The organism is Paenibacillus sp. TSA_86.1, from assembly GCF_052691815.1.
Genome location: NZ_JBQZGE010000004.1, coordinates 115,344 through 173,014, shown reverse-complemented (window position 1 = coordinate 173,014; position 57,671 = coordinate 115,344). Strand labels below are relative to the sequence as shown.

The following is a 57,671-nucleotide window of genomic DNA, read 5'->3' as shown; positions in this document are numbered from 1 at the left end:
ATTTTCCGGTCTAACAATTGGTTTAATTCTATCCGCAGATCGTTGATAACAGTATCTACTTCCGACTTCATATCCCGTCACCTTCACCTTTCTCCACACTTCGGTCCAACACATATTGTTCATATCCCCAGAACGCCTCTTGCTCATCGCCGCCTTCAATCAGGATCATGACTGCATACGAGAACAGATTAAGCCATTCTTCCATCACCGTAACCTGCTCGTCCGAGATGAGATGATTACTGCGAAGCATGCCCTCGGGTTCAATCGCCCAAGCCCTCGCCAGATGAGTGATGCTCCATAGACAAGCCATCACTCCCCGATCCAATGCAGCATTCGAAAGATCTGGAGCGAGCACGCGTAATAAACGTATTAATTCATGGAAGTTCGCTTCAATCAATTGGCCGCGAAAGGGGCGAAGACTCCCGAGGAAGCCATGTTCCATTTTGGGATGATTCACATCATCGTGAGCAAAGGCATGATATTTTAACAACAGCACAGCCTCTTGACGTTCCATATCATCACCCTTTAGTAAAATCATTCATTCAGGCCTTCACCAGCCCATGCTACCAGCGCAGCGGCTCTTGTTCACGCCACAATACATAGCGCTCCCTTTCACGCAAAGTGCCTGTGCCAATGCCGTATTCATCCATACCGTCCGAACGTTTGTCCTTCGCGGTTGATGCAATACAAATAACCGTACGCATCACCGATTACCATACCTGCTTCAATCTCAACCATGGCATACACACGCGCATTCTCGTCCATGATTGGCCATTCCTCTTCCTGTTTACGATCCAAAATGTTGGCTAAGGGAACTTGAATCGTGACCCCATTGTAGAAATGACAGGCATTAAACCAGACAACTTGGTTGTCCCGGCTGAATGCCGCACAATGCGGATAACTGGATTCCGGCTCCACTTCATACGTCTTATTGGACTCCCGATCCAGCACGGTATGGCTACTCATCTGGCTACCCCAAGCAATCCAGCGCTCGTCATAGGATACTGTGGCATGTCCCATAGCAAGTTGAGTATCTTCATACTCATATTCCTGAATCTCAGACGCATCGGGATGAAGTATAGTCACCTGTTCCTGCTCGATCAGATAGATACCGTACCGGGATTGAAGTAGTAACATCTGCCCTTGATCCATGGGGATCAACTTTTCAAGCGTGCATTCGGGGTGCCCTGAAGATTAGCCTGTTTTACCATCTTCATGACTTTAGCACTAATGGCATGGCGGGAATCATCTGCCAGTTCGGATTCATTCGGCTGTTCTCCTTGAAGCATTTTTCGTACAAACGCATTGACATCGCCCGCGTACCGCTTGCCTTCTTTTCGCCACTGTTCCGCAATTTCTTTATGTAGCCACTCTATCAAATTACCTCTCCTCTCCCTTTAGTGTGTTTACTCCTGCAAGGTGCAATGATGTGCCTGCAAAAATTGTTGTATCTCCTGCACTTGCTTCTGCGCTTCTTGTGCCTCAGTCGGATGATTAGTCTCATAGAACAGTGCAATTTCCCGCTCGTATGCGTAATTAAAACGAACATATCCGCCAATCCCCGATTGGAACAGCATGCATGTATATTCGTTCTCAATGACCAGATCCCATGAAAAGTGCGATGGGCACAGGTCAGCCAGTTCCTTCATAGAGACGCCATGTTCTTTTCCCGTAAAATGATAAAATATATGCTGCCGCTCCTCGTTCCACGGTTCGAAATATGCCGGCCCGGAAGGTTCATCTCTGCGGTAATATCCGCAGTAGATGTGATCGAGAATTTCAGCAAATGACTCATGGTGTGACGGCCACACTGAAATCTGTTCATCATGCCGTGGAAGCCAGATAAGTCCTTCCACATCGGCATGAACAGCCAGGAAATCTCCATCTACTGAACTCCCAATGCTAATGCACTCTTGCAATTGATGCAGGCTGATTACCGTTTCTTCTGTATGTTCCCAGAGATCATATTCTGCAAATGGCTTTAACACCTCGGAATCCGGCCGTTGAATGTTCATCCAGCCCGAATAAGTCCCTTCCCCGTATTGTTGCATCCAGCTTTGATATGCCAAAGGCAGACAAACGGAGTGCTGCTGCTCCATTTGCTGCAACTCGTGATGCGAGACAGTCTTAAATACACGAGACACGGTATACATTCGGAATCAGCTCCTAATCATAGTTCACAACAGGATATGCACGATGGATGTGATCCATCCGATGCCATTACATTGATTGACGTATCACATTTAAGCCAACTCTTCCTGCACAATTTCGGTTTCTATACCTTTCCGATTGCGAATACGAATGGCAAAAGCATCATAACCATTACGTTTAACTTCATTAAAATGTACACGCTCGCCTGTAATCAGCTCGTATGTTCCATCTTCCTGGGCGTCCTCACCGAACTCCTCATCCCATGGTACATTGTAAAATGCTGTCAGATGAACTTCAAATGTATCTTCACCCTCCACATCGAGATAAGGACGAAGCGGCCTTTTATTTACTTTTTCCTCCGGGTATGTTTCACACATCATTGCATCGTAACCGTGCTTCGCCGCATCAATGAGCAGATAACGTTCACCTGTTACCGTATGTTCTGCATAAACCAACAACGGTGTCATATCATGCCACATAATTAGATCATCTTCATCCAGGTCACCATAATAAAAAATATGAAACCGGTCATGCCCGTCATCTGTCTGCAGTTTTCCTTGCCACTCCACTTCATGTGTTTTTTCTGCCTCCACGCTTTTTGTCAGCCCTTGCAAATATACAGGTCCATGCTCTACACCATACATATTCATTATTTCGCCTCCACTTTGTTCATTCGAATGGTGACGACTTTATGCTCATCATCCACCGTCAGTTTTACATCGATGCCCAGCTCTTCACGAAACAAAGCCGTAATATTCAGGTAGGGATCACGAGCCGCTTCCGTGCCGTGATTGCTCGTCCGGCTCATGCCTTGATGAATGATAGACTTCACCAATTTGCCGTCTCCTTTGCCCGTTTGTTCATAGGTATAGATTACCTTTCCCTCGCGATCTACCAGGGTTACTACTGTAACAAAGTCTTTTGCATTCGTGTATTTGTTTTCACTCCGCACATACTTATGATCCGATCGCGAGAAGTTAACCTGGCCAGCCAGAAACGGATTGTCTCCGCCCGGTTTAACCTCATACTCCTTGTAAGCCAGCTGAAACAAGTTTTCAAGACCACTCGTGTCGATACGGTAATACAGCTGGCGGCCTTCTTCTCCTTTGTCCATCGCCGTAAAGCTGTTGATCAGCGGCCATGCCTGGTATGATTCCCCTTGCACATCCACAGCGATAGCGTAATCGGATAACACTTTTTCTTTTTGAAATACACCATAGGTCTGCAGAATAAAATAAGCAGGTATACAAAACATCGCAATCACAAACAAAGTAACACCCATTTTAATTCGTTTATTCATCTCTTTTTCCCCTGTTCATGTTGTTCATAATGGATCTATTTTGTGTTAGACTGCATTTGCATTTTAGTCAAGATACGAGTCACAGCCTGCCTGTTTTTAGCCTCTTTAATATAAGCAGGTATGCTATGAGATGCTGTCTTTATCATCACCCCGCCATACTTCACCCGCAAATCAGCAGAGACATAAGCCATCAGATAGTTCAGATGCTCCCGATTCACAGCCCAAATCTGCTTGCCGCGGATGTAGTCCAGAAAGTACAGATCCAGATCAAAGATCGGGTCTCTGCCCTGACGAATATCCTGATAATACCCTCGACTGACCTCCCGTTTATGCAACTTCGCCTGATTGCTAGTCCCGCAGTGTGGACATGTAATATGTACTAACGAATGGGGCGTCATCTTCTCATCTGTCACGACCACACTAAACCACCGCTCACATACAGCACAATAGCCTTTGCCAGTATACTCGTAGTCTTGTTCTTGGACCGCCTGAGCGTAACATTCGCTACATTTCCAATGCAATTCTCCATTACGACATTCAATATAAGCGTGCCCGCCGCATGTAGGGCATTTGACATCGATTCGCTCCCCGCGGTGAAGCACGGCATAATAACTGTATTTGAATGCAGGTTCGTCTTCGAAACGTTTCAAATGTAACCTCTCCTTTCATTGAACCTTATGCTGAATCAATCGTTTCATCCCACATCGTTCCGTATAACCATCTTTAAAATTATATGAAACTCTTTACCCAAGCACAACAAATGCAGGCAAACTGTCTTAAAATAACGTCCTTAGTCCTACACAAGTGTGTGCCTTGTCACACCCATCATCCCATCGATATCGTAATCTGAACGTAGGACATTCCAGTAACCATCATTTCTCCAATCTATTTTTGTGAAAATCATCACTTGTTAATCGAAAGGGTTGTGATTATATGCTCTCGTTTCCTAACATCTATAAATACACGTTACTCTTAACCATCTTTACCGCCGCACTATCTCATTGCAGTTCCACAAGTCCCGTTCAGCACAACCCAAATGAAGAAGTTTTCTCCAGTTCTGCGCCAAGTCAGCCGCCCGTAGATCCGATTATCCGCAGAGAAGGCCAAACCGTCTATATCGAAATGACCGCCCAAGTGACCGATATTGAAATTGCAAAAGGTATCATCTATAACGCCTGGACCTTTAATGGGACTTCTCCTGGCCCCGTCCTGCGTGTAAAGGAAGGAGATACGATCGTTTTTACGTTAAAAAATAAAGATGCCCGCATGAACCACTCGATGGATATGCACGCTGTTCATGCTTCTCCGAGCAGTAAGTTTATCGATGTCATGCCGGGAGAAAAAGATACGTTCACTTATCCGGCCTCCAATCCCGGCGTATTTATGTACCATTGCGGAAGCAAGCCGACCCTCGCCCATATTGCCAACGGTATGTACGGCATGATTATTGTTGAACCCAAAGCAGGATACCCTTCGGATCATCTTGTTGACCGTTCGTATACCCTTGTGCAGAGCGAATGGTACAAAGAGCATGATTACAATTCTTTTGTGAACGGTGAACCGGAGTATGTTGTTTTTAATGGTAATACCTATACCTTGAAAGAACATCCACTGCTGGCCAAGGTAGGTGATACCGTGCGCATCTATATCAGCAACGCCGGTCCAAATGAAGTCTCTTCCTTCCATGTCGTAGGTACAATCATGGATCGAGTATATAAAGACGGTAACCCAAGAAACATCGAGTACGGAATCCAGACGGTTATGCTTCCCGCCAGCGGAGGAGCGGTTGTCGAGTTTACGGTCACCGAGGAAGGTGACTATCCCATCGTAACCCATCAATTCAAACACGTCGACAAAGGTGCCTCTGCTGTACTTCGTGTAACGAAGGATGGTAAAAATCACGGTGGTGAGACCATGGCTCATTAATATATAAAGAGGTGATTACGAGATGATCTGCACTCATGAAAAAAACGATGCCTGTTTCACCAAAGTTTCACTGTTTCAGCATCTGGACCCTGCGGACGCTGCATTGCTTACTTCCCTTCTCCATACCCGGAGTTATGATAAAGGAGAATATGTTGTACAGGAAGGTGAACGTTCAGATACCCTTTTTGTGATACATCAGGGCAGTGTGAAGCTATCCAAGTATAACGAGAACGGCAAAGAACATATAATCCGGTTTCTGTTCTCAGGTGATTTTTTCGGTCAGAATTCATTACTACATCAGACGCCGCATCAATCCAATGCCGAGGTTCTTGAGACCTCGTCGATATGCTCTATCCGTAAAGAGGACTTTGACCAAGTACTTGAACATGATCCCAAACTTGCTTATCATTTCTTGCTTGCCATCACCCGTCTGCTCAATGAGACCGACGAGTGGAACAGTAACCTTAGCGCAATGACGACGGAGCAAAAAATTGCGAAGTTGCTGCTCGATTTTCATACCCGTAATCATGCAAACCATGAGATCCGATTGCCTGTTTTCAAAAAAGATATGGCTTTGCTCTTAGGCATCACACCTGAGACGTTAAGTCGTAAATTAAACCTCATGCAACATCAGAGGCTGCTTCAGGTAAACGGCAACGAGATTCGTATTCTGCAGCTGCAGGAGTTAAAAGATATGACCTCTTGATCGATTCATCGTGCACTTGCATATGTAAACTATTTAACCCAGGTTGTGAGTATCGTCACAGTGAACGTCTACTTTACAGTATAAAGTGAATAACAAGAAAAGAATTCTCAGGAGGCTAACCTTATGACGACTACTATAGTAAAATTGGACAAACAAATTATTATGCATAAAATGCAAGAGCTCTGCTCCTTGCTTTTACAGGATGAAGGTTACAAAGAGATGCGTGAGATGATTGATCAATTTGCCGCAGACGATCAAGCGACCGAGCAATATGAACGCTTTATGGAGAAACATCAGGCCCTTGAAGAGAAAGAGCGCCAAAATATTGAACTGCTCGAATCCGAGATTAAAATCTATGAAGAAGAAGAACGTGCCCTCTATGATCATCCGCTGATTCGCAGATTTATCTATGCACAACGTGAATTCAGCCAATTGCACCAGCAGATCAGCAACTATTTCACAAAATCCGTTGAATTAAATCGTCTGCCCGAAGCCAAAGAGCTAGGTAAAGAAGCCTGTGGTTGCGGCGGAAGCTGCTCAGGTCACTAATAGCTGCACAGCTTCTAAACGGTATTAACTAAAAGCATATCAACCTACAAGAAAGAGTATCCGTAACTCAGCATAGATCTGAGGGGATACTCTTTTTCTTTACATACATCATTTACATACATAAGTCGAAGGTGTCACAACATGTTCAGGATTATATGTCCAGCAGTAAAGAAACCAATAATCCCATCGATGCAATCAACCCTACGACAGGGCCTCCTTCTTCAAAAGCCTCCGGCATCATGGTTGAGCAGAGCATGGCTATAATGCCTCCTCCGGCAAAAGCACCAATTGCTGCTCCCATCTCTTTCGGTAGCTGTTCCAAGAATAGATACCCACCCATTGCGGCAAGTGCTGAAATCAGCAATACACCTAGCCACATCAACAGAATTTTGCCTTTGCTATATTTGCTATCCTTCAGTCCAGCGGTACTGGATAAACCTTCCGGGATATTACTGACAAAAATGGATACCACCAGCACCACACTGACACCGTTCCCAGCCAGCAAACTGGCACCCAGCATGATCGACTCGGGAATCGCATCCATCACCGTGCCTGCGAATATGCCTAGCCCGCTTTGCTGGCTTGAGTCTTTCTTATTGGAACGTTTCCGATCCGAACCACCTTTGGACGAGATGAGCAGATCAAATAATGTGTACACCACAGCTCCAGCCGTAAATCCGATTGCTGTTGGCAGCATACCTCCATCGTTCAGTGCGTCCCCGAGAAGTTCGAACGTAGCTGCACCAATCAGCGTACCTGTCCCGAAAGCCATAATCCAACCGATAACCCTTTTCGGAATCTTCATAAACAAGGCTGCAAGCGCACCAATCACAACCGCTGAGGCGGAGATGCCGCCCCACATGAATGCAGTCCACATCCGGGAAGGCTCCTCTCTTGTTCCAGATTGTTTTATCTCTCATTAAACCGGGGTGACAGATTAAAAACAATCACCTGATCCAGTGGACTTTATTTTCACAAAACAATCGGTTAAACGAGCAGTGCTTCTCCATACAATTCACCATTTCATGTCAATCCGATGACGGTGTGACCTATGTCACCTGATGTGGACTTAAATCACGTTATGATAAAATGATGTCATTTACAGCAGGATGAACCAGAGCAGGAACTGCACCGCTCCAATAATTTCGATGATCCCTACCTTCATGGGACGCAGAGTTTGACCTGCATATCGAAATGCCCGCGCAGCGGAATAAACATAAGCCAGCCCCATCCATGGATACCCAACGACAGCCGGAATGAATAGAAGTGCAACATGGACAAGACGTGACAACCTGATCCAGCGTGGATTGCTGCGTTCCCGAAAGACAGATTTCACAAAAAACGTACTTCCTGTAAAATATAAAAAGGAAAATAACACCACGATGGCCATTCTGTAATCCCATTCACCGCTTCCAATGAGATAAGCTGCCGCTCCGCCCAGTGAGAACACCAGCATCGCACACAGATCATTGGTGAGTGACCTTTCGGCCTTGTGTCTCACATGCCAGATATTAATCAGGAGCAGTCCAGCCAACATGGGGCCAAACCATAACAGCGATGATTGACCAATTATGGGCGGGATGAGACAGACTAGAGCAATTGAACCGTATATGGCGGCCCACTGATACAAGCGCTGCCGATTAGCGTTTCGTTTGAGTGATTGCAACAAAGGATATGCGGTCAGATACAGACCAAGCCAAGCCAAAAATAGAGGCACATGAAGCCACTGAGGACTGCTTGCCGCCACTCCGACGAGAAAGGGTATACTGACCATTGCCCATCCACCATGCTCATGAGGGATAACGATCGGTTTTAAATTTGTACTTCCGTTGCTTTTCAATTCAATCATAACCTCCTAACCGATTTAGCATTACAAAATGAGGCTTTAAGCACTGATGGTACGAACATACGAAGATTATCAAGTGAACATATTAAATATTAGCTTTACAGAGAGGATGAATTCATATGACCAGGGTGAACAAAGAAAACGCAGCAGAATTTCTGCAGCAATTCCCTATTTTTCAGGATCTGAGTCCCGAAGAGTTGAAGCAGGTTGAAGAAATCGCCATATCCCGAAGTATCAGCAAAAAAACAGTGATTTTTAGTGAAGGCAGTGAAAAAGAAGCGGTCTTTTTCATCCGTACCGGCATTGTCAAAGCTTACAAAACGGATGAGAACGGACATGAACAGATTGTCTCCTTTCTCAAAACAGGTGATATGTTTCCACATACCGGATTTTTCAACTCGCATCCATACCCCGCTACCGCTGTCGCGATCACGCCGACAAGCCTGCTGGCGATTCCTGTCCGTCATTTTGAACGCCTTATGCTCAGCACACCTTCGATTGCCATCAAGATCATGCGTGTATTAGGCGACAAGATACGCGAGTTACAAGACAAATTACAAGTGCTTTCCGGTCAGGATGTTCGTAATCGTGTGCTTTCCTTTCTTCTCATGCTCGCCGAGCAACATGGTCAGCAGCAAGCGGATAAGATCGTCATCAATCTGCCTATGACACACCAGGAGTTTGCCAATTCGATAGGCACGACACGGGAAACGGCTAATCGTCTGCTGAACCAGCTCGCCAAAGATGAATTCCTTGAGGTGGATCGCAGTCGCATTATCATTTATAACCTGCAAGCTTTAAAGGAACAACGAGACGCCTGAACATCATGAAAAACGGCTTCTTACCTCTTTCCTACTCCTATTTCTTACATCATGTTTCTTTGTGAAAAAAGAGACCTTAACTACTGTAAATCAAGTTAAGGTCTCTTGCTGTATGTTGGATCACTTTTCTAAAACCAGCTCCGTTTATGTGAATCGCTTAAGCAATCGTTAAATCGGGTTTACTCATGTCACTGAACATTCCCGCATAATATTTGATCTCTCCAGCTTCATTACGGATCGCTGTAATACTAAGCCATTCCTGATAGACCTCACCGTTTTTCTTCCGGTTCCAGATCTCGCCTTGCCAGTATCCCTTGTCACGTAGTTCTTGCCACAACTGATCATAAAACTTTTTATCCTGCTTGCCTGATTTCAGCATGCTCGGCTTCTGTCCAACCGCTTCTTCAGCTGTATAACCTGTAACTGCCGTGAAGGCTGGGTTCACAGAACGAATGACACTATTCGTATCCGTCACCAGAATCGCTTCAATCGTATTCTCCAGAATACTTGCAGACAGTTGAAGCTTCTCCTGATAGAACATCCAGATGACAAGCACGAGACTTACCAGTGCAATCTGGGATAACGCCATGAATCCAATCGCGTAATGACCTGTCATACTGTATAGCAATGTCAACATCAACGGAGGGAAGAAACCACCCAAACCGCCCATCGCCGAGATCATTCCGTTAGCGATACCTGCTTGTTTGACGAAATACATGGGTACTAATTTGAAAATTGTACCGTTACCTGTACCTGCACAGAGTGCAACCGTCAGGCAGCCAACCGTATAGATATAGAAGGATGGCGCAAAGGACAACACAATCGCCGCGACCGTTAATCCACCGAACACAAACATTAATATTTTGAATGGATTAAAGCGGTCACCCAGCCATCCGCCAACCGGACGCATAATTGTTGCGACCAGGATAAATCCTGCAGTGCGAAGTCCGGCATCAACCTTATCCATCTGGAAATTGGTCACGAGGAAATTCGGCAAGTAAACGGTGAACGCCACGAATGAACCAAATGTCAGGAAGTAGAACAAACATAGCAGCCACAGCTTGTTATTCCGGGATACATCTTTTAACTGCTGCATCAGCGGAAGTGTGACACGTGTTTCTTTTTTGTCTCCCAAAGCAAAATTCAATGCTGCCATACCTACCAAAAGAACGCTGTAGAGCAACACCGTTTTGGACCAGCCTACATGGGCAGCCAGCAAAGGTGCTCCAAATGCGGAAAGCGCCGTACCCAGATTACCAATACCATAGATCCCGTTAACAAAACCGTGACGCTCTTTAGGGTAATACTTCGGCAATGAAGTTACTCCGACGGAGAACACAGCACCACCGATCCCGAGGAAAAACCCGCCAATGATCAGGTCACTGAAAGAGGTTGCACGGCTTACCCACCATACTGGAGCAAGTAATAAAACAAAGCTGATCATGAAAATGCTACGCGCTCCGTACCGGTTCGTCCAATAACCAATCGGAATACGGGCCACTGAACCGATTAATACGGGGATTGCCGTTGCCCAGGCCACCTGCGACGACGTAAGTGCGATATCTTCTTTAATAAAAGGCATGAGTGATGACAGAATCACCCATACCATGAAACCGAGAATCAGACTTGCGGTTTGCAAGGGCAGTTGAACCTTACCTTTTTGCTGCATTTACATCGCCCTTTCCTTTTTTTGTTCCTGATTCGGATACACGGCTCCATCTCTTCTGCGATACAGCACATAGCTACGTCTCAGATATCCAAGAGGCATACTCAGCATGTGAACGAGACGTGTGAATGGGAACACACAGTACAGCACAAATGTGAGCAGGATATGAACTTTGAAGTTCATGGGTACGGTTTGCATCAGAGCCGGATCAGGTTGGAAGACAAGAAGTCCGCGCAGCCATGGATTAATCGTTGTACGATAATCAAATCCGCTATGGTTTACGGCATTAGCGGATGTTGCCAATATGCCAGTCACAATAACAATGATCAACATGGCGAGGGCTAGCCAATCCCCAACGCTACTTGTTGCGCGCACTCTGCGAGCCGTATAGCGGCGTACCAACAAAATAACCAAACCGGCAAATGCAATAATTCCTGCCGGTAATCCGCCGAACACAGCGCCCATATGATAGGCTTCGTCACTCAGACCGATCCAGTGGTAAAATTCGATCGGTACAAGCAAACCGGCAATATGGCCGCAGATGACGGCGAAAATGCCGATGTGGAAGAGTAAACTTCCCCATCGCAGCATGCGTTTCTCCAGCATCTCACTTGATTTGGATGTCCAGCTAAACGGATTGGTTACATATCTCCAGATGGTCGCCGTGATGCAAAACACAATGACCATATACGGGAGAGCACCCCATAACATGAATTCCAGTGTACTCACCGATTGCCCCTCCTCATCAGCTCAACGATCTCGTTCAGACCGCCAAGCGGTTGTTTCTGTTCTTCTTTGCTTGGTTCAGGTACGTCCGAAACAGACGGCTCGGGCATCACCTGTAACATCAGTGTAAGGAGCGGCCCGTATGGACTGTTTTGTCCTGCAATGCTTTCGGTCATCGACACCAGCGCTTTATGGCAGCTATCCAGAACGCCAATGGCATCTTGCTCCGGAGCCTCTGCAATGAATTCAAGCACCATGGGCAAGTAATCCGGAAGTTCGGTGGCTTCCATATAGAAACCAGCCGCTTCATATCTGCGCTTCAAATCAATCAGTGCAGGTCCGCGATCTCGCTCATCACCATGTAAAGCATATGTGAGATATAGATTCGATTTTTTATCAAAGTCAAACGAACGTACATAGGCATCCTGCCATCGAATAGCATCTAAAGCCTGCGCATTACTGATGAAGGTTAACACAGTCTGCTTCACTTCTTCCTCCGAGAGCGAAAGAACGGCTTCCTGTACCCCTTGTAATCCCTCTCTCCACTCGGTATCCGGATATTGCAGCAGATAGGAGATCAGTTTGCAGACCATTCGTCTTGTTTCCGTGTCGTACACCGGCTTTACGATTGGTTCTGGATCGATATCAATTGTCATCGTTGTTGTCTCCTCTCCTATGAGAATACGCCGCAAGAACCCGGGCCGCCTGCAAAGTCTAGACCGCAGCTGCCTTGTTCACTGAAGAGATCCGCCACTTCCTCACGGTGAGCTGGCGGGATCACAAAGCGATCATCGTATTTCGCGATAGCGAGCAGACGATACATATCTTCAACTTCCTGCGCACTCATGCCTACCCTATCCAGCAAGTCGGACTCACTCGTTTTGCCGGTTTGCTGGTTACGCATATGAATCCGCATTACAGCCATTTTGCGCAGTACTTCACGAATACGTCCTGTATCTCCAGCAGTAAGCAGGTTTGCCAGGTATTCAACCGGAATACGCATGTTATCAATCGCCGGGAAAATATCGTTTGCTTCGAGCGAACTTCCTTGACCTTCTACCCGGTTCGTGATCGGGCTTAGCGGCGGAATGTACCATACCATTGGCATCGTACGGTATTCAGGGTGCAGTGGAAGTGCGATCTTCCAGTCAATCACCATTTTGTAGATCGGGGACTGCTGCGCTGCTATAATCCAGTCCTCTGGAATGCCTGCTGCCCGTGCTTCACGGATGACTTCAGGATCATTCGGATCAAGGAAAACATCCATCTGTGACTCATACAGATCCTTTTCATTCTCAACCGAAGCTGCCGCTTCAATGCGGTCTGCATCATACAGCATCAGACCGATATAACGGATACGTCCAACACAAGTTTCGGAGCAGATCGTTGGCAGACCCGCTTCAATCCTCGGGAAGCACAGTGTACATTTTTCGGCTTTGTTCGTCTGCCAGTTGAAATATACTTTTTTGTAAGGGCAGCTGGATACACAGAATCTCCATGCACGACAAGCATTCTGGTCAACCAGCACGATGCCGTCCTCTTCCCGTTTGTACATGGCACCTGACGGACAGGAAGACACACAGGACGGATTCAAACAATGTTCACAGATTCGCGGCAGGTACATCATAAATACCTGTTCAAAATCCATTTTGATCGATTCCTCGACACCTTTCATGTTCGGGTCTTGCATCCCCGTGATATGAGCACCGGCAAGGTCATCTTCCCAGTTTGGACCCCATTCGAGGTTCATGTACTCTCCAGTGATTTGGGATTTCGGTCTTGCGACTGGCTGATGTTTTTTCTCCGGACTGTTTGTCAGTTTTTCGTAATCATAAGTCCAAGGTTCATAGTAATCGTCAATCGTTGGTTGATCCGGGTTATGGAAAATGTTAAGCAAACGTCTGGCACGTGTACCGGATTTCAATTCCAGCTTGCCATTTTTCATCTCCCAGCCGCCGCGATAACGCTCCTGATCTTCCCATTGTTTCGGATAGCCGACACCTGGTTTCGTTTCGACATTGTTAAAATACATGTACTCTGCACCTGGACGATTCGTCCAGGTGTTTTTGCATGTAACGCTGCATGTATGGCATCCGATACATTTATCCAGGTTCATGACCATACTGACTTGTGCTTTAATCTTCAAGCCAATCCACCTCCTGCAGTTTTCTAATGATGACGTTCAGGTCACGCTGGTTGCCTGTCGGGCCATAATAGTTGAAACCATAACTTAACTGGGCATAACCACCGATCATATGTGTTGGTTTCACGTGAATACGAGTCGGACTGTTATGCGTACCACCGCGTGTCTGTGAAATTTTCGTACCCGGAACGTTAATATGACGGTCCTGAGCGTGATACATAAAGGCTACTCCGCGTGGAATCCGGTGTGTAACGACTGCTCTTGCCACAACGACCCCGTTACGGTTGAAACATTCAATCCAGTCGTTATCCACCAGACCGGCGTCCTCTGCATCCTCATGATTCATCCAAATCGTCGGTCCGCCACGGAACAAGGTCAACATCGGCTGTGCATCATAGTACATACTGTGGATAGACCACTTGTTATGTGGTGTCATGTAGTTTAATACGATTTCCTTGCCGCCCTCGATCGGACGTTTGCTGTTTGGATGGAACGGTGTATGTTTCAGAATCGGTTTGAAGGTCGCCAGCGTCTCACCGAACTCACGCAGCATCGCATGGTCGATATAGAACTGCTGTCTACCTGTCAGAGTCCGCCATGGAATTAGCCGTTCTACGTTGGTTGTAAACGGAGAATACCGGCGACCCCCTTTTTCCGATCCGCTGAATGCAGGTGACGTAATGACCGTTTTCGGTTTTGAAGTGATCTCGTCAAAAGTGAAGCATTCTTCGGATCGCTCTTCTGCCAGATCCTTCAGATGCAGCGCCGTTTTCTTCTCCAGAGATTCCCACGCACGTACAGCCATCTTGCCATTCGTTGTTGAGGACAGCGTCAGAATGGCTTCAGCAACATTACGATCTGAACTCAGGTCGGGACATCCTTGTCCAATGCCATCTTTGCGATTCACACCCAAAATGCCTTTCAGCTTCTCGTATTCCTCCGTTGCAGACCATGAGATACCCTTCGTACCAATCGGTTTATCCTTCACATTAGGTCCGAGACTGATCATTTTGTTGTAAACCGTAGCATAGTCACGTTCTACGACTTGAATATGCGGCATCGTTTTACCCGGAATAGCTTCACATTCTCCTGCGCTCCAGTCTTTAATTTCACCATACGGCTGCGCGAGTTCATCCGGTGAATCATGCAGAAGCGGTGTAGTCAGAATCTCTTTCAACGGACCATCGAACTGCTGTGCAGCCATTTCGGAGAACACACGTGCAATCTCCTTGAACGTATCCCAGTCTGAACGGGATTCCCATTGTGTGGCTACCGCCGGGTTAAACGGATGTACAAACGGATGCATATCCGTACTGCTCAAATCGCTTTTTTCATACCATGTCGCTGCTGGCAATACAATATCGGAATACATCGCTGTGCCCGCCATGCGGAAGTCCATATTGACCATAAGATCCAGCTTGCCTTCCGGCGCATGTTCCACCCACTCCACATGCTCTGGATGAAGTCCGAGATCATCATCATTCAACAATCCGTTCGTAGCACCAAGCAAATGCTTGAGGAAATATTCATGTCCTTTGCCTGAGCTTGAGATCAGGTTTGCTCTCCAGACAAACAGCACACGCGGGAAGTTCGCCGGATCATCAGGCTGTTCAATGGAGAATTTCAGATTTTTATTCTGCAGTTCGGATGCCACGTAAGCTCCGATCTCTTCATTCGTTTTTGCTCCCGCATCCAGTGCATCCTGATGCAAATCAATCGAGTTCCGGTTAAATTGCGGATAAGATGGAAGCCAGCCCATGCGTGCAGCCATAACATTATAGTCAGCTACGTGCTGGAATCGTGGATCGCCCTCAAGCGCCGATGTCAGTTCTCCAACCTTAGTCTCCTCATATCTCCATTGGTCTGTTGCAAAATAGAAAAATGATGTACCGTTTTGCAGACGAGCCGGCCCACTCCAGTCACGTGCAAACGCAATCGTCTGCCAGCCTTCCGCCGGACGCAATTTCTCCTGACCGACATAGTGAGCCCAGCCACCACCGTTAACCCCCTGACAGCCTGTCATTAGAAGCAGGTTAATAATAGCGCGATAGATGACATCCGAGTTGTACCAGTGGTTGATCCCGGCTCCCATAATAATCATGGAACGGCCTTGCGTATCCACGGCATTTTGTGCAAACTCACGTGCGATCTGAACGACGGTATCCCGGTCAACCCGGGTGATTTTTTCCTGCCAAGCTGGTGTAAATGGCTTATCTTCTTCCGCTTCTACAACGACTCCTGCTACGATTTCAGTAGAGTCTGCTGAACGAGTCATTTCACGATCAACCCCGTACTTCGCCAGCACGAGATCGTACACTGATGTGACCGTGATCCAGCGATCTTCAACCCGGATGCGGCGCACAGGGATTTGACGCTCCATCACATGACTTCCTTCATCATCGAAGTAAGGCAGGTGCACGGATACGAGATCATGATGCACACCGAGCATGGATAGTCTTGGATCGATCGGCTCGCCCGTATCCACCTGTTCCATTTTGAGATTCCACGTACCTTCTTCACCCCAGCGGAAGCCCATGCTGCCTTTTGGAATGGCATAAGTACCCGTATTTTCGTCATATACAAGGGTCTTCCATGCCATGTTGTTGCCCTGGATGCCCAGGTCTTCCCCAAGCAGGAATCGTCCTGCAGTGTTCACGCCATCCTTCTCTTCGACAATCAGCAAATTCGGGAAGTCCGTATATTGTTTTGCATAAGACATGAAGTAATCCGTAGGATGATCCAGATAAAATTCTTTCAGAATGATGTGTCCCATCGCCATGGCAAGCGCGCCATCTGTACCTTGTTTTACAGACATCCATGTGTCAGCGAACTTCACATATTCCGCATAATCCGGACTGATGGATACCACTTTGGTTCCCTTATAACGTGCTTCAGCAAGGAAGTGAGCATCCGGCGTACGTGTCATCGGCAGGTTGGAACCCCAGACCATAATGTATCCTGAGTTATACCAGTCACTACTCTCCGGCACATCCGTCTGATCTCCCCAGATTTGCGGGGATGCCGGCGGCAGATCCGCGTACCAGTCATAAAAACTGAGAAGTGGTGAGCCTACCAGAGACAGGAAACGCGATCCAGCGGCATAACTGACCATGGACATCGCTGGAATCGGCGAGAAACCAATGATACGGTCTGGGCCGTAATCTTTGATCGTATGAATCATGGAAGCAGCAATAATCTGTGTCACTTCGCCCCATGACGCACGCACGAGTCCGCCTTTACCACGTACCGATTTGTATCTTTTTACTTTCACCGGATCATTCGCAATACTTGACCAAGCCTGTACGGGATCACCATGCGTTTTCAGAGCCTCACGCCACATTTCCAGGAGCGCCCCGCGTACGTAAGGATGTTTCACACGCAATGGACTATATAGATACCATGAGAAACTTGCTCCACGCGGACAACCACGTGGTTCGAAATCAGGCATATCCGGCCCGGTTGATGGATAATCCGTCGCCTGTGTTTCCCATGTCACGATGCCATCTTTCACATAAATCTGCCAGCTGCACGAACCTGTGCAGTTCACGCCGTGTGTGGAACGCACCACTTTATCATGCTGCCAACGACGGCGATACACATCTTCCCAGTCCCGGTTAACCGGGGACATCTCACTCCAGCCTTCCGCGTTTTTTTCGCGTTTGGCAAAATACTTCAGTTTGCCCATCCAGGGCATGCTTTTGCTGCTCATTGTTGTCCTCCCACAATTGTGACCTGTTGATGCGATTTCGCACCCGAAATGGAGTTCGAGATTGAACTGCATTCGAAGCTCGATTTGAAGCACTTGCTACTCTTCCTATCCTCCAATCTGCGACATATGCCGCAGCGTAGGCGTTCCGTTAATCTGCTGCCCTTTTAAGGCGTTTACCATGTCATGAGTTTCAGGTTTGGAGCCGAGCGCCTTGTAAAATAAATCCTGAACCGCTTTGTCGTTACCAACGAGCGGGCGAACATTGTACTCATCCGACCAGTACAGACAAGGCTTAATGTTACCGTCAGCTGTTAAACGGAGCCTGTTGCAACTGCCGCAGAAATGACTGCTGACCGGATGGATCAGACCAAATGTTCCAGCGGCTCCAGCGATCCGATAACTATCTGCCGGACCATTGCCGTACACATCACCGCATCTCTCATAGTTCCATTTGGCTCCGCAAGTGTTCAGTACATGTTCAAGCGGCAAATAACTCGATTTCCAACCAGTTCCACTATCTCCGATGGGCATGTACTCAATAAATCGAATATCAATTGGATCTTCCAGCGTCATGCGTAAAAAATCCTCTACCTCATCGTCATTTACACCTTTCATCAGTACAACATTAAGCTTGATGGGCTGGAATCCAGCCTGTTGACTAGCTTGGATGCCCTCCAGCACACGTTGTACCTTACCGCCCCGTGTAATACGCGCAAATCGCTCCGGTTTGAGCGAGTCCAAACTAATGTTCACACGTGTCAGACCTGCAGCCTTAAGCCTCTCAGCATAAGCCGCCAAATATATGCCATTGGTTGTCAATGCAATGTCTTCAATCCCCGGAATAGCGGATAACATGGCAACCAGTTGATCCAGCCCCTTGCGAACGAGAGGTTCTCCGCCGGTCAATCGCAATTTTCGTATACCTAGCGGAGCAAGTGCCTGGACAATCGATGTAATTTCTTCATAGGACAGAATGCGTTCTGTCGGTTCAAACTGCATTCCTTCTTCCGGCATGCAATATACACACCGCAGATTGCAACGATCCGTTACCGATATACGCAAGTAATCATGCACACGTCCAAACGGATCTATTAGCTTTGATTCCATACACGTACCTCCTTTCTCTCGGGTGCTGTCATGACATCGGCTGAAGGAGAACACTCGCTTCCTCACATGTATTGTCAATCATGGGCTAAGCATAATGATGTCTGGCTCTGCTAACTGTGCAAAATATCACAAGAACTGAAACATAACGCACAGTTGCATATTTATGAAAGCTCTGCGAGCCTTTTCCGAACTGGATTCCGGCTAAAATAAGGCGAGATTATGACAAAAATAAAGGTGTGAGCAGGCTCACACAGCTTTCCTGTCTGCTTTTCTATAATCAAGTTGCAACACACCACACTAATCCCAATTTGGAGGAATGACACATGAACACATATGCTGCAACCATTAATGCCACAGAGTATCCACCTCATCTGAAACATAAAATTATCTTCGAAACGTTTGAAGCCCTTCAGCCCGAGGAAGCGATGCTGCTGGTTAATGATCACGATCCAAAACCGCTCCGCTTCCAGTTTCAATCGACACATCCTGACGGCTTCGACTGGGAATATATCGAACAGGGTCCTATAACGTTTCAAGTCAAAATTACTAAACGATAGATTGGAGTTGGACGGGAATGGCGCATGTTGAAATCATGAACGATACTACACTGCGTCTGACGCTGGGACTCGAAGATGCTGTATCCATGATCCAGATCGCTCAGCGTGAGCAGGCAGCCTATGCACAAGAGATCATCACGATTTATGAGAAAATGCCCGTGTTCGAATTTACTCATTTCTGCTTCTATGCCTATGATAGTGCGAGACTGTTTGAGCGTGTGCTTGAGATGGATCCCAAAACCTATCTCTCCTTCTCTCTTGACGCACCCGACGCATTCTTCTATGCCTTGTACGGCGGCATGAGCGCCTTGTATGAATCTTCGATTAAACTGGTTCAGCAAGAGAGTACAGCTGGGACAGTCAGTACTCGAACGGATGTGAACGCTAATGCCTGAAACTGACGTTAAGATTGTGGAACTGGACGTACGTCCTCATCTGAGCAAAAAGCTGGAGCCTTTTCAGCTCATTATGGATACGGTTAAGGAACTGAAACACGAAGACGTATTCGTGCTGCATGCGCCGTTCAAACCGACTCCACTGCTTGGCATTCTTAAGATGAAAGGATACTCCAGTACAACAGAGCGCCTTGAGTCCAATCATTGGGTGACCACATTTGTTCATAAAAAAAATAAAACCGCTGCAGCGAAAGTCTCTGCGGCGGTTCAATCCAACACGTTGACTCGAAATGAATTAACTTCATCGTTGATTGGGAATTCGGATTCAGAGGGTGCCATATCTTCCTGTGAAGGGCAACCTCCAGCAATAGCTGAAACTTCGAAATCCGAAGTTTTGTCAGATGAGCCCATAACACAGGAACTGAAAGAGCCAACCATTGTACTGGACAATCGCGGACTGGAGCCGCCCCAGCCAATGATGCGCACATTAGCTGCACTTGAACGTTGCAAACCGGGAGAAGTTGTACTTATTCATAATGACCGCGTGCCCGTTTTTTTGATCGAGGAATTGAATCAGCTCGGTTGTCTCTATACCGTTGAGGATCAGGCGGATGGTACAGCCAAAGTCAGAATCGAAAAAGGGTAAGGGGGCGAAAGCCATGTCCAGACTGCCATTTCTTTTTATCATCACGGGCATCGTTGGATTTGTAATGTATCACGCATTCTCCCTGCTCTCCCTGACAGGCTGGCTTGGTGATGAACTTAGAGGACCCGAAGGCTGGTTTCATGCTCATTTGTTTGTGCTCGGGTGGGCCACCATGCTGGCGATGGGTGCTGTTTATCAGTTGATACATGTCATTTTACAAACGAATATCTACAGTACAGTGCTTGGTTACTGTCACTATTTCTTGTTCACCGTCGGTGCTACAGGCATGTTAATTGGCTTTATTCGCACAGATGTAATCTGGATTGCAGGTTCAGCAACGCTTGCACTATCCGGCATCTTGTTATTCGGTTTGAACATGGCTATCACCCTCTACCGTGCTTCCATTTGGAACCCCGTAACGATCAGTGCAGCATGTGCCTGTCTGTACCTTGTGCTTACCGGATTATCCGGCATGATGATGGGACTGAATTTTGCTTTTGGCGACTGGAATGGTCTGCATCAACGATTGTTTGGCGCTCATATCTGGATGGGAACCCTCGGATGGTTTGGCATGTTAATTACCGGGTTCAGCTACAAAATGCTGCCGATGTTTTATTTGTCCCATGATTTCTCCATCCGATTGCAAAAGAGGGTTCTGGTTCTGTGGAATGCCGCTGTTATCACCGGAGTGATCGCATTCCTGACAGGAATTCAAGGTGGCTTGCTCTGGTTTGCGCTTTTGCTTTTGACAGGAGCATTGATCTGTTATGTGTACCATCTGGAACAAATTCAGGAGAAACGGCATAAAAGCAACCCCGGCCCCGGAATCCGCTGGACGGTCTATGTAAGCCGTGCCTTGCTCGTATATTCCACGGCTCTGTTAATCTATAGTGCGCAAGGGATGGAACTGTTACTTGATTCACGCGTTGTGCTTCTGACGGGCTGGGTATATCTTGGAGGCTGGGTATCCCTGACGATCCTCGGGTATGCTTCCAAAATTGTGCCTTTTCTATGGTGGACCCACAAATACGGTAAACTCGCCGGACGTCCTGGCACTCCACTTATGGCTGGCATGTTAAGTGAAAAAAGGATCAAATGGGGAATACTTGCGATGGTCGCAGCCAGTCTGCTGCTGGTCAGCGGTATTCTGATCAATTTGGCTGAAGTGATGATGGTTGGCGGAACATTATTGTCTATAATCTCGATTGTGTATATTTCAAATATCGCCCTGGTATTCCGACGTTAACAAGATGGACTGGAGAGTGGAAAAGATGGAACAAACCTCGCAATTGCTCGAATATTTAAAAGAAGTATATGACCCGGAGCTTGGTGTCAACATCGTTGACCTCGGCCTTGTTTACGAAGTAAAGGAAGAGCCGGAACGCATTCAGGTACGTATGACGCTGACTACGCCAGGCTGTCCACTGCATGACACCATCGTTGGTGCAGTGAAATGGGTTTTACAACAAAATACCGACAAAACCGATATTGACGTACAGGTTGTATGGGAACCGCAATGGTCTCCGCAGCTGATGTCCAGAGAAGCCAAAGAAATGCTCGGATATTTCTAAACAGGTGCTTATAATTAAGGATGTTGGCAGAAGGATATATGTCCAAACAAATCAGTCTGATGAACACCAATACCCGAAAAAACGTACTCAAGCTCTGATCCAATCAATCAGGCCAAGGTACGTTTTTGTATGTATTCCGTTTCGCACGGAAAAGAGATGCACTGCACCAAAGAAAAAGAACTCCTCACGGAGTCCCCATTCCCTATTATTCATCAGGTTCTATTAAATATTAGATATCCTTGGCGTAAGACGCTTCTGGCACTTTACTCAGTACTACGAACAACCGAACCTCCGCATCACTCGTGTTATGGAACGCGAATTCAGTTTCTCCTCCGCAGGACACCACATCTTCTGCCTGAATCTCATGCTCTTTTCCATCTAGAATCAATGTGCCTTTGCCTTCAACGACGAGCAGAGTGAGGTCTGCACCGGGATGTTTGTGAACAGGAAGCTGTTGTCCTGGCAGAAAATGAAGTATAAAGGTTACACCGCCTCCTTGTTGAAACAACACCCGTTTTGTGAAACGGTCCGTACTGTACGCTTTAACTTCTTGTAATGACGTGATACTCATGATCATCATCCTCCTGTATTTGTTCTGGTTATGTATCCATCTTAACGCGAAAAAACCTGCATCTCCTTGATTCAAATCAAGAAAAGCAGGCTGTAGTGCAACGATTGAATTACTGTCTTTTGATGTTCAGGCAGTATAGTATGGATACATATTATAATAGAAGAAACCCGATCATATTACCAAACGACCTCTCTTCTCCGCCAGACCAATCGTTGCGTGCACCCCCGAGTTAAATTCGAGGAAATCCTGTTCCACCCCGTCACTGAAAATCACCCCATCCTCCGGCATCTGTGAAACGATATGCAGCGGTTGCTTCGCATGAATCTGTCCAAACACGAGATTCGCCGCCGTTGTTCGGCTCGGGAACGGTTCACGTACCGTAAAATATAAATAAGGGGAATCCCACGTAAACTGACTCTCGTTCAACGCCCCTCTTGACCGAGTTGCGGCTACAGCGGCTACACCCTCTTCACTAATCAAATGCTGCTGCCACGCCGCCGAACTGACAATGCCTGAAGCTCCAGCCAGCACACTTTTGAACCATCCGGTTGATCCCATACCTGTTGATACGATAATACCGCTGGATGATTGATTTTCCGTGGAGGCTCCCAAACGCACTTCATAACGGGCAGATACATGTGTCTTCCGACCAATAAACAGATCATTGACACCGTACAGAACCTGTCCGTCATTCAGCTCAACCTTGGCAAGTGTGACTTCCTTGAGTGCGCGCTGCTTGCGAATCACATCCGGAATAATGAAGCTCAAATCCTCCACTGTAAAAGGTAAAAGCACCCCATCCCACCGCATCGGGTCTGGATTCACACCAATGAGCGGCTGCTCTGTAACATATTTCAACGTATTGGCGACCAAGCCATCCTGCCCAACGACAACGACAATATCCTGCTCTCCAAATATAAAATTCGGCACATGTTCTCGGTCAATCATCTGAACACGTCCAAGCTGGCTCAATTGCTGCTGGGCAAGCTGTATCGATTGCCGATAACGCCGGTCTTCGTCGATGTAATCGCTGAAGTCTGCGCCAAGACGTTCAATGTAAAACTGCGCCTGTTGCACGGTATTATAGCGTACAATCAATTCCTCCAGCCGGGTTCTTCGCTTGATCAGAATCAGTTTGTGCTCACTCATGGGTTCTTTCATCTTAGCCATTCGTGATTCCACCTCCCGCTTTCCCTTTGACTTGAGGAAAACCGTTGTTGATTTTTTTGATTTCTTGACTAGTCTCACTTGTCTGACTTGCCCGACTCACCAGATGGACTTGATTGTCTGACAGGTTCTGACTAACTTGGCTGGATCGTGTAAGCCTTGTTCTGGAAGCGAATAAATTGGTATGTTTTCCCCAGCCAACAATCATCGTGCCGCCCCTCCCTTACCTCTTCCTTCTGTTGGAGCCATTAGACCCTGTAACAGATCCGGCGAGATATTCAGTTGCCCAATCTTGCCAGCATTCTCGGCCAGTTCCTGGAACGCAAGGGCAATCAGTTTATCCGAATTCATGCCCATATTTGCCATGGCTTGCAGCACATTCGGTTGAACATGCTGGAGCGAGTTCATAACTGCTGCAATCTCATACGCTTTGGCGTCCGCTTCCGCGTTCTTATTCGCGATCGTAAGCTCGATCAGCTGCTGCTTACGCTCCTCCATCGCTGTATTAAACTGGAGCTGCTCCTGCTCCATCTCGTTCTGCTTCTGTTTCACCGAGCGCTCTGCCTGCAATTGGGTTTCACGAATCTGTTGTTTCTTCGTCTCCACCGCAATCTCGGTATTCAGTTCATTTTCCTTCACGCGGCGTTCCTGCTCAATGGAAGCATTGCGCCGCACATATAAAGCTTCGTCCGCCTGCTTCAGTATTTCTTCCCGGGCCTGCGCTTCCAACGCACGCATCGTTTCCTTATTAGGCAAAATAGCCAAAATGGATAGATTCATCAGCTCTACGCCCAGCTTTTCCAGCTCTTCATGCTGCGCGACCTCTCGTTTCATGCTGCTGGCGAGCCGTTCGCTGGATTGAATCGCTTCTTTTAACGGCAACTGCTCCAAATATTTCTTCGTGAGCACTTTTGCAATGGTAATCACCCGCTGATCCAGCTTGTGAGGATCGTCAGACATATATTGATTTTTACGCAAATTGTACGTGTAATTGAGGCTTTGTGTAATTTTGCTGTAGTCCATGATGCGATAGCTGAGCTGTCCCTGTACGGTAACCGTCTGATAATCGGCTGTAATCTCCTCAAACATAAAGGGCACATCCACCGAAGATACAGGCAGTACAACTACCGAAGTCGTTGGCTCATAATAATAAAAGGATAAACCCACGCCTTGGCGCTGTACCTTGCCGTTTTTCACTTTCATAACGTATTCACTTGGTTGAAACTTTACAAATCGAAAGCCAAACATGGTGTATTCCCCATTTCATAATAATGTCGTTTTGATATTATCGAAATGATAACAAATGATTTTGATATTGTCAATACGACATTAATGAATTTCATAAAAAAAGACCGAATCATGGATTTCATGGATTCGACCTCTTTTTTTATACCTCTTAATACATCTGTTCCAGCAATCTTGCTGCCGCAACGGCACCTTGTGCACGATTTGCAGTTTGCTTTGGAGCAAATGTGCTGTCAGGCAAACCGTTTAATACCCCGAGATTTAACATGGATGCCACTGCACCTTGTGTATACCCAGCAATGTCGGCTTGATCTTTAAACTCAAGCGGACCAGCAACTGCAGGAGTAGGGCTGTTTCCTCCTTTGGCTGCTTGCATTGCACGATACAGCATCACTGCCATATCTTCACGAGTGATACGATCATTCGCACCGAACGTTCCATCTGCTCGACCTTCAACAATATTCATCGCAAGACCCATACGAACAGCCTCGGCATACCAATGATCTGGCTTCACATCCCGTGGCAGCGTAATCGAATGGTCAGGCTGACTCACATTGCCTGATATTTTAACAAGCATCTGCAAAAATTGTGCACGTGTAAGTTCACCCTGTGGATCAAAATCTATTGCATTCATGCCTGCAAGTACACCTTTGGCATAGAGGCTCTGTACTTCCTGAGTAGCCCAGGCATGCTGCTGCATATCCGACAAAGGCACTTCAACTTGGCTAATCACATAACGGCCAGCTTGAATCGGCTTGAACGCAATCGTCGCCGAAGATTTATTGTATTTCGAGTGAGTTACAGGCTGTAGCTGGCCACCAGGCGAGATTTCATTCACAACCATCACTGTATCTTTTGTTTTCACAGGCTCTACATCAGATAAAAGCACTTCAATGGCTCGATCCGCCCACGAAAAAGACTTGTTGTTTAAGCGCATATCTACCTGAACAATCGGTGAGTTGCCAATCTTTGCTCGTTGTGTAGCAGACAGCACATCTACTGAGCCTTCCGATACAACGACATCCAATGTGCCTGCTGTCTCGGCAATGGTCAGCGGCAATGCATGTAGCGGTATACGAATGGTCGTGTTGCCCACTACCACTTCGATGGATTGCACTTCCTCCGAACGAACCCATGTAGAGAGCTGACCTGCTGGTACTTGGAACTTCACTGTTTTGGAACTGTCAGGTACATCGGCCACCAGCTTCAATGTACGTTTACCTGTGTCCATTGATTTCAAGGCCTGAGTAAGCTCAGCCGTACTTGGACGAACCGCATATGCGCCATCTTCTGTTACCGTTCCTTTTACAGTAATAGAACCGCTCGCCGTTTCGCTCCCAGGTGTTGGCTGAGGTGTAGTTGCCGGGTTATTCGTACTTGTTGAAGGTGCCGATGACCCGGACGGATGACTTGGCTGAGATGGCTGTCCTGTGCCCGGGTTTGTCGTTTGACGTGCCAGTTTTGCCATGGCTTCCTTCAGAAGTTGATCTGCATGAATTAGCTCTTGTTCTGAAGCTTCAACATCCAGAACAAGCTGCTGAGCTTGCCCGAGCATTTTACTGAACACACTCCAACTTGAAGCTGTGTAATCGGCTTGTTTCAATGCTTCAGCAGATGTAACGGTTGATTTCAAAGCGGTTTTGTCAGCCGGGAAGGTACCATAAGCTTCAAATTCCATGAATCCAACCCAGTTGGAACCTGCGGTAATGGTCACACGAACATAACGCCCCTCTGTTCCCTCAGGGAGAACGTGACTTGGGGATGTAGATACGACAACATCGCTGGTTGTATCCACTACCGTCCTGAAATGCTCATTATCGTTGGATACATCAATTCTGTATTTGATCCCGCCGCTCCACATCGACATTTCAATTTCACGGAGATTGGCAACGTGTTTAAGATCCACCGTCCACCAGGGATTTTCATTCTGTTCCCGTTCTGTCCCCCAGGACGTATTTGGATTATCGTCAATTGCACCTGACGGTGCATTGTCTTTACCGCCACCATTTCCAGCACTACTGTGTGCAGTAGCGGTTTTACCTGTGGTCAAGGCTTCTAGTTTGACCAGATTTGTAAAGGCTTGTTTTAATGTATCCATTGCTTCGTTTACCTGAGATTGCACAGCAGCAGCATTGTCTCTCACCTGAACCGCATGCTGCAAAGCTTGCTGGAGGACAGACCAGCTACGATGAGTATATGAAGATTCATTTTCCAACTGCATGAGCTGAATGTATTGGTGTAGTTCCGTTTTATCCACATCAGACAAGCCTTTAATGGCTTCTTTAAGACGATCTGTTGCTTTATTTGCATCCGTCTGAGTAGCTCGTGAGTTAGCCACAACGGATTTTGCATGTTCCAGTGCTCTACTGAATACACTCCATGTTGCATCCGACCAGTTATTCTGTTGAATTTTCTCTGCCTCCGCAATTATCGCTTGAAGTGCTTCCAGTTTCGGTGTAATCACGCCGAGCTGTAACATCACATTTTCCAAAGATGCTGTTGCTGCATTGGTTTCCTCTTGACTCACACCACCTGACGTATACGCTTTGGCGTATACCCCTTTAGCTTCAACAATTGCAGGAGCCAGACTGTCCCAGGTTTTTGGAGTAAAATCACCTTCCACAAGCGAGTTTGCCCGTGTCAGTGCTGCTGCCAGTTGTTGCCGATCTATCGGCATTTGTGTAAGCCCTCTTTTAAATACGTCGAGAGACCATAACGCTCTGCCCTCTTTGGCATACCCGCCATTGGCCGGATACTCATCATAATCAAACATGCCCTGATTTTCCCATGCATCGCCTTCCGTATCAATCCAGCCTACACCTGCCGGAATCCATGCCGGCTCCCAATAAAAGAAACCTGCCCCGCGATTATCGGGCACGTTGGAGATCAGATCCATAATACCCGCAATCGCATCATATTGACCTTGAATCGTTGCCGGGAACGTTGCCCCTCCAACATGGAGCGCTTGGTCCGACCCGATGATATTTCCATGCTTGTCCCCGTTTTTATAAGTGAACGGATAGGATGTTTCAGCGATGATCACATCTTTACCAAACGCTGCGGATACTTCATTCATCGTTCGCTGCACATCAGCAAATGTTCCATGCCAGAACGGGTAATAAGACAGTCCGATAATGTCATACTTGAGATCTGGTTCTGCTTCTTCCAGCTCTCCGAAGTACCATTTGATATCATTCGTCTTCCCACCTTCCGCCAGATGAATCATGATCTTTGCCGGTTCGCCAACATTCCCGTTTTCTGCTTCCACTGCACGTACTGCGTCAATTCCACTTTTCAACAATGCTGCATTATCGGAAAAATTAACAGTAAGATTCTTTCCGTTTAAAAGCCCACTGTTAATCTCATTGCCAATCTGCACCATATCCGGCATGGCTCCTGCCTTATTCATATCCTTAACGACTTCAAAAGTATAATCATATACGGCCTGCTTGAGATCTTTGAAATCCAGTTTCTCCCACGCCGTCGGAACAAGCTGTTGACCCGGGTGTGCCCAATCATCAGAATAATGGAAGTCAAGCAGTACCTTCATGCCTTTTTGCTTCGCACGTACAGCCATTTTGATAACATCCGCTTTATCATTATAGCCACCTGATTTTTGTGGATTATTCCACAAACGCAGACGCACATAATTGACACCACGATCCATGAGGATATCAAGCAAGTCCCGCTCGGTGCCGTTGCTATCCAGATACTTCCCACCCTTAGCTTCAATCGCCGTAAGAGTCGAAATGTCAACGCCTCTGACATAATCGGAACGATACCCTTGTACAACAACCGTTGCTACAGGCTTTTTGTCAGTTCCATATACGGCACCCGTGACAGAGAATTCACCTGTTTTATCATATTTCATCGGATCAATGCTGTCCCACGTGACTGGAACGAGACCCGACTTCTTATTCGTAAAATTGGCTTTGACTTCCGCCGGCAGAATCGGCGCACTTCTCGGTAATGTGCTCACTTGAACAGGATCATAACTGATAATGTTGGCTGGCTCCATACCCTCCGATTCCCCCCACACTTTGAACTCCAATATTTGTGGCCACGCTCCGTCCTCTTTATAAAAAGATATGTTGAGCTTAATGTATCGTACATCATTTTGTTGGAATGTCAGATCAGCAACCTGTTTCGCATCTGCATTATCACTTTGATCGGCAACAGTAGACCATTTCTGCTGGTCAGCAGACGTTTCAAGCGAATATTTTACAACCGTATTCTCTCTCCACATGATTTCCGCTCCGGACAGATTGTACGTGTCTCCCAGATCAATCATGACCCACTCCGGCTTTTCCGGTGTCACTCCAGCTTCTGTACTCCAATGGGTGTCCGCATTACCATCCACCAGATGTGCTTTATCGCCTCCCCACCTTTTTTCATCCGAACTTACCGTTACCGTTTTGTTCAGCGCGATATTATTTTTTGCCGCCTCTGCAGGTCTGACGATCAGACCCAGATCACAGAATAACAACAACAAAACAAGACAGCCGCTTATGTACCTTTTGTTCACCCTTGATCTCCCCTTCTCGTGTTTGTTTGTGCTTGGATCAATGAATGGTTTGAATCCTCCCCATTGTAAGCGCTTCATGATCTTTAGCAACACGGCATTATGCAAAGGAAACAGCAGTTATTTTAACAATGTCGACTTTTCTAACCGTAATCCAGCCTAGCGTAATCCTTATTTTCCAGCCTCAGGGAGAGGAACAGGTGTATTCTTTTTCCGGCAAAAGCTTACCAAAAGCAAAAAATCTGTTTGCCCGCCCGGAGGCAGATCACAACAGATTTAGTGGCTTACGATATTAAAATCGTTTAATAGAATTGTTTACTAGAATATTTCAATAAAATAGTTTAGATCGATCTATTATTTCGCCAGCTTCAATTCAAGACGAACCTGGATATCATTTTCAGTAGAAAGTACAACCGAGTGTGGATTTTTCATGCCAAAATCTTCGAATGTAACCATCGTTGTGCCTGACAGCAACACTTGATTATCTTTATAAGCCGCTTTGGCGTCAAATGTAACTTCCTTTTCAATACCTCTTACGGAAAGTGTGCCTTTCATTTTCAAATCAGCCGTCTGTCCTTCTGTCCATTCAGAAGGCATACCTTCAATTGAAGTGGCTTTAAATGTTGCTTGTGGATGTTGAGCCATATCGAAGAAATCTGCACTTTTCACATGCTCGTCCCGCTGACCATTACCGGAATCAATGCCTTTCACCTCGATTGTTCCTTCTGCTTTCGACTGAGCCGGGTCATCCACATTAATTGTCCATTTCCCGCTAACCTGCTCGTCCACAAAATTCACGGTTTCCTGTGAAGTGGTTACTGAGAAGTATACTTTCGAACCTTGGCTGATATTCCAGTCTCCGTTCAGTTGGTCTGCTCCAACCTTTTTATTTTCCACTGCTTTTACCGTGCCGCTATCTGCAGCTGTAGTGGATGCTGCCGTGCTAGCAGGAAGAACCTGCTCAATCTCAACATTGTTTCCCAGGTAACTATTTGCAAAGTAATAACCGCCTCCACCAATAATGGCTACTGCTGCTACCCCTGTAATAATCCACGTTTTAGTTTTTTTGCTCATCTCTATAATTCCTCCAGTACAGTATGGTTATCGTTGCTTATTGATATGGATCATAACAGTCCAATGTGTCAGGAAGAAGTCAAGATGAACTTCTTTTTCATTTTTTTTCAAAACGTGAAAACAGGATTGGCTTTATGCCTCGCCTCATGTAAAATCAGTACACAAGCTTGTCTGTGAAAGGAGAACACCCTGTTTGAAATCTGTACTTATCGTTGAGGATGAGCAGGCAATCGCGCGTGTTTTGGCTGCTTATCTGAGAAAAGCTGAATTTGAAGTTCATCATGCAGCGGATGGCCAGGCTGCTTTAGCCCTTTTCGATTCCGTAAATCCTTCCATCGTATTATTAGACATCATGCTTCCCGGGATGGACGGGTGGGATCTGCTGCGAATTTTTCGGGAAAAGAGTGCTTGTCCCGTCATTATGTTAACCGCACTGGACGATATCACCGATCGACTCCATGGTCTGAATGCCGGTGCTGATGATTATATGAGCAAACCGTTTGTACCTGAGGAGGTGGTCGCACGTGTCAATGCTGTACTGCGGCGGAATCCGCACTGGACTTCCGGGAGTCAGGACAGGCGTTCCTTCGGCAACCTGGTCATTGACCTTGCTTCCAAGCAAGTCCTGCTGAATGGTGCAGAGGTTGCACTTACACCGCGTGACCTGTCTCTGCTTATTTTTCTGTCCGAATATCCTAACCGCACGTTCACGAGAGATCATTTGATAGAGCAAGTATGGGGTTTGGACTATGAGGGCAGTGATCGGGCTGTAGATTTATCGATCAAGCGACTGCGTCAGGCACTCTCCCACTGGGCAACAGACACAGGAGAAATCCGGACGCTGCGAGGAATGGGGTATCAATTTTGGATCGCCAACTGACATCAACCAAACCGAAGCGAACGACTTCCATTTTGTCACACTGGACACTGCGGTACTTCCTGATTTTATGTATCGGCTTCTCCGTGATTGCTGCAGGTGCACTCTATTGGATACGAACAACTTCTATCGAAAAAAGTTTAAAAACAGCTGAGTTGCTTGGTTGGGAGATCGCGGATCGAGTGACCGTAAAGAATCACCAACTTCAAGTTCCACCTGATCTGAGTACCGTTGTAAGCAACCGTGAGAAGCTTTTTAATACCGATCAGTATTTTTGTGTCATGGTACTGGACAATAACAACAAGCTGATTTTCTCTCAGCCTGAAATGGCGCAAGAAGACGTCTATTATCGACTCTCCGATGACTTTCTTGAACCGCGTAATAGCAAATATGCTGGTGTAACGGTAGATATTGCAGATGGCAATCAAACGCTTGGCAAAGTATGGGTCATGCAGTCCAAACAATCCATCACGTTCAGCCCTGAAACGCTATGGCTTGTTTTTCTGATTTTTGGAGGCCTTATTCTCTGTGGCTGGTTTACGATTTACCTGCTGTCCAGCAAGTTATCGAGACCCATTCGTCAGGTTGCTTATGCGGCAGAGCAAATTCGCGGTGGCAATTACGATGTTAGCCTTGATATTAAAACGCGGGAGCGGGAGATGACTGAGCTTGTAAGCTCCTTTGGGGATATGGCAACACGTCTGCGGCAGCTTGAAGAATGGCGTACCCTTTCTCTTGCGGGAGTTAGCCATGAGCTCAAAACACCTGTCACTTCAATCAAAGGACTAGTCATGGCTGTACGGGACGATGTGGTCAGCCCGCAGGAAGGCAAAGAGTTTCTGGATATCGCCCTGAAAGAATCCGAACGCATGGAGCGAATGATTGCTGATCTGCTGGATTATAATGCCATGACCGCCGGGAGTGTCAGTGTTCGTAAAGAAAGAACCGATCTGAAGCTGTTGGTCGGGGAAATCATTTACCAATGGAAAATAGCCTATGAGGAACATACGCCCGAGGTTCAGCTGCATGTGCCACCTGGCGCACTATATGTAATGGGTGATGCACTCCGGATCCAGCAGATTATCGTGAACCTGCTTAATAACGGACTTCACGCGACAACGCCAGGCCAACAAGCCGGTTTTCATATGCATTTGCATGTAGAGGAAGACATGTTGCATGTCGATGTGCAGGATAACGGTACGGGAATTTCCATTGAAGATCAGCCTAACATATTCGAACGATTCTATCGGGGAGAGCTGAAAAAACGTCGCAATCGCGGTTTGGGTCTTGGATTAACCTACAGCCGCCTTCTGGCGCAGGAGCAAGGCGGTGAGTTAGCCCTCGTGTCCAGCAGTCCGGAAGGAAGTACGTTTAGATTAAGCCTGCCACGCTGGGTTTCCCAGCAAGAAGTACTTGTGCCGGATAAAAACTATCGTTCACCTGTGAAAGCGAAGTCCGCATTGTAATAAAAAAAGAACCCGGCATTCCTTATCAGAAAGGAAGCCGGGTTTGTTCTATTCGACGGAGTTGTACAGAGTAATCATAAGATTATGTGATTTGCCCACTCTCTCCTTATCGATTTTTATCCCTTACCGTCATCTTTAAAGCACTCGTGGCCTGTATTCCTCGTAGGCATCAGAGATCAGCTGTTTGTGCAAAGCACTGCTGCCAATAATGGCTTTACGCTTCGCTTTTAACACAATCTGCTCCACATCTGCATAACTACAACCAGCCAGACGTTCACAGATGTAATCCTCTAGCCTGTTTTCCTGCTCAAATGATCCCACCAGTTTGCTAACATACAGCCTGCGGTTCTTTTCATCCGGCATCGCGTACGTCATTTTGGTATCAAATCGGCGCCAGATCGCATGATCCAGCTGTGTTTCCAGATTCGTGGCAGCCACCAAGATGCTATCTCCTTCGAATTCATCCAAACATTGCAACAGGGTATTCACTACCCTTGCCATTTCTTTGACTTCATCGTTACTCTCCCGTGTCCGGCCAATCGCATCAAATTCATCCAGAAACAAGACGCAAGGATTAAGGCGAGCATATTCGAACAATTTGCGTACATTACTGCCTGTTTCCCCCAGATGGCTGTGAATGAGCGCATCCAGCCTTACTAGTACTAGTGGCAGCTCCAGTCTCTGAGCCAGATACGATGCGGTTAATGTTTTTCCTGTACCCGGAGGACCAAACATCACCATTTTATTCGGAATGGATACATCATGCTCTCTGAACTTTTCCTTCATGCCCAGGATGGTAATGAACTCTTCAACAATACGTTCGTTCTCAGCCGAGAAAACAATATGTTGCGCTTTTCGTCTACATTCCTTCGGGGTGTAAAATGCTGCCATATCAATTCCCTTCGCACGAGGAATTCGGTTTGTGTTATTCATTTTGCTCATGTGTATGTGTAGCTCCTTCAAGAAAATGATATATCTGTATCCCATTTTTCAATACCCTTATTTTTCATACGCTTGTTTGCTCTTTATTCTTGATTGTTTATTCTTGATTGTTTATTCTTTATTTATCATTGGATTTTAATCGTAAAGTTTACTATTAAATAATATCATAGTGATGCCCTTTTGCAAAGCGTGAACTCCTTGTCTGCGTTGAACACTCTTATCAGTCAGTGTTTGGTTGCAGCAGGCAGGAAAATTTGCTATTCTGAAAGTGCATCGTTCGGTGCAACACAAAAAAGCCCTCCAAATTCATGAGAGCGTGAAAAATGTTCCAGATTAGCAAGCGGCAACTTGCGTATCCGGATCTCTTTGTACCAACGAATGCAAACCCAACTAAAAGTGAGGTTACAATCATGGCAAAAGACGTATTGTGTGAAGTGAATTCCTGTCGTCACTGGGCTCAAGAAAACAAGTGTAGCGCATCTTCGATCTACATCGTGAGCCACGCTTCCAAAGAAACAAGTGAGTCTGCTGAAACAGACTGCAAAACGTTTGAAGTTAAATAAGTAGAACTGTTTCATTCTAGGAGCCCTCAGGGGTTCCTTTTTCTTTATTTATTTTAGCAAGAATGATAATTATTATCAAGCCCTTGATTCAAACTTTTTACCCCTGGGACTTTAGCACATACAACAGCTGCCTTACGTAGAATAGGGATAGAAATGAATGTGCTCATGAACCATGACCAAGAGGTGAAGAATAATGCCCGCTAAAACTGGCATGCAGTATTGTGAACGAATCAATGCCCAAACCGTACCCTGCTGGTATAAAGGAGAACTGCTTACCGGTAAACGCTCCGAGCACATCGCCTTTTCCGGCTTGATGAAGACCCAGATGAATATGTATGATCTGCAGTCTGATCCACAGCTGGCAGAACGAATGACGTACGTATCCCCGGCTGATGGCAAACCTGCCGGCATGTCCTTCCTTCCCCCAACGCATGTCAATGACCTTCGTAGACGACGTGAAGCCATGACCATATGGGCTCAGGCCCATCACGGTTTTCTGGGACGTTCACCTGACTACATGAACACGGCAATTATGGCATTTTTCACGGCAGCCGATCTGTTGAATGATCTTTCCCCTCAATACGCCGACAACCTGAAAAATTATTATGCCTATTGCCGCGATAATGACATTACGCTATCCCACGCCTTCATTCAGCCGCATGCGAGTAAAATTTCAGGACAGATGGACGCCACAGAAGATGCCATTGCTGCCAAGGTTGTCGACCAGACAGATGAAGGGCTTATTATTAATGGTGCGTTTATGATGGCAACACAGGCCGCCACGTCAGACGAAATTTTTGTCTACCCATCGCCTTCCCCTGCACCTTTCGATGACGAGAACCCGTTTGCTTTTTCTTTTGCCGTTCCCAATGACTTACCAGGCATCCGTCTGATCTGTAGAGATACGTACGCCGCAACATCGAATTATAATTATCCTCTAAGCTCCAGGTATGAAGAAATGGACAACATCGTAATATTTGACCATGTGCTTGTACCACATGACCGTATCTTTTTCGCGGGTAATGAGAAAATGTCTTCCACTCTTTTCAGTGAAAGTAACTTCCATATTCACGCCGGCCATCAGGTGTTGTGCCGCTACATTGCCAAAACCGAATTTGTGCTAGGTACAATCCAACTGCTAACGGATACACTGGATCTGAAAAACGAAGCCCATGTGGTCGAGAAGACAGCACGTGCTCTCGCAGGTCTTGAATCGTTAAAAGCACTCGCGCTCGCTGCGGAAGCAGGTGCTATACCAGATGGTAGGGGGTATATCCTTCCAGCCCCCAAACCGCTGATGGCAGCCAACTTTCTATATCCAAAGCTATATCCTGAAATGATTGAGATCTTGCAGTTGCTCAGTTCCAGCGGCATGATCATGGTTCCTCAGGAAGAGGATTTCCACTCCGGTTCAGCTGAATCGTTAAACGTTTATCTCAAAGGCTCAGACATGGAATCCAGACAACGTAATGCACTATTCCGCCTGATCTGGGAGCTTGGGGCGGGATCTTTCGGGGGCAGACAGACGCAGTTCGAGCGATTTTTCTTCGGCAATGCCATTACGGTCTCGAACCGCTTATATTCAGCCAGCTTAGGGGATGACTCGCAGAGAGAACGCGTTCGTCAGTTCCTCGGGAATTTTGCACGGTAGCATGTCTACAAACAATAAACTTGAGCACATCAGGCAACGACGTTGTAAACCTCGTTGCCGCTCACACCAAATGGTCATATACCGTCATGAGTTCAGATGCAGGCCTGCCTTCGGCCACACTGGGTAATCCGCATTGCTCTCCGTAACCGATGTGAAATACACCCAGCACCCTTTCATTCGATGTGAGTCCCATCAGGTTCATGAACACCGGATGCTGCTGATAATCATTCATCTTCCAGACGGCATGTAACCCTTGTTCAGCAGCCAGAATGCAGAATCGCTTGCTCCATGCCTTCGCGGGCAGGACATGATCTTCCGAGGTATTGGTGGGGGAGACCACGACCAGATGAGCCGGGATTGCTTCCGTATATTGGTGCGCAGCCCAGCTTCCATGCGAATCCGCAAGATGAGGCGGATAGCTCTTTCTAACAGCTTCCATATAAAGCTGCCGCCCTTCACCGGAAAACAGCATAAAACGCCAAGGTGCTGGACTCATCACATATAAAGATGGATCAGCCTGATCCAGCAGTGTTCTTATGACGGATTGAGGTACGGGTATGGAGCTAAATTCATACGTTCCTGATCTTCTTTTTCCATGGCTTGTATCTGGCCTGAATACAGTCGTCACCTGCGTTCCCTCCTCCGAAATAGATGTTCTTTCAATTCCCTGAAATGTTACATTAACCACGATTTTTGAGACTTTGTGCCTTCGGCTCTCCAACGATCCACTTCTTCATGCACACGGATTTTGTCTCTTAATGTAAAGTGCTCCGACACTCGCTCCTCAGCTTTCGGCATGCTGTCCCGTACCAGACGGATATAATCCATGGAACGCTGTAATGATTGGCGGCCCGGAATATACCTGATCTTGCGACCTTCCAGCAGACAATAAATTTCAATCATGCCAGGCAACTTGCCAAATGCTTCCCAGCAAAACACACTGACCATATGCTGAAAGGCTTCCACAACATTCGCATCATGAACCACCATATATTTCTGAATCAGTAGTTTGTCCCAGCCTTCTGGCTGCCAAGCCGCCTGAAAGATGATCGACAGAGACATCTGCAAAGAAGGTACTTCTGTTTTCCATTGTTCAAACAAAATAGTTGGTCGTTTCAAGTCATCATTCGCTGAAATGGTGAGTGATAATTCATCGATCATTTTCTGTTTTACATCCCAGTAGTGAAGAACGGAATCAAAACCATCGGTTTTTCTAGGCCACCATTTTTCGAGTACATACTGAATCGGGATTTCTTTACGTACATTAGGGTCTACACTGTAAAAATGATTAATAGCGTGGCTCACCGCATATTGTACGCGATGTCTCCATTGCAGCACTTGGCGTTGCTCAGCCGAAGGTTCAGGGCGGATGAACCGGTCCGGGCTGCGCAGCATCTCTTCCAGCTTATAATCTTCAAGCAAACGTTCATCAGGAAGCGCATCGCCCCCCTGAGCCGTTGCAGTATAGGCATCACGCTGCAGCATTTCGATCAGGATACCTGCGCATCAGCAGTCACAAAACGTCTACCGAAGTCCCGGCACGTTTCCTTTTCCTGCTCCAGCGGACTGTATTCAATTTTCAACATCTCTGGTGATACTTCCGCCCCGCGCTCCTGTAACTTCTCCGCTGTGAGATCAACGGCCCCGCAAAATTGTTCATAAGATGTGTCACCGCTTCCGAAGACTGCAGCTCTCTTTCCATTCAGATCAAGTTCATCCAGTTCTTCATAGAAGTCCAGGAATTCATCTGGCAATTCGCCGTCTCCCCACGTATAGACACCAATCATGAAACCGTCATAATTTAACACATCTGCGGCGTTGAAGTCGGTAACAGACTTCAGGTCAACCTTATGACCATCCTGTGTAATACCTTCCACAATGAGTTCCGCAATCTCTTCTGTATTCCCTGTCATACTGGCGTAAGCCACTAACCATTTAGCCATCTATTGTCCCTCACTTTGGTTTCGTTATGTTCATCGGAGTTCCCTGGAAGCTTCTCCGGATCGTTTAAATCTTACTCTATCAAAATCATAAGTGATAATGATTATCATTGTCAAATTAATTTTATTTAAATCTTCATTATATGATGTGTCGAAATTCGCCCGTACATTGCGCAGATCCCCTGAGGCTAACTGGCGTACAGCCCCTTTTTTGTTGTACAATAGTATCCAAATGAATTTTGAAGGATGGATAAACCACTATGTACGTAGCTAAGAACTGGAAAGACTATGAAGTGATCGATACTGGAGGCGGCGAAAAGCTGGAGCGCTGGGGAGATGTCATCTTGCGTAGACCTGATCCACAGATCATCTGGCCGCTTGAACAAGAAACCCATGAATGGCGTGAAGCTCACGGTCATTATCATCGCAGCTCTTCCGGCGGCGGTAACTGGGATATGAAAAAACCGATTCCTGAGCGCTGGACGATCGGATACGAAAATCTGAAATTCCATATTAAACCGACCAGCTTCAAACATACTGGACTGTTCCCTGAACAAGCCGCCAACTGGAGCTGGATGATGGATAAAATCTCCAATGCAGGTCGCCCCATCTCTGTTCTGAACCTGTTCGCATACACAGGCGGAGCAACGGTTGCAGCGGCTTACGCTGGTGCTTCCGTTGTCCACTGTGATGCAGCTAAAGGTATGGTGCAATGGGCCAAAGAAAATATTCAATTATCCGGACTTGCTGATCGTCCGGTTCGTTTCATCACCGATGATGTATTCAAATTCGTACAACGCGAGCAACGCCGCGGCAACAAATACGATGCGATTATTATGGACCCTCCTTCCTACGGGCGTGGCCCGAACGGCGAGACATGGAAACTGGAGGAAAACCTCTATCCTTTCCTGAAGTCCTGTATGACGATTCTTTCGGACAACCCGTTGTTTATGCTCGTAAATTCCTATACGACTGGCATCTCTTCCACGGTATTGCGTAACATGCTGACGATGACGATGTCTGCCAAGTATGGTGGAGAGATTACGGCAGGAGAGATCGGATTGCCGATTACACGCAGCGGTCTGGATCTGCCTTGCGGTATTTTGGGCCGCTGGGAGTCCTGATGATGTCTATTGATGTGCCAAAAGGCGGAGACATCGAAATTTTGTTTGAGGATAATCATCTGCTCGGCATCACAAAACCAGTGAATGTCCCTACTCAGGAAGACGCATCTGGTGATCCAGACCTGCTCTCTTTACTGAAACAAGATCTGAAAGAACGTTATAACAAACCCGGCAATGTATATTTAGGATTGGTACATCGTCTGGATCGCCCCGTTGGGGGAGCCATGATCTTTGCCAAAACTTCCAAAGCGGCTTCACGTTTGTCCGAAACGGTGCGTGGACGTCACTTCCGTAAAATCTATGCTGCCGTCGTTCACGGTCGATTGCCGGCACGTAAGGGTACACTGAAGCACACCCTGCTGAAAGATAGCAAAACGAACACCGTAACCGCTGTACCCAAAGGTACACCAGGCGGTAAAGACGCCGTTCTGGACTACGAAGTCATCGGAGAGACCGATCGTTACAGTCTAGTTCATATCGAACTGCATACGGGCCGATCCCATCAGATACGTGTGCAGATGAAAGAAGCTGGCTGTCCACTATTCGGTGATCAGAAGTATGGAGCCAAAATGAACAAACCAGGACAGCAGATCGCGCTCTGGTCTGTCATCGCAGCGTTCCCGCATCCTGTCACCAAAGAGGAAGTTGTGCTGCAGTCTCTGCCTGCACGAGAATTTCCTTGGGCTGAATGGCCTTCGCAGATCTATGAAGAAGCTTTCGCTTTGAATCAACGTCAATAATAAATCTATATAAGTTGAACTATTTTTTTACACGTTAACGGAGAGGACAGAAAAAATCTGGAAAAACGGAGCTAAGAGCTTTCTGAAAGAAAGCTGCATCGGAAGCATAAGCTACGCCTTTATCACCGGATTTTCCCCTTTGGACGAGGGAATTTAAAAAATCTGGGGATAACCGCTACTCTCCAGGTTATTCTGTCATCGGAGTGGATTGTGTAAAATCTTTAGTTCAACTTATATATAAGCAGAACCTGTCTGCACCTGTAACGTGTCGTTCGGATGCTACATTCCGGGCGGCACGTTTTTTTTCGACATATGACATCTCTTCTATGCGTTTTATATTTTCAATCAAAGACAGGAGACTTAAGTCATGACCCCATTTACGAAGCAGGTTATAGCCATTATTTCCTCGATCCCTGAAGGAAGGGTGATGACTTATGGACAGATTGCAGCTCATGCAGGAAGCCCGAGGGCGGCAAGACAGGTCGTTCGCATCCTGCACTCCATGAGTCGTAAGGAACGTCTCCCCTGGCACCGGGTCGTCAATGCAAAAGGACAGCTCTCCATACCCGACGAAGAATCACGTATGATGCAGGAAACCGAGCTTGTCAGTGAAGGCGTGGAATTTCAGCTCGATGGAAGCATAGATCTCAAGGTCTTCGGTCATGATCCTGGACCAGACCTGCTGCATGATCTGACTTCAATCAAAGACGAAGATGAGTAACAATTTTTATGTTTTTTTGCTTAGCGATATTTTGTCTGCCAAACCAAAAAGAGAACTCTCGCTCCTCGTAGAAGATGTGTCCTACGGTTAGCCGAGAGTTCTCTTAATCTTATTGATTCGTTAAAAATCTCAAATCGAATTAAGCTGTTGCCACATTTTTAGCCTTTTCCTTCTCTGCGTTTACCGGCTCGGTAGCCGGTTTCGTTTTCTGAATGAAGAAAGCCATGATCAGCGCTGCAATTGTCATAAAGGTGGCCACTGTAAAGGCATAGTTAACACCATAGATCGTTGCATCTGCTGTAGCAGCCATCATCGCTGTTTTGTTGTTCGGGTCCACTGTACCTGTAGCCAACGTTTCTGCCAGATGCGTCTTAAGCTTGCTGCTCATGATCGTTACAAGAATCGCTGTACCAATCGCACCAGCCACGGTACGCAATGTGTTCGACATCGCTGTACCATGTGCATTCAGACGTTGTGGCAGTTGATTCAGACCAGCAGTCTGGATTGGCATCATGAGCATCGACATTCCGAACATACGGGCAGTGTAGATAAACATCATGTATCCATACGTGGTGTCAATCGTCAAACGACTGAGCCCCCATGTGGTAATGGCTGTAATGGCCAGTCCTGCGACCGACAACCAACGTGCACCCACTTTATCGAAGATGCGACCTGTAATCGGGGACATAATGCCCATCAGAATGGCTCCTGGCATCATGAGCAAGCCGGAGTCAATCGGCGAGAACTGACGAATATTTTGCAAAAAGATCGGAAGCAGGATCATGCCTGCAAACATCGCCATCGTAACAAGCATGTTAATGATCGTTGTTAAGGTGTACATGTTGTATTTGAAAATGCGGAACTCCAAAAGTGGATGATCCGTCGTCAACTGACGAATAACAAACAGAATCAGGGATATGACACCGACGACGAGGCAGCTGATGACAACAGCACTTCCCCATCCGTCTGTACCTGCATCACTAAAACCATACAGCAAACTACCAAATCCGAGTGTGGATAGAATGACGCCAACAGAGTCCAGTTTCGGCTTGGATTGACGTGTTACGTTTTTGACAAAAGCGATACCGATCGCTGTTGCGATCACGGAGAATGGCAAAATGATGTAGAACAACAATCTCCAGGAATAGTGCTCAACGATATAACCCGACAACGTAGGCCCAATCGCAGGGGCGAGAATCATCGCAATCCCCATCGTACCCATCGCCTGTCCACGCTTTTCAATCGGGAAAATCGTCAGAAAAACAACGGTCATCAGCGGCATCAGAATACCCGCACCTGCGGCTTGAATAACACGACCGACCATAAGAATCGAGAAGTTCGGACTAAGTCCGCAGACTAGCGTACCGATCGTAAATAATGTCATGGCTGTTATAAAAATTTGCCGTGTTGAAAATTTGGCAATCAAGTATGCCGTAACCGGGATTAATACCCCGTTGACAAGCATGTAACCCGTTGTAAGCCACTGGGCTTTGTTGGGCCCGATACCGAGATCATCCATAATTTTGGGAAGAGCCACGTTCATCAGGGTCTGGTTCAAAAATGCCACAAAGGCACCGATCAACAAGGCCGCTACAATTGGGCCTTTCTTGATGTTGTCCATCGCGGAGGACGGAGCTGTAGCAGTTGTTGTGCTCATAAGTTGTTCATCTCTCTTCCTTGTAACTTTTCAATCATCAGACTATGAATGCGAAGCAGGTGCTCCAGGTCTTCCTTCGAAATTTCCAGTATAGGTGATACACGCTCCATCCAGAGCTGCTGTGTCTCCTGCTGCGCCTTTTCCCCTTTGGCTGTAATCTGCAGCACTACAGAGCGGCGATCCGCATCAGAACGTGTTCGCACGATGTATTCGCCTTTTACGAGCCTTTCCACAACAGCGCTCATCGAGCTGCTGCCCATATGGCACAGATCAGCAATCTCATTGATGCCAAGAGCTGGTCGCTCCTTAAGGACAGATAACACCATAAACTGGATCGAAGTCAGCTCGATCTCCTTGTTTTCATTCCAGAATGCCCGGAAAAGCATCTGATTCACTTGTCGAAATGAGTTGATAATGTAAAATACTTCGTACGTATCCGTCATTGTTTCACCCTTTTACTTATGGAATATAATATTTCGTACACGAAATATCAGGGGAACAATTACTTATTATAACAAAAATATTTACATAGTCAACTCTTTACATATGATTTCAAGAAAATAATATTAGGACATATTATTTTTGATATATACAATATATAAGCAAGCCGTGTAGTAGCTAATCAGTTCATTGTAGGTTTTCCCTGGAAGTTGAGATTATGCAACAATAGCCTTGATCTTTGACTTTGTTCTAGTCCTTGTGGCAGAAAAAACCTCCATTCCACTTGAAGTGAAATAGAGGTTTAGTTGAAAATTTATATAAACAAATTATGATTCGCCTGATCCGCCTGTCCGAGATAATAACCAACGCCACCAATAACAGCTTGATCCATCAATTCCTCACGTTGTATGCCCATCAGATCCATCGACATCTGACAAGCTACGATCTCAACGCCTTGTGCGATAGCCGATTGCATGAGTTGTTCCAGCGAAGCGACATTATTTTTTTTCATCAGACCTCGAATCATCTTTGATCCCGCACCGAACATATTCATCTTGGAGAGTCCGAGTTTTAGGCTGTTGCTTGGCAGCATCAGATCAAACATACGTGCCATGCCTGTTTTGACAGGTGCTTGCTGTATCTCTTGCTTGCGAATGATATTTAAGCCCCAGAAGGTAAAAAACATCGTAACTTTACGCCCGCTGGCTGCTGCTCCATTAGCAATAATAAACGAGGCAATCGCCTTATCCAGTTCACCACTAAATACAACCATCGTACTGGCTTTTTCATGTTGCTGTGAAAGGTTTATAACAGATGAAGTATTCTTGGACAAAACCGCCTCAATTACTCCGCCCTTGTCACGCTCCAGCCTGAGAACGTCAGACCCGGACATGGTAGCCCAAGCCTTCACATCCTCATAGAATCCCGGATCGGAAGCTTTCACCCGCAATGTCTGCCCATCCATCAATTGATCCATCTTTTGTTTAACCTCAATCAAAGGGCCGGGGCAACTCAAACCACATACGTTCAGTTCATTATCAATCCGAAGCTCGTTAGAGGATTCTGTATGCATTTCTTTCTTTTGCTTAGTTGATAAGGTTGCGGGTTTGAATTGTGCCTGACGATACGTTTTATAACCCCCACTCAAGTTTTTCACCTCATATCCATGCTGACGCAAAATTTGACTAGCGGTATAACCGCGGAGTCCTACCTGACAATAAACCCAGATCACTTTAGAAACATCCAGCTCACTCAGACGCTGACGAAGTTCATCTACCGGAATAGATATCGAACCTGGAATGTTTCCGTTTCGGTGTTCCAGATCACTCCGGACATCCAGCAATATGGATTGTTGAGGATCACGCTCCGCCAGCTGGTCATACGTGTATGTGTGCACACGACCGTCGATGATGTTTTCGGCAGCGTAACCGATCATATTAACCGGGTCTTTAGCCGAAGAATAGGGTGGTGCGTAACTCAGTTCAAGTTCCGTCAGATCTTTTACATTACCTCCATAACGAATCGCCACCGCAATATCATCGATTCGTTTGTCCACACCTTCGTAACCAACTGCTTGTGCGCCCAGAATTTTCCCTTCAGGAGTGAAGAGCAGTTTCAACGTAACTGCACTGGAACCTGGGTAATAGGAAGCATGTGATGCCGGGTGTACCGTAACCGTACGATAGTCCATCTGCATTCGTTTGAGCGTTTTTTCATTGCTGCCCGTAGATGCTCCCGTTAATCCAAACACTTTGATGATCGACGTTCCTTGAGTGCCTTTGTACGTGGTTGAAAGACCTGCAATCTGATCCGCGACGATTCTTCCCTGTTTGTTCGCAGGACCTGCAAGCGGGATGGCTGTCTGCGTCCCATGAATGTAATCTTTCACTTCAATGGCATCGCCTACCGCATAGATATGTGGAACACTACTCTCCATCTTTTCATTGACTAAAATGTGTCCACGCGAACCGAGAGCTACTCCGCTGTCCTGCAAAAATGAGGTGTCTGGTGTAACACCAATAGCCAGAATGACCAGATCGGCAGATAACACAAGGCCGTCCGACAGTTCTACACCAATTCCTTGTTCCAACGTACGGAAGCCTTGAACCCGTTGCGAAAACAAAAGCTTCACACCATTCTGCTCCATCTCTTGAGCGAGCGCAGCTGCCAGTTCGGGATCAAACGGAGTTAACACCTGATCATTGCCTTCAATCAAAGTTACATCAAGCCCTGCTTCCCTCAAATTCTCAGCCATCTCCACACCAATAAATCCTCCACCTATAACAATCGAATTTTGGTTGTTATCCGAATTAATCTGTTCTTTGATTCGATCGATATCAGGAATGTTTCGCACCGTGTAGATCAGTGGATTTTCTTTACCAGGCAGCTCCGGCACCATTGGACGAGCACCAGGCGACAAAATCAGTTCATCATAACTTTCTTCGTACAGGCCGCGTTCAGCACTGCGAACTTGCACGGAGCGTTTGTTTGAATCTACAGCGATGACCTCACTTCGTGTTCTAACATCGATATTGAATCGATCCTCCATCCCTTTCGGTGTCTGTACAAGTAGTCGTGCACGTTCTTCAATCGTACCTCCGATGTAATAAGGCAAACCACAGTTGGCAAATGAGATATATGGCCCTTTTTCAAACATAATAATTTCGGCATGTTCGTCCAGACGCCGGAGGCGTGCAGCAGCAGAAGCTCCTCCTGCAACACCTCCCACAATCAACACTTTTTTACGTTTATTCATCTTCACATTCATCCTTTTCAAATAAAATCATGACTAACTGTTCCACACGTGGATCAGCGAGCACGTAATGAACTTCAAGCCCATTCCGCTCCGTCGCTACAATGCCTGCACTACGAAGCTTCTGCAGATGCTGCGACACCGTTGATTGCGGGAGATCCAAACATTCCTGCATATATGAAACATTACATTTCTTTTTACGCATCAATCCACGAACGATACATAACCGCACGGGGTGAGACAGGGCCTTGAGAAATTCTGCTGGTTCGTCAAACTGTTTTAAATCATTCCGATCAAAAGCAGGCAATTCCAAAATGACTCCTCCTAAAACGTTATATTGTAATATTACGATATAACGATTAAGTTGTCAATTTTTTGTTTACGAAAAATGAAATGCACCATGAATTTCATTTAACTTGGTCTGATTATTATGAAAAGCATGACTCCACAAAAACAAACTCCCGGCCTAAAAAAGCCAGGAGTATGCTCGGTGAAGCTGGTATTCTTTTAGCACTGTAATTAGAGTTGTTCATGATTTTAACCTGAACTGGTTAAAACAGGCTCTTGCAACTTCGTTTTGGGTGCCGTCATTTTCCCGAGCAGATAAATGAGTAATTGTTGATTGTGCATCGAAATGTTGCTCAGAACGGAATTCATAAACTCGTTACGGATGGTAACGCCACGCTTTGTTTCCATTCTTCCCTTATCCGATAGTGAAACCCATACAATTCGCCGATCCTGATTATCGCGTTCTCTGCATATGAGACCATTTTTCTCCATACGATCCAGTAGCATCGTTACAGCAGCAGGCGTTGTCGCTAGAAATGGAATCAGATCGGACGGTTTCATCTTCTCGTGATCCTCAAGCACCTCGAGCACGGCAAGTTGAGCCTCTGTTAATGAAGGGGCCAATTCCTGATCCATATGCAATTTATAATCCTTCGTTAATCTGAACCAACATTTGGCGAAATCGGAATTATACATGTAATATCACTCCTCCCGGCAACGGATAATCATTTCATTTGCTTAAGTTTTCGCGCTTCAAAGCCGCATTCCTGCTACATTTTTTCATTTTCCCAGCGATCGACTGTAATCGACGAAGGTTGTTAAACTTCGCTTGATGGCGCGCTTCACATCCGCCCAGGAACAACAAAAAAAGACTCTTCACCCGACAGAATCAGCACTGCCTGCGAAGAGTCTTCTTATTCTTTTTTTAGGAGTTTGATCCCGATTGAGCCTCATTAAAATCCTGAATCAACTCAGTAATCTCGTCCTGCTTATCCACTGAAACAATCAATTTACCGATATGCTTACGCTCTGTAATAGGTACACTTTCGGATGAAATCGAATGCACCTGTCCTTCTTTGGTCATTACCGTCAACTGACGTTGCTCTCTGCAATAGAATGCACCAGCGATACGGCTACCGTTCGGCTTGACACGTTTACCTTCCTTAAATTCAAAGGTAACCAGTCCTTTGCCTCCACGGCTCTGCAATGCATAATCCAGAAGCAAGGAACGTTTACCGTAACCCAGGTCAGACAGTACAGCAACCTCGCCCTCGTCTCCCTCTACCCATAAAGCAGAGACCACTTCATCCGTATCTTTTAACTGGATACCCCGAACACCACCAGATACACGTCCCATCGGATTCACTTCATCTTCACGGAAACGAATAGCCATCGCTTCTTTGGTAATCAGCATAATATCTTTACCGCCTGTACTCAAATGGACGGATAAGACTTCATCATCCTTACCCACTTTACACGCGGCTACAGCACCCGATCGCTTCGTAATGTACTCCTTGAGTTCGGTTCGTTTGACCTGTCCCTTGCGAGTCACAAATACCAGGCTGTGATTAGCCTCCTCAAACGATTTGACCGTCAGCACACTTGTGATCCGATCATCCTTCGCTAGAGGAATTACATTAACAATCGCTGTACCTGGGTCTTTCCATTTGAACTCTGGAACCTGATGTACAGGCAGAAGGAAGTATTGGCCTTTCTGTGTAAAGACAAGCAGATTCTCCAGTGTGTTCACTTCTAACACTTGAGAGATATAGTCTCCTTCTTTTACACCGCTAGCGCTTCTCTCACCGCCGGAGCGTGTGAAGGACTGCATGCTGGAGCGTTTGACATACCCCTCTTTGGACAAGGTTACAAATACATCTTCAGCATTGACCAGCACTTCGAGATTTACTTTGAGTTCCTCTACTTCACCCTGAATGGCGGAGCGGCGCTCAATTCCGTACTTCTCTTTAATCTCCAGCAGCTCTTTGCGAATGACTCCGATCAACTTGCGATCACTGTCCAGAATAGAGCGTAAATTAGAAATTTTCTTCATAAGCTCATTCAACTCTTTTTCCAGAGAGTTAATCTCCAGATTGGTCAAACGATATAATTGCAACGTAAGAATAGAATCGGCTTGGCGCTCCGTAAATCCAAACATCCATGTCAGATTATTCTGAGCATCTTGACGATTCTTTGAAGCTTTGATCGCTGCGATCACTTCATCGAGAATGTTTAGGGCTTTTACAAGCCCCTCCAGAACGTGAGCACGGTCTTCCGCTTTCTCCAGCTCGTACTTGGTCCGGAACGTTACAACTTCGCGCTGGTGAGCGATATAAGCTTCCAGAATGGCTTTTAGGCCCAGCTGCTGCGGAGCTTTGTTCACAATCGCAACCATATTAAAGTTATATGTGACTTGAAGGTCGGTTTTTTTCAGCAAATAAGCCAAAATCCCTTGTGCATCCGCTTCTTTTTTCAGCTCAACAACGATCCGTAGTCCTTCACGTCCACTTTCATCGCGAACTTCTGCGATACCTTCAACTTTTTTCTCCAGACGGATGTTTTCCATCGCTGTAACAAGACGGGATTTGACCACTTGATAAGGAATCTCCGTAATGACGATCTGCTGTTTGCCACCACGCATATTTTCGATTTCGGTTTTGGAGCGTATGTAGATTCGTCCTTTACCTGTCCGATATGCATCCAGAATACCGTCTCCACCCATGATTAATCCACCTGTCGGAAAATCGGGGCCTTTCATAAACATCATGATCTCGTCCAGTTCAATGGATGGTTTCTCCATCAAAGCAATGCAGGCATCAATCGCTTCACGTAAATTATGTGGTGGAATTTCGGTTGCAAAACCGGAAGATATCCCGCTCACACCATTCACAAGCAGATTGGGATAACGGGAAGGCAATACAACCGGTTCCTTGGCTGTATTATCAAAGTTATCTTTAAACAGTACCGTACGTTTCTCAATATCACGAAGCATTTCCATCGCAATCGATGATAAACGTGCCTCCGTATACCGCATCGCTGCAGCCGGATCATCATCCTGTGAACCCCAGTTTCCGTGTCCGTCCACAAGCATATGACCCATTTTCCATGGCTGAGCCATCCGCACCATACCTTCATAGATCGAGGAGTCACCGTGCGGGTGATAATTACCCATTACGTCGCCGACTGTTTTGGCAGACTTCCGGTATGGCTTCTCGGGTGTATTACCCGAGTCGTACATCGCGTATAGAATACGCCGTTGTACTGGCTTTAATCCATCTCGTACATCGGGGATCGCCCGATCCTGAATAATATATTTAGAATAGCGACCGAAACGGTCACCTACGACCTCTTCAAGAAAGGCCGGCATAAACTGTTCTGATAGACTCATTCCAAGCACCTTCTATTCTTCGTACTCTGTAAAGTCGACATTCTCTACAATCCAGCGTTTGCGAGGATCCACCTTATCACCCATCAATGTAGATACACGACGCTCCGCTTTGGCTGCATCGACAATCTCCACTTTTAACATGGCGCGTGTCTCAGGATTCATCGTCGTTTCCCACAATTGATCCGGATTCATCTCACCAAGTCCTTTATAACGCTGCAACTCGACATTATTGCCGAATTCTTTCATATAATTTGCAAGTTCTTCATCCGTCCAAGCATATCTTACCGTCGCCATTTTGCCGGATTTACGTGTGAGTTTATATAATGGCGGCTGCGCAATATATACTTTACCCGCGTCAATTAAAGGTTTCATGTAACGGTAAAAGAACGTAAGCAAGAGTACTTGAATATGCGCACCGTCCGTATCGGCATCCGTCATGATGATGATTTTGGAATAATTGCTGTCCTCTACTGCAAATTCTGTTCCGATTCCTGCTCCAATCGCTGCCGTAATTGCACGATACTCTTCATTTTTCAGAATATCCGCCAGTTTGGATTTTTCCGGGTTAAGCGGTTTTCCCTTTAACGGAAGAATAGCTTGTATTTTGGAATCCCGCCCTTGTTTGGCTGATCCGCCAGCGGAATCGCCCTCCACAATAAACAACTCATTACGAGTGAAATCCTTCGACTGGGCCGGCGTCAACTTACCATTCAGGTTAGAACTTTCACTCCGTTTCTTCCCTGTACGCATCTCGTCACGTGCCTTCCGCGCAGCTTCTCTCGCCTTGGACGCCTGAACAGCCTTGCGAATCAAGGTCTGTGCAACCTGAGGATTCTCTTCCAGGAAACGTTGAATGTTATCCGATACAACCGAGTCCACCGCGCTTCGGGCAGATGCACTTCCAAGCTGATCCTTCGTCTGACCGACAAATTCCACTTCCGACATTTTGACGCTGATGACAGCCATCATGCCTTCACGCAGATCATTGCCTTCCAGATTTTTATCTTTTTCCTTAATCATGCTGGTGCGGCGAGCGTAGTCGTTCATCACACGTGTATAGGCTGCCCTGAATCCGGTCTCATGCGTACCACCACCGCGGGTAGGAATGGAGTTGACAAACGATGCAATCGTCTCGGTGTAGCCTGCGTTGTATTGAATCGCAATCTCTACTTCAATGTCATCTTTCTCCGCATAGAAGTGAATGACATCATGCAGCACATCCTTGTTTTCGTTCAAATACTCAACAAACTGACTTGCGCCGCCCTCATACATATACTCATCCTGATTGCCTGAGCGTTCATCCTTCAGCACAATTTTCAAGCCTGAGTTCAGGAACGCAATCTCCTGAAGACGCTCTGCCAGCGTATCGTAATTCAACTGAATTCCATTCTGAAAAACACGAATATCCGGTTTAAACGTAACTTTGGTACCTGTGCGATTGGTGTTACCCAATACTTCAAGCCCGCTTACAGGTTCCCCTACATGTTCTATGCCTTTTTTATCCTGCCAATATTCAAAACGTTGACGATGGATCTTGCCATCACGGAAGATTTCGACCTCAAGCCACTCCGACAAAGCGTTGGTGACCGAAGCCCCTACGCCGTGCAGACCACCTGACTTTTTATATCCTGATCCACCGAACTTACCGCCTGCGTGCAAAATCGTAAACACGACCTGGGGAGTGGGAATCCCTGTTTTATGTATACCTGTCGGAATTCCCCTTCCGTTATCTTGAACCGTAATAGAACCGTCCTTATGCAGCGTGATATCGATTTTGGAGCAGAATTTGGCAAGGTGCTCATCGACAGCGTTGTCTACGATCTCCCATACCAAATGATGTAGACCTGAAGTGCTGGTGCTGCCGATGTACATCCCCGGCCGTTTCCGAACTGCTACCAGTCCTTCAAGTACTTGAATGTCGTCCGCGTCGTAGCCCGAGGCGCCCTGTCCTCCGCCTGTGGAACCTGCCGACATATCGATTTGCTCGACCATTCATGCTCCCCCTTCTTAACTTGCAACTACAAAATTGCCTGAAATGCAAACAGATGTTTTCTTATCCTTGTCCATTTTAATTCAAGATATCCCGTTTCGTAAAGACAAGGAATGAGACAATAAGCGATGCAGCCCCCCAAACGCTAAGTACGATAAGGGAAAATCCTAGATTCATACCCTCAATTGGCGGTAGTCCGCCAGATAAATATTTAGGTAATTCCAGGTTGACCATGAACAAATATTTCGCCGTCTGCCACGAAGCTGCCATATTGGTTAGAATTGTTCCTGCGATAAGGGCAGCCATCATAATAACAATACTTGCCGCTGTACTGCGTACAAGTACGGAGACCATAAACGCCAGCATCGCCACGATAATACTCACAAACCAGATTAAACCTGCCTGCATCAACATGTACTGCCACTGGCTTACCGCATGAACAGCAGACATATCCACCTCGGTGCCGACCACTTTGAATCCAGTGAATACAGGCATACCGAACCCTTTGTAACCAAAGACGGCTCCAGATATAACATAACAGATCACGTACGCAGAAACGACAATGATCGAGACAAACATGATCAATGTAATCAGTTTGCTGAGAAGTACTTTCCACCGTCTAACAGGGCGAGTCAGTAACATCTTGATCGTGCCTGTTGTCCTTTCACCAGATACCAGGTCTGAAGCAATCGCCATAATTAAAAGAGGAATAAACAATCCAACGGCATTGTTCATAAACTCCCTCGTAAACGTCACTCCGCCTGGCTCTTGGGGATTAATATTATTTTCCAGATAGTATTGCATCTGCTGGATATACACGGTTCTGTACTTTTTGTACTCTTCCGGCACCCGATCACTGCCCAGGGAGTTCTGATTATCCGTGATCGCTTGTTGTATTTCAAGCCTCCAGTCACCACCAAACTTGTCTTTGTTATTTTGAGCCGATTTCATCTGTGCATACGTGAACATCGGTACAAGGATGGCCAGAACGATGAAAATAATATAAAGACGTTTCTTCTTCACCATCTTGATCGTCTCGTTACGGATCAGCGGCATAATATTATTCAATGGATTCACCTTCTGTCATTTTTAAGAATAGTTGTTCAAGTGTAGGCTGAATCCGCTGCACACCTTCAACCTGTATGCCTGCCTGAACCATCTGCCGGACCAGATCCGGAATCCGGTCTTCATGCATCTCCGCAACTACAGCATTGGCACCAAGCCCTGCAACGATCGTGTCATCCATCACTTCGGCAGGGCGGCTGATCAGCTTAATCCCCTGATCGAGTAAAAACTGTCGGCCTGCATCAAACGGTGTAAGGTGCCAGATCGCCACTTCGGAATGGTCTTCAATCAGTTCATTTACGCCACCAACTGCGAGCACACGGCCCGAACTGATAATCGCAACTCTGTTACAGAGGAGCTGAATTTCACTCAACAAGTGGCTGCTAACAAACACAGCCATTCCCTCACTGGCAAGTTGCTTGATAAACTCCCGCAATTCTTTAATACCTTTGGGATCAAGTCCGTTCGTAGGTTCATCCAGAATGAGCAGACGTGGCCTTCCAAGCAATGCTTGCGCAATCCCAAGCCGCTGACGCATCCCAAGCGAATATGTTCTGACTTTATCATGAATCCGTTGATCCAGACGCACAATGTTGACCACTTCCTGAATACGGTCATAATCGACACCTGGCTGCATTCGTGCAAAATGCTCCAGGTTCTCCCACCCGGTCAAATATGTATATACCTCGGGATTTTCAACAATCGAACCTACATATTTCAGTGCCCGTTCAGGGTCCCGGTTCACGTCATAACCACAGACGCTGATTTTTCCTTCTGTAGGTTTAATCAGATCAACCAGCATACGAATTGTTGTTGTTTTCCCCGCTCCATTGGGTCCCAAAAAACCGAAAATCTCACCAGGTTTGACGTCAAACGTGACATCTTTAATAATCCATTTTCGTCCGATTTTTTTCTTTAAATTTTGTACAGACAAGACGGAATCATAGTGCTTTTCTTTCTCTGCCATTTATTTTGCGCTCCCCTCTGCCGGTGTAGTTCCTTGATATTCCTGTGCAATTCGAACAGCCATCTGCTGATACCCTTGTCCATTGGGGTGGAAGTGGTCCGATGAGAGATACTTATCCAGATGATTTTCAAACAGGTCAAAGGTAGGCACAAGAGTCATTTTATCTTCATTGTTCAAAATTGACATAGCCGCATCGTTCCAAGCCGCAACAACCGCATTTCCTGGCTTCTCCAGCTCTTTCACATTGCCAAACGGATTATACAATCCAATGTAAGCAATCTGGGCATTCGGATTAATTTCTTTCACTTTCTTCAAAATTTCTTGCAGCCTTTTCGAAGTCTCAGGCAGTGCAGCAGCCAGTTTCTCAGCAGTTGGCGGGTCTTCACCCTGAAGTACCTGTCCACCCTGGAACAGGTCATTCGCACCGATGGAGAGCAAAATAAAGTTGGATTGCTGCAAGACGTACTTGACACCTTGTTCATCCAGCTTTTTCAACAAAGCATCTGTTCGGAGACCATTGACTCCCAGATTGTTAAGCACCTGCACATCGTAACCCTTTTCTTTAAGCAGATTACCTGCCCGTCTTACAAAACCCAATCCTTCGTCATCTCCAGTACCCCTGGCAAGGGAATCTCCGATGACAGCCATTCGAATTTTGCCGTCTTCTACAATGGCTTTATTTCCAGCATCTTGTGTAGGCGCAGAAGTTTTTTGTCCATCATTTAACGTCGAATCCCCTTGAGGAAAAATAACATCTTTTATCGCGTAGCCAAATCCGAATATTAGCAATAATGTGGCTAATATGGATATGGTGCTTACACTTCTCCAGATCCAAGGTGCTGAATCAAGATTTTTGTTCTTTTTCATCCATCACATCTCCAGTCAGGTGCGTATAATTGATAATGGCTTTTGTATCAAGATATTGCTTATTCTAAATAACATAAGTGTTCTGTCGTTAATTTGCAAATTTTGTAGCTGTATTGGAGAATCAGATGTTTACACACCTCAAAAAATGGGAAAAAGCCATATCACACATAGCATTGCGGCCATGTGTGAATATGACTTTTTTATTATAACTTAATATATAGGTTATTCATTTACAGTTCTTATTTACCGATAAACTCTTGAGCCCAATAGCCATTATAGAACCCTACACCGATATGCGTGAAGTTTTTGCTCAGGATATTTGCACGGTGACCCGCACTGTTCATCCAGGCAGTGACAACTTCCTGTGGTGTTTTTTGACCTTTGGCAATATTTTCACCGGCATAGCTGTAAGTTACTCCGAATTGTTTCATCATATCAAACGGAGAACCGTAGGTTGGAGACTGGTGATCAAAATAGTTATTGTTGCTCATATCTTTAACTTTTGCCATAGCGACTTTATCCAGAAGTGCATCGGATGCCAGGGAACCCAGGCCTGCTTTGGAACGTTCTGCATTGACCAGTTTCACCACTTGTGCAGCGAAATCAGATTGTGAGCTTTGCGTACCGTTATTACCTGTGCTTGAAGGATCTTTGGCTGGTGTTGTCGTTGCTGGTTTCTCTTCTTGTACTGGCTTGGCAGGCGTACTTGGTTGTTCAGGCTTCGTTACAGGCTGTGCTGCTGGTTGCTCAACGACTTGTCCTTCAGTAGCCTTATACCCATTTTGCTTAAGCCATTGCTGGATATAAGCATTCAAGCTATCTGCACTCACAACTTTATAGGTTGTAACCGTAGTTGCTTTATATGTTGAATCTGCAGCAGACGCGGAGGCGGGAAGCATAATCCCTACGGCGAGTGCAGCTGTCAGACTGCCTGTCACAACTTTTTTCATCCAGTTCTTCTTCAAATTCATTCATCTCCTTAGAATTAATTGTTACAAAGTTGTAATGTTTACTCTAGCAGTATATCAATTCATAAGGAGATTGTGAACCCATAAATAATGGAAAAATGACTTTTTTGTCATTATTACGTGTTTCAAAACGGATTAGACAGTGTATACATACAAGCTGTACCGCAGGCGTACAAAGTACTTGTTAACTCAACGCTTTTCACATTTACGTTTAGAGCGTTAACGCGATATAACCTATAAAAAAAGGCACTCAGTCAAGTTCACACTTGCTGAATGCCCGTTTCATCTATTATAAAAGAACCTTACTAAAGCGATAGCCTCTTTTCTGAAAACCAATATGCTCATAGAAAGAATACGTCGTTGAAGTCACTTCTCGATTCGCACCAGTGACAAACAATTGCTTACCACCCTGCTTTTTGCCCCAAGCTTCAGCACGAGCCATTAGACGACGGCCAATTCCACTGCCACGATGCTCCTGACCCACAATTAAAGATGTAATTTGGGCAGCTGGCTCCGGATAGGCATGACTTTGAACACATTGCAAGCCAATCACACCAATAATCTGTTCATCCACTTCGGCGACAAGCATGCACGCGTTGGGATTGCTCTCCAAACCTTCAATGCGTTCTTTCATAACATTGGTTGTTGTTGGATAGCTGACCTCTCGCATCAATCCCGTTACCGCTTCAGCATCTCGCAGTTCACACTCTCGGATCATCAGTACAGGGGCCTCCACATTATTGGACATGATTTACCTCCACTTTCAGCATATTTGCGGCTTGAACCGCTGTTTTACGAGCTTCTTCCACATCTGTTCCAGCACTAAGGGCTACAGCCATCCGGCGTCCTTGTTTCGTTTCAGGTTTGCCAAACACACGAACCTGAGTACGAGGTAAAGCCAGTGCATCTTCAATTCCACCTATGGTGAAATCAGATGTTTCAACATCGGCCTTCAGCGTTGCTGAAGCTCCCGGTGTAAGCAAATGTACTTCTGTGACGGGAAAACCAAGAATGGCACGCACATGAAGTGCGAACTCTGAACTATCCTGTGTAACCATGGTGACCATACCTGTGTCGTGTGGACGCGGTGATATTTCACTGAACACCACTCCATTAGTAGTAAGGAAGAGTTCAACGCCAAAAAGCCCATACCCTCCCAGCTCATCCGTAACCGTCTTTGCGATGTGACAAGCCTGTTCCCATTGCTCAGAAGTCATCGCATGAGGCTGCCATGATTCGACATAATCCCCATCTTGCTGGATATGGCCAATCGGCGGACAAAACACGGTCCCTGATGCCGATCTGACGGTAAGTAACGTAATCTCACTCTCAAACTTCACAAAGCTTTCCACGATAACGCGTACGGATTTGCCTCTCGCTCCCGAGAGTGCAATGTCCCAACAATTCGCTGCGTCCTCTGGTACATGGCATACACTCTGACCTTTACCAGACGAACTCATCAGTGGTTTGATAACACAAGGTGTACCTAGCTCACGAACAGCTTCTTGCAGCTGTTCTAAACGATCTGCAAAGCGATACGCTGCTGTAGGAAGATTCAATTGTTCGGCTGCCAGACGACGGATGCCTTCGCGATCCATAGTCAAACGGGCAGCTCGGGCCGTTGGTACGACACAAAAGCCTTCTTCCTCAAGTTCAAGCAGTGCCTCAGTTGCAATGGCTTCAATCTCAGGTACGATGTAATGCGGTTGTTCCTGACGGATCAATTGTTTCAATGCCTCGCCATCTAACATGTCGACGCAGTAAGATCGATGCGCGACCTGCATGGCTGGTGCGTTCTCATAACGATCAACAGCGATCGTTTCCACGCCCAGACGTGCGGCCTCAATCACGACCTCTTTACCCAATTCTCCGCTGCCTAGCAGCAGCATTTTTTTGGCTTGAGCCGAAAAAGGAGCACCCCACATGTTCTTTCCAATCCTCCCAAAGAGAAATCTTCTTTATCTATCTCTCTATTTTCGGGGTTTTGGTTAAAGATTGCAAGAGTACTCCCTATTTTTCTTGTGAATTTTACAAGATTTTTTGTGTTTTTTCGATCAAATTTTACAAATTACATTTCCGGATTCGATACTCTTTCCATTCCTCCCAAATTCAAGGATATAAAAATAATGAATAATATTTTTTATCTTGGCGCGCCTTCTGGTGCTCCAATGATCATGTTTGCTCATGTTCCAGAGCACGATTTTTCTCGCGAAAAAGCTCATTATGCGACGACACATAGGCCATTCCCGCTGCGCTAGGCTCCAGATACATTTTCGCACTGTTGACCGCAACAACCGCATCATTGAATGCACCGGCAATCAATCGGACTTTTCCTTCCCGTGTCGCACAGTCTCCCGCTGTAAAAATACCAGGAACATTGGTTTCAGCCAACTGATTCATACCAATCATACCTTCATGCAGCTCCAGACCACACCCAGCAAGATTGCTGACATGACTTGTATACCCATGACTCACGATCACTTCATCCACTTCAAGGCGAGTGGTTTCACCTGTCGATGAGTTGACGATCCCAACCTGATGAATACGCTCTCCGTTGCCATATAAACCTTCAATGTGGCAGGGTACACGTACATCAACTTTGCTTTTCATCTGACTGACATTGTACTCCATGGCACGAAATGAATCCTGTCTGTGCACCACGGTTACTGATGAAGCCCGCTCTGCAAGCTCAAGAGCCCAATCCACCGCACTGTTACCCCCACCGGAGATCAACACTTTTTTTCCCGCAAAACGTTCCAGATTCTGCACCGTGTAATGCAGATTACTGCGTTCATAATCATGTGCGGTGTTGATATCCAGCTTTTGCACCTCGGCAACGCCTCGACCAATAGCAATAATCACACTC

At 46.3% G+C, this 57,671-nt stretch carries 56 protein-coding genes (2 of these 56 cut by a window edge); 16 read left to right on the top strand and 40 right to left on the bottom strand.

Going from position 1 to position 57,671, the window contains the following annotated elements; genetic code table 11:
* The 8 genes from ACUTVW_RS12050 to ACUTVW_RS12015 all read right to left on the bottom strand — a co-directional run.
* Positions 1-71 carry the beginning of an SMI1/KNR4 family protein gene (locus tag ACUTVW_RS12050; protein ID WP_445646022.1) on the bottom strand. The gene continues 541 nt to the left of window position 1, outside the view, so only the first 71 of its 612 coding nucleotides appear in the window; its start codon is at positions 69-71; the stop codon falls past the left edge of the window.
* A complete protein-coding gene (locus ACUTVW_RS12045; RefSeq protein ID WP_445646021.1) occupies positions 68-538 on the bottom strand; it encodes a hypothetical protein in 471 nt (156 codons plus the stop codon). The genes ACUTVW_RS12050 and ACUTVW_RS12045 overlap by 4 nt, the downstream gene beginning before the upstream one ends.
* A 104-nt stretch (positions 539-642) precedes the next feature.
* A complete protein-coding gene (locus ACUTVW_RS12040; protein WP_445646020.1) occupies positions 643-1,137 on the bottom strand; it encodes a hypothetical protein in 495 nt (164 codons plus the stop codon).
* Positions 1,138-1,157: 20 nt separating this feature from the next.
* A complete protein-coding gene (locus ACUTVW_RS12035; protein WP_445646019.1) occupies positions 1,158-1,379 on the bottom strand; it encodes a hypothetical protein in 222 nt (73 codons plus the stop codon).
* A 27-nt stretch (positions 1,380-1,406) separates the two neighbouring features.
* A complete protein-coding gene (locus tag ACUTVW_RS12030) occupies positions 1,407-2,153 on the bottom strand; it encodes a hypothetical protein (RefSeq protein ID WP_445646018.1) in 747 nt (248 codons plus the stop codon).
* A gap of 90 nt (positions 2,154-2,243) precedes the next feature.
* Entirely contained in the window at positions 2,244-2,801 is a 558-nt protein-coding gene (locus ACUTVW_RS12025; protein ID WP_445646017.1) for a hypothetical protein, read from the bottom strand.
* Positions 2,801-3,451 carry a hypothetical protein gene (locus tag ACUTVW_RS12020; RefSeq protein ID WP_445646016.1) on the bottom strand — a complete coding sequence of 217 codons (651 nt, stop codon included), beginning with the start codon at positions 3,449-3,451 and terminating at the stop codon, positions 2,801-2,803. Before ACUTVW_RS12020 ends, ACUTVW_RS12025 begins: the two co-directional genes overlap by 1 nt.
* Before the next feature lie 35 nt (positions 3,452-3,486).
* Positions 3,487-4,101 carry a hypothetical protein gene (locus ACUTVW_RS12015; protein ID WP_445646015.1) on the bottom strand — a complete coding sequence of 205 codons (615 nt, stop codon included), beginning with the start codon at positions 4,099-4,101 and terminating at the stop codon, positions 3,487-3,489.
* 283 nt (positions 4,102-4,384) lie between these two features.
* Here ACUTVW_RS12015 and ACUTVW_RS12010 point away from each other — a divergent pair, with 283 nt between their 5' ends.
* The 3 genes from ACUTVW_RS12010 (at position 4,385) to ACUTVW_RS12000 (ending at position 6,632) form a co-directional block, all read left to right on the top strand.
* A complete protein-coding gene (locus ACUTVW_RS12010) occupies positions 4,385-5,377 on the top strand; it encodes a multicopper oxidase domain-containing protein (protein ID WP_445646014.1) in 993 nt (330 codons plus the stop codon).
* Positions 5,378-5,399: 22 nt separating this feature from the next.
* Entirely contained in the window at positions 5,400-6,083 is a 684-nt protein-coding gene (locus ACUTVW_RS12005) for a Crp/Fnr family transcriptional regulator (protein WP_445646013.1), read from the top strand.
* 123 nt (positions 6,084-6,206) lie between these two features.
* On the top strand, positions 6,207-6,632 hold the full coding sequence (locus ACUTVW_RS12000; protein ID WP_445646012.1) for a YlbF family regulator: 426 nt from the start codon (positions 6,207-6,209) through the stop codon (positions 6,630-6,632).
* Positions 6,633-6,783: 151 nt separating this feature from the next.
* Here ACUTVW_RS12000 and ACUTVW_RS11995 read toward each other — a convergent pair whose 3' ends face one another.
* Together ACUTVW_RS11995 and ACUTVW_RS11990 are read right to left on the bottom strand one after the other, a co-directional pair.
* Complete coding sequence (locus ACUTVW_RS11995; protein WP_445646011.1) at positions 6,784-7,509, bottom strand: ZIP family metal transporter; 726 nt, start codon at positions 7,507-7,509, stop codon at positions 6,784-6,786.
* Positions 7,510-7,731: 222 nt separating this feature from the next.
* Entirely contained in the window at positions 7,732-8,481 is a 750-nt protein-coding gene (locus tag ACUTVW_RS11990; RefSeq protein ID WP_445646010.1) for a YwiC-like family protein, read from the bottom strand.
* A gap of 116 nt (positions 8,482-8,597) precedes the next feature.
* Between ACUTVW_RS11990 and ACUTVW_RS11985 the strand changes: the two genes are divergently transcribed.
* On the top strand, positions 8,598-9,299 hold the full coding sequence (locus tag ACUTVW_RS11985; protein WP_445646009.1) for a Crp/Fnr family transcriptional regulator: 702 nt from the start codon (positions 8,598-8,600) through the stop codon (positions 9,297-9,299).
* 157 nt (positions 9,300-9,456) lie between these two features.
* On the opposite strand, the gene ACUTVW_RS11980 is transcribed toward ACUTVW_RS11985, so the two are convergent.
* From ACUTVW_RS11980 to moaA, 6 genes are all read right to left on the bottom strand, one after another.
* The gene (locus tag ACUTVW_RS11980; protein ID WP_445646008.1) at positions 9,457-10,968 is read right to left on the bottom strand and encodes a nitrate/nitrite transporter; all 1,512 of its coding nucleotides are present in this window, start codon (positions 10,966-10,968) and stop codon (positions 9,457-9,459) included.
* Positions 10,969-11,676: a respiratory nitrate reductase subunit gamma gene (gene narI / locus ACUTVW_RS11975; protein ID WP_445646145.1), complete on the bottom strand. Its 708-nt coding sequence runs from the start codon at positions 11,674-11,676 to the stop codon at positions 10,969-10,971.
* A gap of 14 nt (positions 11,677-11,690) precedes the next feature.
* Positions 11,691-12,347 (bottom strand): nitrate reductase molybdenum cofactor assembly chaperone, encoded by a 657-nt coding sequence (gene narJ / locus ACUTVW_RS11970; RefSeq protein ID WP_445646007.1) that lies wholly within the window; start codon positions 12,345-12,347, stop codon positions 11,691-11,693.
* Between the two features lie 17 nt (positions 12,348-12,364).
* Complete coding sequence (gene narH, locus ACUTVW_RS11965) at positions 12,365-13,837, bottom strand: nitrate reductase subunit beta (protein ID WP_445646006.1); 1,473 nt, start codon at positions 13,835-13,837, stop codon at positions 12,365-12,367.
* A complete protein-coding gene (locus tag ACUTVW_RS11960; protein ID WP_445646005.1) occupies positions 13,827-17,543 on the bottom strand; it encodes a nitrate reductase subunit alpha in 3,717 nt (1,238 codons plus the stop codon). The genes narH and ACUTVW_RS11960 overlap by 11 nt, the downstream gene beginning before the upstream one ends.
* Positions 17,544-17,648: 105 nt before the next feature.
* A complete protein-coding gene (moaA, locus tag ACUTVW_RS11955; protein WP_445646004.1) occupies positions 17,649-18,650 on the bottom strand; it encodes a GTP 3',8-cyclase MoaA in 1,002 nt (333 codons plus the stop codon).
* Positions 18,651-18,973: 323 nt separating this feature from the next.
* Here moaA and ACUTVW_RS11950 point away from each other — a divergent pair, with 323 nt between their 5' ends.
* Genes ACUTVW_RS11950 through ACUTVW_RS11930 form a run of 5 tightly spaced genes read left to right on the top strand, consistent with a single transcriptional unit; the run spans position 18,974 to position 21,819 of the window.
* A complete protein-coding gene (locus tag ACUTVW_RS11950; protein ID WP_090917009.1) occupies positions 18,974-19,207 on the top strand; it encodes a DUF2249 domain-containing protein in 234 nt (77 codons plus the stop codon).
* A 17-nt stretch (positions 19,208-19,224) separates the two neighbouring features.
* Positions 19,225-19,602 (top strand): hypothetical protein, encoded by a 378-nt coding sequence (locus ACUTVW_RS11945; RefSeq protein ID WP_445646003.1) that lies wholly within the window; start codon positions 19,225-19,227, stop codon positions 19,600-19,602.
* The gene (locus ACUTVW_RS11940) at positions 19,595-20,248 is read left to right on the top strand and encodes a DUF2249 domain-containing protein (protein ID WP_445646002.1); all 654 of its coding nucleotides are present in this window, start codon (positions 19,595-19,597) and stop codon (positions 20,246-20,248) included. The genes ACUTVW_RS11945 and ACUTVW_RS11940 overlap by 8 nt, the downstream gene beginning before the upstream one ends.
* 13 nt (positions 20,249-20,261) lie before the next feature.
* Positions 20,262-21,494 carry a hypothetical protein gene (locus ACUTVW_RS11935; RefSeq protein WP_445646001.1) on the top strand — a complete coding sequence of 411 codons (1,233 nt, stop codon included), beginning with the start codon at positions 20,262-20,264 and terminating at the stop codon, positions 21,492-21,494.
* Between the two features lie 25 nt (positions 21,495-21,519).
* Positions 21,520-21,819, top strand: a complete 300-nt coding sequence (locus tag ACUTVW_RS11930) for a metal-sulfur cluster assembly factor (RefSeq protein ID WP_445646000.1) — start codon at positions 21,520-21,522, stop codon at positions 21,817-21,819.
* A 229-nt stretch (positions 21,820-22,048) separates the two neighbouring features.
* Here ACUTVW_RS11930 and ACUTVW_RS11925 read toward each other — a convergent pair whose 3' ends face one another.
* From ACUTVW_RS11925 to ACUTVW_RS11900, 6 genes are all read right to left on the bottom strand, one after another.
* Entirely contained in the window at positions 22,049-22,390 is a 342-nt protein-coding gene (locus ACUTVW_RS11925; RefSeq protein WP_445645999.1) for a cupin domain-containing protein, read from the bottom strand.
* Positions 22,391-22,561: 171 nt separating this feature from the next.
* Entirely contained in the window at positions 22,562-23,551 is a 990-nt protein-coding gene (locus ACUTVW_RS11920) for a sugar kinase (protein ID WP_445646144.1), read from the bottom strand.
* Position 23,552: 1 nt separating this feature from the next.
* A complete protein-coding gene (locus ACUTVW_RS11915; protein ID WP_445645998.1) occupies positions 23,553-23,765 on the bottom strand; it encodes a hypothetical protein in 213 nt (70 codons plus the stop codon).
* The gene (locus tag ACUTVW_RS11910; RefSeq protein WP_445645997.1) at positions 23,762-24,805 is read right to left on the bottom strand and encodes an SPFH domain-containing protein; all 1,044 of its coding nucleotides are present in this window, start codon (positions 24,803-24,805) and stop codon (positions 23,762-23,764) included. The genes ACUTVW_RS11915 and ACUTVW_RS11910 overlap by 4 nt, the downstream gene beginning before the upstream one ends.
* A gap of 148 nt (positions 24,806-24,953) precedes the next feature.
* Entirely contained in the window at positions 24,954-29,327 is a 4,374-nt protein-coding gene (locus ACUTVW_RS11905) for a glycosyl hydrolase 53 family protein (protein WP_445645996.1), read from the bottom strand.
* 351 nt (positions 29,328-29,678) lie between these two features.
* Complete coding sequence (locus ACUTVW_RS11900; RefSeq protein ID WP_445645995.1) at positions 29,679-30,398, bottom strand: YceI family protein; 720 nt, start codon at positions 30,396-30,398, stop codon at positions 29,679-29,681.
* A gap of 193 nt (positions 30,399-30,591) precedes the next feature.
* On the opposite strand from ACUTVW_RS11900, the gene ACUTVW_RS11895 reads away from it, so the two are divergent.
* Together ACUTVW_RS11895 and ACUTVW_RS11890 are read left to right on the top strand one after the other, a co-directional pair.
* Positions 30,592-31,278: a response regulator transcription factor gene (locus tag ACUTVW_RS11895; RefSeq protein ID WP_445645994.1), complete on the top strand. Its 687-nt coding sequence runs from the start codon at positions 30,592-30,594 to the stop codon at positions 31,276-31,278.
* Positions 31,263-32,741, top strand: coding sequence for an ATP-binding protein (locus tag ACUTVW_RS11890; RefSeq protein WP_445645993.1), 1,479 nt, complete (start codon positions 31,263-31,265; stop codon positions 32,739-32,741). Before ACUTVW_RS11895 ends, ACUTVW_RS11890 begins: the two co-directional genes overlap by 16 nt.
* A 135-nt stretch (positions 32,742-32,876) precedes the next feature.
* Here ACUTVW_RS11890 and ACUTVW_RS11885 read toward each other — a convergent pair whose 3' ends face one another.
* A complete protein-coding gene (locus ACUTVW_RS11885; protein WP_445645992.1) occupies positions 32,877-33,683 on the bottom strand; it encodes an AAA family ATPase in 807 nt (268 codons plus the stop codon).
* Between the two features lie 410 nt (positions 33,684-34,093).
* On the opposite strand from ACUTVW_RS11885, the gene ACUTVW_RS11880 reads away from it, so the two are divergent.
* On the top strand, positions 34,094-34,246 hold the full coding sequence (locus ACUTVW_RS11880) for a DUF1540 domain-containing protein (protein ID WP_434750637.1): 153 nt from the start codon (positions 34,094-34,096) through the stop codon (positions 34,244-34,246).
* A gap of 193 nt (positions 34,247-34,439) precedes the next feature.
* The gene (locus ACUTVW_RS11875; RefSeq protein ID WP_445645991.1) at positions 34,440-35,897 is read left to right on the top strand and encodes a 4-hydroxyphenylacetate 3-hydroxylase family protein; all 1,458 of its coding nucleotides are present in this window, start codon (positions 34,440-34,442) and stop codon (positions 35,895-35,897) included.
* 61 nt (positions 35,898-35,958) lie between these two features.
* Here the strand turns inward: ACUTVW_RS11875 and ACUTVW_RS11870 are convergent, their stop codons facing one another.
* Genes ACUTVW_RS11870 through ACUTVW_RS11860 form a run of 3 tightly spaced genes read right to left on the bottom strand, consistent with a single transcriptional unit; the run spans position 35,959 to position 37,840 of the window.
* Entirely contained in the window at positions 35,959-36,525 is a 567-nt protein-coding gene (locus ACUTVW_RS11870) for a nitroreductase family protein (RefSeq protein ID WP_445645990.1), read from the bottom strand.
* Between the two features lie 47 nt (positions 36,526-36,572).
* Positions 36,573-37,382 carry a hypothetical protein gene (locus ACUTVW_RS11865; RefSeq protein ID WP_445645989.1) on the bottom strand — a complete coding sequence of 270 codons (810 nt, stop codon included), beginning with the start codon at positions 37,380-37,382 and terminating at the stop codon, positions 36,573-36,575.
* Positions 37,383-37,387: 5 nt separating this feature from the next.
* Positions 37,388-37,840 carry a flavodoxin gene (locus ACUTVW_RS11860; protein WP_445645988.1) on the bottom strand — a complete coding sequence of 151 codons (453 nt, stop codon included), beginning with the start codon at positions 37,838-37,840 and terminating at the stop codon, positions 37,388-37,390.
* 257 nt (positions 37,841-38,097) lie between these two features.
* Between ACUTVW_RS11860 and ACUTVW_RS11855 the strand changes: the two genes are divergently transcribed.
* The 3 genes from ACUTVW_RS11855 (at position 38,098) to ACUTVW_RS11845 (ending at position 40,422) form a co-directional block, all read left to right on the top strand.
* Complete coding sequence (locus tag ACUTVW_RS11855; RefSeq protein WP_434750633.1) at positions 38,098-38,961, top strand: class I SAM-dependent methyltransferase; 864 nt, start codon at positions 38,098-38,100, stop codon at positions 38,959-38,961.
* Positions 38,961-39,701, top strand: coding sequence for an RluA family pseudouridine synthase (locus ACUTVW_RS11850; RefSeq protein ID WP_445645987.1), 741 nt, complete (start codon positions 38,961-38,963; stop codon positions 39,699-39,701). Before ACUTVW_RS11855 ends, ACUTVW_RS11850 begins: the two co-directional genes overlap by 1 nt.
* A 367-nt stretch (positions 39,702-40,068) precedes the next feature.
* A complete protein-coding gene (locus tag ACUTVW_RS11845) occupies positions 40,069-40,422 on the top strand; it encodes an MGMT family protein (RefSeq protein ID WP_445645986.1) in 354 nt (117 codons plus the stop codon).
* A 139-nt stretch (positions 40,423-40,561) separates the two neighbouring features.
* Here ACUTVW_RS11845 and ACUTVW_RS11840 read toward each other — a convergent pair whose 3' ends face one another.
* From ACUTVW_RS11840 to ACUTVW_RS11775, 14 genes are all read right to left on the bottom strand, one after another.
* Entirely contained in the window at positions 40,562-42,079 is a 1,518-nt protein-coding gene (locus ACUTVW_RS11840; protein WP_445645985.1) for a DHA2 family efflux MFS transporter permease subunit, read from the bottom strand.
* Entirely contained in the window at positions 42,076-42,522 is a 447-nt protein-coding gene (locus tag ACUTVW_RS11835; RefSeq protein WP_441922575.1) for a MarR family winged helix-turn-helix transcriptional regulator, read from the bottom strand. Before ACUTVW_RS11835 ends, ACUTVW_RS11840 begins: the two co-directional genes overlap by 4 nt.
* Before the next feature lie 311 nt (positions 42,523-42,833).
* Complete coding sequence (locus ACUTVW_RS11830) at positions 42,834-45,275, bottom strand: FAD-dependent oxidoreductase (protein ID WP_445645984.1); 2,442 nt, start codon at positions 45,273-45,275, stop codon at positions 42,834-42,836.
* Entirely contained in the window at positions 45,268-45,585 is a 318-nt protein-coding gene (locus tag ACUTVW_RS11825; RefSeq protein WP_445645983.1) for an ArsR/SmtB family transcription factor, read from the bottom strand. Before ACUTVW_RS11825 ends, ACUTVW_RS11830 begins: the two co-directional genes overlap by 8 nt.
* Before the next feature lie 224 nt (positions 45,586-45,809).
* Positions 45,810-46,256 (bottom strand): MarR family winged helix-turn-helix transcriptional regulator, encoded by a 447-nt coding sequence (locus tag ACUTVW_RS11820; protein ID WP_445645982.1) that lies wholly within the window; start codon positions 46,254-46,256, stop codon positions 45,810-45,812.
* 229 nt (positions 46,257-46,485) lie between these two features.
* A complete protein-coding gene (gene gyrA / locus ACUTVW_RS11815; protein WP_445645981.1) occupies positions 46,486-48,948 on the bottom strand; it encodes a DNA gyrase subunit A in 2,463 nt (820 codons plus the stop codon).
* Between the two features lie 12 nt (positions 48,949-48,960).
* Positions 48,961-50,940 (bottom strand): DNA topoisomerase IV subunit B, encoded by a 1,980-nt coding sequence (parE, locus tag ACUTVW_RS11810; RefSeq protein WP_441922565.1) that lies wholly within the window; start codon positions 50,938-50,940, stop codon positions 48,961-48,963.
* A gap of 76 nt (positions 50,941-51,016) precedes the next feature.
* Positions 51,017-52,006: an ABC transporter permease gene (locus tag ACUTVW_RS11805; protein ID WP_445645980.1), complete on the bottom strand. Its 990-nt coding sequence runs from the start codon at positions 52,004-52,006 to the stop codon at positions 51,017-51,019.
* The gene (locus ACUTVW_RS11800; protein ID WP_445645979.1) at positions 51,999-52,970 is read right to left on the bottom strand and encodes an ABC transporter ATP-binding protein; all 972 of its coding nucleotides are present in this window, start codon (positions 52,968-52,970) and stop codon (positions 51,999-52,001) included. The genes ACUTVW_RS11805 and ACUTVW_RS11800 overlap by 8 nt, the downstream gene beginning before the upstream one ends.
* The gene (locus ACUTVW_RS11795; protein ID WP_445645978.1) at positions 52,971-53,837 is read right to left on the bottom strand and encodes a GDSL-type esterase/lipase family protein; all 867 of its coding nucleotides are present in this window, start codon (positions 53,835-53,837) and stop codon (positions 52,971-52,973) included.
* A gap of 239 nt (positions 53,838-54,076) precedes the next feature.
* On the bottom strand, positions 54,077-54,802 hold the full coding sequence (locus ACUTVW_RS11790; protein ID WP_445645977.1) for a CAP domain-containing protein: 726 nt from the start codon (positions 54,800-54,802) through the stop codon (positions 54,077-54,079).
* 292 nt (positions 54,803-55,094) lie between these two features.
* Positions 55,095-55,553: a GNAT family N-acetyltransferase gene (locus ACUTVW_RS11785; RefSeq protein ID WP_445645976.1), complete on the bottom strand. Its 459-nt coding sequence runs from the start codon at positions 55,551-55,553 to the stop codon at positions 55,095-55,097.
* Complete coding sequence (gene purT, locus ACUTVW_RS11780) at positions 55,543-56,730, bottom strand: formate-dependent phosphoribosylglycinamide formyltransferase (protein ID WP_445645975.1); 1,188 nt, start codon at positions 56,728-56,730, stop codon at positions 55,543-55,545. The genes ACUTVW_RS11785 and purT overlap by 11 nt, the downstream gene beginning before the upstream one ends.
* Before the next feature lie 247 nt (positions 56,731-56,977).
* Positions 56,978-57,671 carry the 3' portion of an NAD(P)/FAD-dependent oxidoreductase gene (locus ACUTVW_RS11775; protein WP_445645974.1) on the bottom strand. 335 nt of this gene lie beyond the right edge of the window, so 694 of the gene's 1,029 nt are visible here — the last part of the coding sequence; its start codon lies beyond the right edge, outside the window; it ends in the stop codon at positions 56,978-56,980.

What these genes read in the sequence shown, in the direction of transcription:
- ACUTVW_RS12045 (WP_445646021.1), bottom strand. Translation starts at nt 538, where the DNA reads ATGATTTTACTAAAGGGTGATGATATGGAACGTCAAGAGGCTGTGCTG.
- ACUTVW_RS12040 (WP_445646020.1), bottom strand. Translation starts at nt 1,137, where the DNA reads ATGTTACTACTTCAATCCCGGTACGGTATCTATCTGATCGAGCAGGAA.
- ACUTVW_RS12030 (WP_445646018.1), bottom strand. Translation starts at nt 2,153, where the DNA reads ATGTATACCGTGTCTCGTGTATTTAAGACTGTCTCGCATCACGAGTTG.
- ACUTVW_RS12025 (WP_445646017.1), bottom strand. Translation starts at nt 2,801, where the DNA reads ATGAATATGTATGGTGTAGAGCATGGACCTGTATATTTGCAAGGGCTG.
- ACUTVW_RS12020 (WP_445646016.1), bottom strand. Translation starts at nt 3,451, where the DNA reads ATGAATAAACGAATTAAAATGGGTGTTACTTTGTTTGTGATTGCGATG.
- ACUTVW_RS12010 (WP_445646014.1), top strand. Translation starts at nt 4,385, where the DNA reads ATGCTCTCGTTTCCTAACATCTATAAATACACGTTACTCTTAACCATC.
- ACUTVW_RS12005 (WP_445646013.1), top strand. Translation starts at nt 5,400, where the DNA reads ATGATCTGCACTCATGAAAAAAACGATGCCTGTTTCACCAAAGTTTCA.
- ACUTVW_RS12000 (WP_445646012.1), top strand. Translation starts at nt 6,207, where the DNA reads ATGACGACTACTATAGTAAAATTGGACAAACAAATTATTATGCATAAA.
- ACUTVW_RS11995 (WP_445646011.1), bottom strand. Translation starts at nt 7,509, where the DNA reads ATGTGGACTGCATTCATGTGGGGCGGCATCTCCGCCTCAGCGGTTGTG.
- ACUTVW_RS11990 (WP_445646010.1), bottom strand. Translation starts at nt 8,481, where the DNA reads ATGATTGAATTGAAAAGCAACGGAAGTACAAATTTAAAACCGATCGTT.
- ACUTVW_RS11985 (WP_445646009.1), top strand. Translation starts at nt 8,598, where the DNA reads ATGACCAGGGTGAACAAAGAAAACGCAGCAGAATTTCTGCAGCAATTC.
- ACUTVW_RS11980 (WP_445646008.1), bottom strand. Translation starts at nt 10,968, where the DNA reads ATGCAGCAAAAAGGTAAGGTTCAACTGCCCTTGCAAACCGCAAGTCTG.
- narI (WP_445646145.1), bottom strand. Translation starts at nt 11,676, where the DNA reads ATGTTATGGGGTGCTCTCCCGTATATGGTCATTGTGTTTTGCATCACG.
- narJ (WP_445646007.1), bottom strand. Translation starts at nt 12,347, where the DNA reads ATGACAATTGATATCGATCCAGAACCAATCGTAAAGCCGGTGTACGAC.
- ACUTVW_RS11960 (WP_445646005.1), bottom strand. Translation starts at nt 17,543, where the DNA reads ATGAGCAGCAAAAGCATGCCCTGGATGGGCAAACTGAAGTATTTTGCC.
- moaA (WP_445646004.1), bottom strand. Translation starts at nt 18,650, where the DNA reads ATGGAATCAAAGCTAATAGATCCGTTTGGACGTGTGCATGATTACTTG.
- ACUTVW_RS11950 (WP_090917009.1), top strand. Translation starts at nt 18,974, where the DNA reads ATGAACACATATGCTGCAACCATTAATGCCACAGAGTATCCACCTCAT.
- ACUTVW_RS11945 (WP_445646003.1), top strand. Translation starts at nt 19,225, where the DNA reads ATGGCGCATGTTGAAATCATGAACGATACTACACTGCGTCTGACGCTG.
- ACUTVW_RS11940 (WP_445646002.1), top strand. Translation starts at nt 19,595, where the DNA reads ATGCCTGAAACTGACGTTAAGATTGTGGAACTGGACGTACGTCCTCAT.
- ACUTVW_RS11935 (WP_445646001.1), top strand. Translation starts at nt 20,262, where the DNA reads ATGTCCAGACTGCCATTTCTTTTTATCATCACGGGCATCGTTGGATTT.
- ACUTVW_RS11930 (WP_445646000.1), top strand. Translation starts at nt 21,520, where the DNA reads ATGGAACAAACCTCGCAATTGCTCGAATATTTAAAAGAAGTATATGAC.
- ACUTVW_RS11925 (WP_445645999.1), bottom strand. Translation starts at nt 22,390, where the DNA reads ATGAGTATCACGTCATTACAAGAAGTTAAAGCGTACAGTACGGACCGT.
- ACUTVW_RS11920 (WP_445646144.1), bottom strand. Translation starts at nt 23,551, where the DNA reads ATGAAAGAACCCATGAGTGAGCACAAACTGATTCTGATCAAGCGAAGA.
- ACUTVW_RS11915 (WP_445645998.1), bottom strand. Translation starts at nt 23,765, where the DNA reads ATGATTGTTGGCTGGGGAAAACATACCAATTTATTCGCTTCCAGAACA.
- ACUTVW_RS11910 (WP_445645997.1), bottom strand. Translation starts at nt 24,805, where the DNA reads ATGTTTGGCTTTCGATTTGTAAAGTTTCAACCAAGTGAATACGTTATG.
- ACUTVW_RS11900 (WP_445645995.1), bottom strand. Translation starts at nt 30,398, where the DNA reads ATGAGCAAAAAAACTAAAACGTGGATTATTACAGGGGTAGCAGCAGTA.
- ACUTVW_RS11885 (WP_445645992.1), bottom strand. Translation starts at nt 33,683, where the DNA reads ATGAGCAAAATGAATAACACAAACCGAATTCCTCGTGCGAAGGGAATT.
- ACUTVW_RS11880 (WP_434750637.1), top strand. Translation starts at nt 34,094, where the DNA reads ATGGCAAAAGACGTATTGTGTGAAGTGAATTCCTGTCGTCACTGGGCT.
- ACUTVW_RS11875 (WP_445645991.1), top strand. Translation starts at nt 34,440, where the DNA reads ATGCCCGCTAAAACTGGCATGCAGTATTGTGAACGAATCAATGCCCAA.
- ACUTVW_RS11865 (WP_445645989.1), bottom strand. Translation starts at nt 37,382, where the DNA reads ATGCTGCAGCGTGATGCCTATACTGCAACGGCTCAGGGGGGCGATGCG.
- ACUTVW_RS11860 (WP_445645988.1), bottom strand. Translation starts at nt 37,840, where the DNA reads ATGGCTAAATGGTTAGTGGCTTACGCCAGTATGACAGGGAATACAGAA.
- ACUTVW_RS11855 (WP_434750633.1), top strand. Translation starts at nt 38,098, where the DNA reads ATGTACGTAGCTAAGAACTGGAAAGACTATGAAGTGATCGATACTGGA.
- ACUTVW_RS11850 (WP_445645987.1), top strand. Translation starts at nt 38,961, where the DNA reads ATGATGTCTATTGATGTGCCAAAAGGCGGAGACATCGAAATTTTGTTT.
- ACUTVW_RS11845 (WP_445645986.1), top strand. Translation starts at nt 40,069, where the DNA reads ATGACCCCATTTACGAAGCAGGTTATAGCCATTATTTCCTCGATCCCT.
- ACUTVW_RS11840 (WP_445645985.1), bottom strand. Translation starts at nt 42,079, where the DNA reads ATGAGCACAACAACTGCTACAGCTCCGTCCTCCGCGATGGACAACATC.
- ACUTVW_RS11835 (WP_441922575.1), bottom strand. Translation starts at nt 42,522, where the DNA reads ATGACGGATACGTACGAAGTATTTTACATTATCAACTCATTTCGACAA.
- ACUTVW_RS11830 (WP_445645984.1), bottom strand. Translation starts at nt 45,275, where the DNA reads ATGAATAAACGTAAAAAAGTGTTGATTGTGGGAGGTGTTGCAGGAGGA.
- ACUTVW_RS11820 (WP_445645982.1), bottom strand. Translation starts at nt 46,256, where the DNA reads ATGTATAATTCCGATTTCGCCAAATGTTGGTTCAGATTAACGAAGGAT.
- gyrA (WP_445645981.1), bottom strand. Translation starts at nt 48,948, where the DNA reads ATGAGTCTATCAGAACAGTTTATGCCGGCCTTTCTTGAAGAGGTCGTA.
- parE (WP_441922565.1), bottom strand. Translation starts at nt 50,940, where the DNA reads ATGGTCGAGCAAATCGATATGTCGGCAGGTTCCACAGGCGGAGGACAG.
- ACUTVW_RS11800 (WP_445645979.1), bottom strand. Translation starts at nt 52,970, where the DNA reads ATGGCAGAGAAAGAAAAGCACTATGATTCCGTCTTGTCTGTACAAAAT.
- ACUTVW_RS11795 (WP_445645978.1), bottom strand. Translation starts at nt 53,837, where the DNA reads ATGAAAAAGAACAAAAATCTTGATTCAGCACCTTGGATCTGGAGAAGT.
- ACUTVW_RS11785 (WP_445645976.1), bottom strand. Translation starts at nt 55,553, where the DNA reads ATGTCCAATAATGTGGAGGCCCCTGTACTGATGATCCGAGAGTGTGAA.
- purT (WP_445645975.1), bottom strand. Translation starts at nt 56,730, where the DNA reads ATGTGGGGTGCTCCTTTTTCGGCTCAAGCCAAAAAAATGCTGCTGCTA.